Raw genomic sequence first — 57097 nt, 5'->3', positions numbered from 1 at the left:
ATCACACTGGAGCGGCTTCGGAGCCGCAAGGACCTAAGAGCAGGAAGGGCTTAGGTCGTTTAGGTTCGTTCATCATGAGCGATGATGTAGAATATAACCGCGGCGGTTTTATTTTAAATACAAGGGCTGATTTGCGCCCATTAACGAAACGCACGAGTTGCAAATAAATACAAAAGCCAGTCTGGGTTGATCACAGACTGGCTTTTTCTATGGCATTATACGGTTTCGGCTTTGCTCTTTCGTTTCGGAATAGGCAGCTTTAACTTCGTTTCCTCGTCTATGAACTTCAAAGCCGTACCAAGCTGCTTTACTGACTCCGGTGTTTGCTTAGCTTCCTCTACGGTGTACATAATCTTCTCTTTCTTTTGGTCAATGTCTTCTTTAATGCGCTGCTGTTTTTCTTTCAACTGATCGGTTTCTGATTTAATAGCGGCCTGCTTTTCTTTCATACGTTCAGAGGCGGCCTTCAATTCATCAATTTTAGGCTTCATTGATTTGTATGTGCTGAATCCGGAAATTCCTAAATAAATAAGAGCACCTACAACAATGGCCAAGCTGATCCAACCAATGATTTCCATGTACAAACCTCCTTTATCCACATATATAAGTTATTCTACCCTCTATTGTAAACGATCTAACAGAAATTAGCGTCAAAAAGTGCACTCGGTTGAAGTGTCGCATTCTTTTTTGTTTTTTATAAGGAAGGAGGGGAAAGGTATAAGAAGAAAGTGAGGAGAGTGAACGATGGAGGAAGAAAAAGAATTTGTTCCGATGGATTTGTCTTTTTTCGAACAGCCTACATTAGAGCTGGCAAAGAACCTGCTAGGCTGCCTGCTCGTAAAGGAAACGAAGGAGGGTGTCACAGCGGGATTCATTGTAGAAACGGAAGCTTATAAAGGGCCGATGGACCGAGCGGCTCACAGCTTTAATAACCGCCGGACGAAGCGGACTGAGATCATGTTCCACGCTCCGGGCCACGTGTATACATATGTCATGCACACACATTGCCTGGTGAACGTAGTTAGCGCGGAAGAAGGTAAACCCGAAGCCGTACTTATTCGGGCAGTTGAGCCTTATGAAGGCATTGATTTAATGTTTGAAAGGCGGGGAGGCACCACTTTGAAGAATTTGACGAGTGGACCGGGGAAGCTGACTAAAGCAATGGGCATCACCATGGAGGATTATGGACGCCGTTTCCATGAGCCGCCGCTTTTGATTACAAAGGGATTTGCTCCTTCCGATATTTCCGCTGGACCGCGTATCGGTATTGATAATTCTGGAGAAGCACGCGATTATCCGTGGCGGTTCTGGGTGACGGGCAATCAGTTCGTCTCAAGATGAAAAAGCTGTATAGCCAATAAGCTTCTCCTTATTGGCTATACAGCTGCCCTGCTTACGTCTTCTTATAAGAGGGATGGTGCTGATATCTTTTTCTTTTGCGGCGCAATGCCAGTTCTTCTAGTGCGCCTGATCCGAGAATGACACCGGGAATGATGAGAAGCAGACCGACGAAATGAGCAGGCATCAGCTTTTCGCCGAGGAAGAGAGAAGCACCTAGCAAAGAAAAGAAAGTATTTAAGTTTAAGAAAATAGAAGCCTCTGCAGCGCCAATTTGTCCAATTGCATAGTTATATACCATGTGACCTAAAGCTGTCGCTAACATGGCTGAAAACAAGAAGACAGTCCAGATGAGCGGTGTACCGTTGGCAAGGCTTGTTAAGCCGCCTGGTTCCTTCCATAAGCTGATCAGAAAGAGCACAACGGAGCCGATGAGAAGCATATACCCGGTGAGCAAACGGGGGTCCATGGTTTCAGAGGCTTTTTTAATGACAATAAAACTGAGTGCCTGAGATAAGATAGATAGGAACACCTCGATGTCGCCAATAGATGCGGCATTTAGCCCTCCGCCGCCTGCAAGAACGGTAAAGCTGACGCCAGTGCCCCCAAGCAGGAAACCGAGCAGACGGATGCTTGTAGGTTTTCTTTTTAAAAGAATCATAGACAGGACAGCAGTCAAAAGCGGGCCAAGGCCTAAAATTAAACCTCCATTTGCAGCAGAGGTTTTATCGAGGCCTTCTGAGAGGAAATAGTGATGGCCTACCACGCTAAAAAAAGCTCCTACAATAATATAAAGCCACTCTTTACTTTGAGGCTTTCGCACTTGCTTCAAAACAATAAGGGTAAGAAGTACGGTGAGGGCGGCAACAAATATACGGAAAGCTGTCATGGTCACGGGCATGAAAGCTCCGACTAGCAGCTTAATAGCCGAAACATTGATTCCCCATATAAACATGATACCGATCAAAATGATATAAATCTTTGTATTGTGCATCTAAGCCTCTCCTTATTTATTATCAGTCCATTCTTATTATACAGAAAACGGGTTGATTACGCAGAACAGCCCCGCCGTAGAAACGGCGGGGCTGTTTGAACCTTATAGAGAGCTCGTCTCTTTTAAGTTAAAATCCAGGGAATTTCTCTTCGCTAGAAGAATTACTTTTTGTATCATGCTCATTTTTTTCTTCTTCCTGCTCCATTTTTAAGTCCTCTAAAGGAATGGAATCAACTGTTTGTTCACTTTCAAATTTATCGTAAATACTTTCTTTATCTGTTTTCATTTGTTCTGGATTATCCATCGGTCCTTTTTGTAAGTTTCGTTTCTTTTCCTCTTTACGCATAAGAGCACCTCCGCGTGTATTTATTTAACTATACCTTTTAGAAAGTAAATTAAACCTTTATTTGATTGTTTATCTTTATCGGTATCGGGAAAACAACAAATGATCACGAAAACAGCAAAGGAGGAAACAAGAATATGAGAAATGATCATGATGATAAAAAAATTGTTGGTGTATATGATACTCAAGATGAGGCAGTAGAAGCGATTGAAGATTTAAAGCGTGAAGGCTACAATACAGATGAAATTTCTATTATCACGAAAAATCGTGATGAGGCAGAGTATGTTGAAGATACAACAGATACAAAAGCAGAAGAAGGCGCGGGAGCAGGTGCTGCAACCGGTGGTGTGCTCGGCGGTCTCGCAGGGGTAGCAGCCGGAGCAGGCGCTCTAGCAATCCCTGGCATTGGCCCTGTCGTGGCTGCAGGTCCGATTGTTGCCGGTTTGACAGGCGCTGCAGCCGGAGCAGGTGTCGGCGGTTTGACAGGTGCTCTTATTGGTCTCGGTATTCCAGAAGATCAGGCAGAAGAGTACAGCAACTATGTGAAGGAAGGAAAAATCCTTGTGCTTGTCGATCGTGAAGCCCGCGTCGTACAAGGTGATGATAGAGTAGTAGAAGGAAGCGACAGAGTAGTAGAAAGAAGCAAAGAAACGTTAGGAAACGGCGAACGGATTGTTGAATCCGAGCGGTTGGTTATCCGCGGAGATGATCATGTCAATGATAACCGCTTAGATAATGATCATCACCTATAATAGCAAAAGCAAAACAGCAGGCCTGCGATCAGGCCTGCTGTTTTTATCCTTCAGTAAGCTCATTTATGGCTTTTCCACTTAAATAAAAACTCCGCAGTTGATACCCCCTTAATCCCTTATTTATCATTACGAACAGAAACCTCCTCGGAAGAGACGGTGAGACCCTCTAGAAGGGGAAAGCAGTCATCATGCTCTTCATTATCATTTGGAGAATTCATGGCTAGAATGTGTGTATCGACACCTTGTCACTATAGGGAAATTCATTGCCCACAAACCCTCTTTTTCAGAGGAAGCCCTCAGTAACAGTAGGCATATGAGAAGAAGCTGTTAATGCGGGGTGACTATTGTGGTGTCTTCGACATGTATGTATCTTTTTTATTTTCTCATGGTTTCCGTTTTCTCCTTTGTGGCTATATAATGAAAAAAGTGCTAACCTTTTATTCCCTCCTCAAAAGAGAATAAAACTTTTCGGGTAACCATGTGAATGCGTTGTTATCACAAGAAAGAATATATATACCATAGAGTAAGTTGAAAAAAGGAGAGCTTATGACAAACCAATTTTCTGTATTAAATACAATGAAACCATTTTTGCAAGAGGCATGGAAAAAGGCTGAATTTCCTTCACCGACGCCCATTCAAGAAAAGACAGTGCCCGTTATTTTAGAAGGGAACGATGTGATCGCTGAATCGCCGACAGGGACGGGAAAGACGCTGGCTTATTTACTTCCTTTGCTTGAAAAGATTGATCCAGCGAAGAAGGCGGTTCAGGCGGTGATTTTAGCTTCTTCCCGGGAGCTTGTTATGCAAATTAACGATGAAGTTCGCGCCTGGGGGGACGGCACTACGTGTGCTGCATTCATTGGGGGAGCGAATATTAAGCGTCAGGTAGAAAAGCTGAAAAAGCCACCGCATGTGGTTGTGGGGACGCCGGGCAGGATCGAAGAGCTTATACAAATGAAGAAGCTGAAAATGCATGAAGTTAAGCTGATTGTACTGGATGAAGGGGATCAGCTGGTGACGCCTGAGCATGCAAGAAAGGTAGAAGGGATCATTAAGTCTACGCTAAAGGATCGTCAGCTTGTGATGTTCTCAGCTACGATTACCAAGGAGGCTGAAGAGCTGGCGAGAAGCTGGATGAAGGAAGCACAGCTTATCAAAGTCGGCAAACAGGCGAAGGCTGATTCTCGTGTGGATCATCTTTATTTTGTATGTGATCATCGAGAGAAGAATGTCATAGTGGAGCGGATTATCCGGGGATTTGAGCCGGACCGTATCCTGGCGTTTGTAAAGGATATAGGAAATGTAAATGTTCTTTCTGAGAAGCTGGCTTACAAAGGATTTGAAAATGCCATCCTCCACAGTGAACTGAACAAACAGCAAAGAGCCAATGCTTTGCAAAGCTTCCGCGATAACCGGTTAACCTTGCTGTTCGCAACGGATATTGCAGCAAGAGGGCTCGATATTAAGGGACTGGATTATGTGCTGCAGTTTGATATGCCGAAGGATGCGGCACAGTACACTCATAGGGCAGGCCGCACGGGGCGCTCTGGAAAGGCTGGGACAGTGATTACCCTTATTACACCGGGGGAGGAGAACCGGCTGAAGAAAATAGCGAATGAGCTGGGTGTTTCACTCGTGAAGAAAACCTTTTATAAAGGGCAGCCGGTTGATGCCGCTGACAGGCCACAAAGAAAATAACTTTTTGTAAAAGGAGCTGGATGATGCTGTCCAGCTCCTTTTACAGCTGTTTAAAACGAAGAGCACCTTTTGAGTCACACCTTGCCGGTTATGGTTGTTTACCGGCTGTTCGCCATTCAAGCGAAAGGCCTGTGTTATGAAATAGGCCGAATTGGGTAATGGTAGGGTATATAAACTTTTGTTCGGGAGGTGAAAGGGGAAGGTGAAAAATGCAGAGGTATGCTTACAGATCCTCCTTCGCTTTCCTTGCCGTCCTTGATTACTGTCAATCTATTGCTTGTTGCCGTCCTGATCGGTTTTTCTGCCTTTTTCGTGGCTTCTGAATTTGCGATTGTCAAGGTCCGCATGTCGCGCATTAACCAGCTGATCGCTGAGGGGAACAAAAAAGCAATAACAGCGAAAAAGGTTGTCCAGAATATGGACGAATACTTATCAGCCTGTCAGTTGGGCATTACGATTACATCTCTCGGCCTCGGATGGCTCGGTGAACCGACGGTAGAGCGGCTGTTTCATCCTGTTTTTGAGGAGATGAATATTACACCGTCTCTAGCTGGTGTGCTCTCATTTATCATTGCCTTTTCAGTGATTACCTTTCTTCATGTAGTAATAGGAGAGCTTGCGCCGAAAACGCTGGCGATTCAAAAAGCAGAGTGGCTGACGCTGAACTTTTCGCCTCCATTGGTTTTATTTTACCGGATCATGTTTCCGTTTATTTGGATACTGAATAAATCCGCCCGCTTATTTACAGGGCTTTTCGGGTTAGCGCCTGCTTCTGAGCATGAAGTAGCCCACTCGGAAGAAGAGCTGCGCATTATTTTATCGGAAAGCTATGAAAGCGGAGAAATTAATCAATCCGAATATAAATATGTTGATAACATTTTCGAGTTTGATGAAAGAATTGCTAAAGAGATCATGGTGCCCCGTACAGAGATGGTCACATTACAAAAGGATTTAACTTGGGCGGATATTACTCAAGTTCTGAAGGAAGAAAAATACACTCGATACCCCGTGGATGATGGGGATAAAGACAACATTATTGGCATGGTGAATATAAAGGAGATTTTTTCTTATTTTTTAACGAAAGATGATTATAATGAACAACCGCTTGAGGGGTTTGTCAAGCCGACAATCCGAGTGATTGAAACCATTCCTATCCATGATTTGCTGCTCAAAATGCAAAGAGAACGGATTCATATGGCTATCTTATTAGATGAATATGGCGGCACATCAGGTTTGGTAACAGTAGAGGATATTCTGGAAGAAATTGTTGGAGAAATTCGTGACGAATTTGACGCAGATGAGCAGCCGGAGATTCAAAAGCTTGGGCAGGATCATTTCCTTTTAAGTGCCCGTTTGCTCATTGGAGGAGTAAATGACTTGCTGGGAATAGATTTATCAGAGGAGGATATCGATACGCTGGGCGGCTGGTTCCTCACGAGACATACAGATGTAAAAAAAGGGGATAGTATCGAGGCACAGGGGTATGAATTTACAATTTGTGAAGTAGATGGACATCATATTCATACCATTGAAGTGCGAAGAAGCAGTCAAGATCAGGAGAACGAAAAATAAATAACAGTAAACAGCCGGCTTTCTAAGAGAGAAAACCGGCTGTTTTTTTAGTGTTCGACTAGCATTTCTAGTATAGCATCGCCGTTTTCAGCGATACGCACCAGCGCAATATTTTTCTCTTCCCATTCTGCTCCGCTTCCCTCGGGAATGAAGAAGTGTTCAATGCCCAGGTCAAGCTGGCCGAACCGCCCGCTTCCTTGGATGATCACAGTTCCTTCTTGAGCTTTTAGGGATTGATCAGCGGGGTGGAACTGAACCGGCTGGTAAACAGGTACATGTTCCTCCTGGTAGACAATGGTTTCGTTCGATTCTCTCAACTCGACTAGCAGCCTTCCTTCCGTTGTTTCGCCGGTTTGCTGTTGCTCCTGGTAGGCGGCATGAATGGCGTAGCGAAGCTCTACATAGTCCCCCTGCAGCATAGAGCGCGGGTCGATGGGAACAAGTTCTAGCGCAACTAATTCACCGTTTTGAAGCAGCTGCTCTTTTTGCCAAAAGACTGCTCCAATAAAGAGAAGCTGAACAAGAAGCACGGCCGTCACCAGCTTTATATTCCACGACTGAATAGTTCGAGCTTCTTCTGTATAGCGCCTTCCCCAGAAGTAGAAAAGGCCAAAGCAAATCGCACTGACGAGGAAAAGCGCGAGTGATTTGTGGAGCAGCTGCCAAATAAATTCGTAATACTTCCAAGTAAGAAATATAATCAGAGCCAGCCATGTTGACCATCGGTACAGCCGGGCGGACCCCTTCGGGTAAGCTAAATGAATATACAGGTAAATCAGCGTGACAAGGTGGAGGACAACAGCCCAAATGACCGGCTGGCCCGCTTCCTCTATAGTCATGAACAGAAAGTAAGCAAGTGACAGCCAGTAAGCGGGAAGACACAGAACATGCTGCTTTAAATGAAAGAAAAGCATAGCATTCAACAAGCCAAATACTAAAAGGATAAGTCTGAGCCAGCTGGTGGATAATCCCACATCTGAAAAAGTGTATAATACGGCTGCCAAGGCGGCTCCGTTAGCTGCTGCGTAATAAAAGGCTCTTCCCCTGATGTTTGGCAAAAAGTTGAGCACGATAAATAATGCAGTGATCACCCAGAAAATCCACGCATCTCCCTTTATGAAGGAAGCAAGAAATACAAATGCAATGCCGGTGATTTGTAAAGTCAGGCGAATGACTGCCCATTCTCTCTTACTGATGGCCCAGCTGGCTGCCAAACAAAGTATGCCGGCAGCGAGGAAGCCAATCCATATATTAGCGCCGAAGCTGAACAAAAGAATAACGAATGAGCTGATTGAAAAAATGGCAATCAATGTGCCTAGAAAAGAGAAAATACCGACGATCAGTTTGTACGTATATCGCTTCCACTTCTCCTCAGCGTGCTCGGATGTCTTTGCTAGTTTGGTCAGTACATAAATGCTGAATACGAATAGTACGAACAGCAGAGGAAAGCCTGCCAGGAATACGTTCTCACCGAGAACACTGAAATAAATAATAAAGCCATTATATACAGCGTATATACCAAAAGCGAAAAGGTGGATAGCCATTTCAGCCGGGTGTTTTGCCCGCTCGGTCATGTAGCTTCGCCAATAAACGTATATAAAAGCTATATACAAGGTGTGAAGAAGAGCGTAAAAGAGTGACATAGAAGTAAAGTCTTCCACTAGCTGGTAAATAGAATGAGAGTTTAGAATGAACAGTGCACTATACTGGGCGACCGCTAAGGCTGCCAAACTTAGCTTTTGCAGGCCTGCACGTTGAAGCCAATAAAATAAGAGTGAATGCCCGGTGATTACCAGCAAATGAATGATGAGCTCTTCTGTCTCAGAGTATTCCAGCCATACACCGGTTGGATAGATTTTAAGCCATATGGTCAACTCAAATAATAAAAATGCCATCCAGTAGAAGGGCTGATACTTAGTTAGAAAGGCGAAAACGAGAACGGGGATCAGCCATATGAGAAACAGTGTGTAAGAATCCGCATGAGAGTTAAACATTTGTCCGATTAAGGCAACAGCTGCACCAAAGGACACAGCAGAAGCAACAAGCCACCAATTGCTTAAATAAAGGAAAGTAGCGCTCTTTTTATAAATGACAGACAGAATGAAACAGCCGGAAACCAGTAACAGGCTTAGTGCTAGCTTCACTGGGCGGTCCATGAGCGGCCAGTTTGAAGCAAAAAAGTAAATAACACCCGACAATAAAAAGACTAGGCCGAGAATATAAGGAACGTCTCCGCGTTTATGGGCAAACATGACGGTCAGTCCTCCTTTTTCGAAAAATTTCCATTTGGGCTAATATAAACGAAAAAAATAAAGAAGTCACGAGCTTTTTTTATAGAAGGAATGTGAAGGGAATAAGTAGTCTTCAGTTCTAGTGGAAACAAATGTTATAATGAAGGATAGAGTGAAACGAAAGGATGTTAATATGAGCAAAACAGTAGTACTTGCTGAAAAGCCATCTGTTGCCCGTGATATTGCCCGCGTCTTAAAGTGCGGCAAGAAAGGGAACGGCTTTTTAGAAGGTGATCGATATATCGTGACATGGGCACTCGGACATCTCGTGACATTGGCGGACCCTGAGGCTTATGGCAATCAATATAAAACATGGGACCTAGCAGAGCTTCCGCTGATTCCTGACCGACTGAAGACAGTGGTCATTAAGAAGACAGGTAAGCAGTTTCAGGCGGTAAAAACGCAGCTTAACCGGAAGGATGTTAAAGACATTGTTATTGCCACGGATGCTGGACGTGAAGGGGAGCTCGTTGCCCGCTGGATTATTGATAAGGCTCATGTAAAGAAGCCGGTCAAGCGCCTATGGATTTCATCCGTTACGGATAAAGCGATTCGTGAAGGATTTAAGAAGCTAAGAGATGGACGGGAGTATGAGAACTTGTATCGCTCAGCAGTCGCAAGGGCAGAAGCGGACTGGTTAGTGGGTATCAATGCTACGCGCGCACTCACGACAAAGTTCAATGCCCAGCTGTCATGCGGGCGCGTTCAAACACCAACCTTAGCCATCATTCAAAAGAGAGAAGAAGAAATCAAGCACTTCAAGCCGAAAAGCTATTATGGGATAACAGCGGTGGCTGATGGCGTCAAGCTGACATGGAGAGACAATAAAACAAACGATACAAAAACATTCTCCAAGGAGAAGCGGGACGAGAGCCTTAAGGCAATCCGCGGCGAGGAAGCAAAGGTCACCCTGGTGAAGAAGGCGGCTAAGAAATCGTATGCGCCGGAGTTATATGATTTAACGGAGCTGCAGAGGGATGCGCATAAGCTGTTCGGCTATTCCGCGAAAGAAACGCTTTCCATCATGCAGAAGCTATATGAGCACCATAAACTTGTAACGTATCCGCGGACCGATTCCCGTTATTTATCGAGTGATATGGTTTCTACGTTAAAAGAGCGGGTAGAAGCAGTAGATATTCATTCTTATGCGAGATTCGCAGCAAAAATTAAAAAACAAGGCATTAAAACAAATCCAGCTTTTGTCAATGATGCAAAGGTGAGCGATCACCATGCAATTGTTCCTACCGAACAGACAGCCATTCTATCGGATTTGAGCGATAAAGAACGGAAGATTTATGACCTGATCGTGAAGCGCTTCTTAGCCGTTTTGCTGCCGCCGTTTGAATATGAGCAGACAACTGTGGAAGCGGTAATCGGATCAGAAGCCTTTTCAGCAAAAGGGAAACGCATCCTTTCGCTTGGATGGAAGGAAGTCTACGGAAAGGAAGAAGACGACGAGGAATCTCTTCCGGCTTTAAAGCAAGGAAATATCCTGCGGGTACAATCGTTAAAAGCCACAGAGGGAGAGACTAATCCGCCTTCTCGCTTTAACGAAGGGACGCTTCTCTCAGCGATGGAAAACCCGGCTAAGTATATGGAAGAAGGAGACAAGAAATTAAAGCAAACCTTAAGTGAGACAGGCGGACTGGGTACAGTAGCCACCAGGGCGGATATTATTGAAAAGCTGTTTAATACGTTCTTAATTGAGAAGAAGGGAAAGGATATCATTCTCACGTCAAAGGGCAAGCAGCTGCTAGAACTGGTACCGAGCGATTTACGTTCACCGGCACTGACAGGCGAGTGGGAGCAGAAGCTAAATGCTATCGCGAAAGGCAAGCTAAAATCTGAAGCATTTATGAAAGAAATTCTTCAGTACACTAAAGCGGTGACCAATGAAATCAAGCATAGTGACAAGAAGTTCAAGCATGATAACGTGACAGGCAGCCACTGTCCGGATTGTGGAAAGCTGCTCCTTGAAGTAAAAGGGAAAAAAGGAAAAATACTCGTCTGTCAAGACAGAGAGTGCGGCTATCGCAAAAATGTAGCTAAGCTGACGAATGCACGCTGTCCGAACTGTCACAAGAAACTGGAGCTTAGGGGCGAGGGAGAAGGACAAATATTTGTGTGCAAATGCGGCCACAGAGAGAAGCTTTCTTCTTTCCAAAAACGCCGGAAGCAGGACTCTCATTCGAAAGCGTCAAAGCATGAAGTGAATAAATATTTGAAGAAGCAGTCGAAAGAAGAGCCGGTGAATACAGCGCTGGCTGACGCGTTAGCCAAGCTGAAGTTAAAGGAATGATAGTCAGTAATATTGTGCACGCAGGAAGTTCTTTGAAATTGAGATAAAACAGAGGCTTCCTGTTCCTCCCGGGCATATGTCCGGGAAGTGTGTTTGCTGTTTTTGCAGAATAATCTGATAGACAGCCCTTGTATTTTCTGGAGTCTGCTGTCTATAATGATGTATTATAACTTGAAATTTCACATTTACGAGGGGGGTTAGGGGCATGCCGATTAATATACCGAAAGAATTGCCAGCACGGGAAGTGCTCGAGAACGAGAATATTTTCGTCATGGATGTCGACAGGGCAAGAAGCCAGGATATCCGGCCTTTAAATATACTAATTTTAAATTTAATGCCTGAAAAGGAAAAAACAGAGGCCCAATTATTGCGGCTGCTCGGTAATACACCGCTTCAAGTAAATATATCCTTCCTTCACACAGCTACACATGAATCTAGAAATGTGAGCAAGTCTCATTTAGAGCAGTTCTACACAACATTTGAACAGGTAAGGGACAAGCGGATAGATGGAATGATTATTACTGGAGCTCCGGTAGAGCGAATGGACTTTGAAGGCGTGAATTACTGGGATGAATTAAAGGAAATTATGGACTGGGCAAAAGCAAATGTGACTTCCATGCTTCATATTTGCTGGGGAGCTCAAGCTGCACTTTATCATTATTTCGGTATTGGAAAATTTGAGCTGCCGAAGAAGTGCTCAGGTATTTACAGACATACTGTGAATGCTCCTACTGTGAAGCTCATGCGCGGGTTTGATGATATATTCTATGCTCCGCACTCTCGCTACACAGATGTCGACATAAATAAAATTGAAGCGCACAATGAGCTGGAGCTGCTTGCCTCTTCGGAAGAAGCGGGTGCCTTCATGATTATGTCGAAGGATGAACGGCATATTATGGTGACAGGACATCTGGAGTACGATGCTCATACTTTAGCAGAAGAATATGAGAGAGATTTAGCGAAAGGGCTCGATATTGACATGCCAGAAAACTATTTCCCGGACAATAATCCGACAAATAAACCGTTAAATAGATGGCGTTCGCATGCTCATCTCCTATTCTCCAACTGGCTGAACTATTATGTATACCAAGAAACACCATATGAGTGGAAATGAAAGGGAAAGGGGATACAGTCTGCAGAAAAGGCTCGTGTTCAGCTTTCCTGATAAACTGAAGAAACCCGGGAATAACCCGGGTTTCTTTTTAACTATAAAACTCTGTTCGGCGGTCTTCGAAGATCGGAATGCGTTTTCTGATTTCTGGTACTTTTTCTGTATCGATTTCACCGATGAGCAGCTCTTCATCTTCGCCTGCTTCAGCGATAACCTCTCCCCAAGGGTCCACGATGATGGAGTGGCCGGCAAATTTATTGTTCGGATCTGCACCGCTGCGATTGCAGGCAACGACATAGCTCTGGTTTTCGATGGCGCGGGCAATAAGAAGCGTGCGCCAATGGTCAACACGAGCAAGTGGCCATTCAGCCGGAACAAATAATACGTTTGCTCCGTTCAGCACGTGTTTGCGCATCCATTCAGGAAACCGGATGTCATAGCAAATAAAGGCAGCCATTTGCTCACCATCAAGCATGAAGAGTCCATCTTCGTTTCCGGCCTGAAGGAACTTCTCTTCCTCCATTAGACGGAATAAATGAAGCTTGCTGTAGGTTTTTACAAGCTGGCCATCTTTGCTGATGACGAGCAGCGTATTTTCGACGCCTTGTTCTTTGCGGTTGGCTACAGATCCTCCGACTAAATGCAGCTGGTGTTTTTGGGCTTGCTCCTTAAGAAAAGCGATAGCTGCTTCTGCATTATCGTCTGCAATTTCATCCAGACGGGTTAAGTCATATCCTGTTGTCCATAATTCAGGAAGAACGACGAGCTGGCAGCCGTTATCAGCGGCTTCCTGCAGGCGTTTTTCTACACGCTTATAGTTCTCTTCGGGATCTCCGAAGGCGATATCCATTTGTACACATGCTACTTTCCACTTCACTGTGCTGTCACGTTCCTTTCTATACGTTTACTGTTTGCTCTTTACATTTTCCTTATCTTCCGTTATACCATTAATAACGATAATTTGAAAGCAGAGGTTAAGAATATGAAGAATTTTAAGACATCGAACCGCCTTCAAGCTGTGCCTGAGCAATTTTTTGCCAAGCTTGAACAAAAAGTAAAAAAAGCAGCGTCTAATGCTGATCGGCCCATTATTAATCTGGGACAAGGAAGCCCTGGTGAGCCGGCTTTCGATCATATTAAAGAAGCTTTAAAGGAAGCGGCTGACAAGCCGATCAATGATAAATACCCTCCGTTTCCGGGATTCGCCTATGCTCGAGAAGCTTGTGCTGAATTTTATAAAAGAGAGTACGGAGTGGAGATAGATCCTGAGAAGGAAGTATCTTTGTTAATTGGCGGGAAGGCAGGATTGGTTGAGCTGCCGCAATGCCTATTAAACCCTGGAGATATAGCGCTTGTGCCAGATCCGGGTTACCCTGATTACTGGTCAGGCATTGCGCTGGCTGAAGCGGAAATGTACATGATGCCGCTAATAGAGGAGAATAATTTCCTGCCAAGATATGAAGATATACCGGAAGACATCTTGAAAAGAGCAAAGATTATGTTTGTGAATTATCCGAATAATCCAACAGGAGCTATGGTGGATGAGGAATTCTTTAAGGAAACTATTGCCTTTGCGAAGGCACATGACATTTGTGTCGTACACGACTTTGCTTACGGTGCCATTGGTTTTGATGGCAAACGACCGGTCAGCTACCTTGAAGTAGAAGGGGCGAAGGAGAATGGTATTGAAATTTATACAATGTCTAAAACATTTAATATGGCCGGCTGGAGAATCGGGTTTGCTGTTGGCAATCCAAGCGTAATTGCCGCTCTTGATTTAATGCATGATCACTTGCATTGCGGCTTGTACGGTGGTATTCAGGAAGCGGCAGCAGCTGCTTTGCTTGGACCTCAGGATGAGGTGCGTGAGCAGGAGAGAATGTACGAGAGACGACGAAATTTGCTTATTAATGGATTGAATGAAATCGGATGGAAAGTGAAAGCGCCACAAGGCTCATTTTTCTCTTGGCTGAAAGTGCCGGAAGGGTATACATCTGAGGAATTCAGTGATCTTCTGCTAGAAAAAGCCCAGGTGCTCGCAGCGCCGGGAATTGGCTTTGGTGAACATGGAGAAGGATACGTCCGTGCAGGTCTTGTAGCATCTGATGAAAAAATTAAGGAAGCGATTGAGCGCATTGATGCTCTAAATCTATTTAATAAATAAGTTACCATGAAAAATGAGAGCGCCCATCGAATGGGGCGCTCTCATTTTTGTTGCTTTAACGTAGACGGTTAAAGCTAGTAAACTTGGATTTATAATATGAATTGCTTAGGCTGCTGATTGTAATACCGGCAGACGAGCTAGCGTGAATGAACTGATTGTTTCCTACATAAATTCCCATATGGGAAATTCCTGGTTTGTATGTGTTGCTGAAGAAAACAAGATCGCCTACCTGAGGAGAAGAAACACGAACTGACTGACGGTAATAGCCCTCTGTATTTGTGCGGCTAATCTCCATACCGGCTTGTTTAAATACATAATAAATGAATCCGCTGCAATCAAAGCCGGAAGGGCTGGCACCGCCCCATACGTAAGGAACTCCTTGATAGGACTTGGCAATATTGATTACATTAGATGAAGAAAAAGAGCCTGGTGCAGGAGAAGTGATGCCCTTAACTTGTCCGTTGATTGTAAGCGTCTGGCCAACGGAAATAGCATTACCTGCTAGACCGTTCATTTCCTTCAATGCTGCTACGCTTAATCCATGACGGGCAGCGATGCTGTATAATGTATCGCCTTTTTGGACGGTTACTGTAGCGGAATTCCCTCCGGTTGAAGGGGAAGCTTGTCCAGTTAGTTTTAAGGTTTGCCCTACATAAATAGACTCGGAGCTTAAACCATTTAATTGTTTAATAGATTGCACGGTCATGCCGTAGCGGGCCGCAATGCTGTATAGCGTATCACCGCTCGTTACAGTATAGGTGGATGGTGTTTTTGAGTTGATGTTGTTAGCTGAATCAGGAACAGTTAATGTAGTATTGGCATATATCGTATTGCCGGAGAGATGATTTAATTTCTTTAGGGTATCTACAGACGTACCATGCTCTTGAGCAATGCTGAACAAGGTGTCTCCGGGCTGGACAGTATACTGTGCCGCATCTGCGGTAGTTGCTGCTCCCATAGTTAGAAGCAGAGAGGCCGTGAATATCATTACTTTTTTCTTCATCAAATGATTCCCTTCCTTTTACACATAGAATATAAGTGCTAACAATGAACAAGGTTACAAGATTTCTAATTCGGCAATCTTTTCCATATTTCTTCATTGTTCAATAAAATTATCGGTAAAAAAAGAGAATAGTTGAGAGAAATATAAAAAAAATGAAGAATAATAAAAAGTTTTGAAGAAACCGTATGATTTACCTTTGTCAAACAAAAAAACCGGCCCCTCCAGGAGACCGGTTTTTGCCTTGTATTTAATTATTATAGACGGTCGTGGTTATCATATCTGTCCGTTAATTCATCGTCGGTACGGCGATTTAAGAATTCACGGCTAGTTGCGCGTTCATCATCTACTTCAAGGTCGCCAACGCCTTCCACGTGAGCCTCTTCACGCTTCACTGTGTCGTGTACAGTTTCAGTGTCCTGTACTTTACGTTTTCCTACGATTAATTCTTCTTTAACGACAGGACGTTTTGAGACTTCCACTTGCTCCTCTGTGATTGGAATGCGAATGCTATCGTCCTCATCAACCACTGGTGTAGAATCGAAAGATGCAACTGGTTCGTCTACTGGGCGACGCTCAACATATACTTCATCGCGCTCTACGTTTACATCAACGGTGCGCTGCTCTTCAACTACATCTTTGTCTACTTGCACTTCACCTGTTTGTACGCGCTCTTTGTCTACTTCTAGCCGCTCTTCGCGAAGCTGCAGGCGTTGTTCTTCATCAGTAAGGTCCGTATTGTCTACTCTTTCAGCACGTACGCCGTCTACTTGATCTACTTCGCGGTCCATGCCAAATGCGGCTGTACCGAGGGCAGGGTCAGCATCGGCCGTTAAGTTACGGTCACGGTAGAACTGCTCATAATCTTTATCGACGTAAAGAAGGATTTTGCCAGCCTGGATGTCGCTGTAATATCGGTTTGCTTCTTCGTCGTTTAATCCCATGTTCCGTAACCCGCCGCGTACTTCGTCTTCTCCGGAAAGAAATGCCATGAACTTATCCATCCAAGAGCCATTATTTGATGCGGCATCTACTTCTACATCAGTACGTCCTCTTAGCAGGGATACGCTATCCTCGTCTCTTGTTACAGCATAAATATCTGAATCAGTATAACCTTCAGTTTTTAATTCCTCAATCTTGCGGATGGCTTCATTCTGATTGTTAAATACTCCGATAAATTTCTTGTTGTTTTCCATGTGTATAGCCTCCTAGTAATTAAGAATTTCTAACTTGCGTCTGGTTTTTTATTACCCGGTGTGATAGAATTAAAACTTTATAATCTTAAAAGAAATCTCGGTGATACGGTTGCTGATTCGGGGGGATGACAGCATCATCTGTTACTGACGGTTCTGTTATTTTGCTGTTTTCCTGCAGCCGCTGTCGCCTTTCCGCCTCTTCTCTCGTTGGAAGAGGAGAAGCGGAATGAGCATTTCCTGCTTGACCACTATTAGGTCTCGCACGTTCCTGGTCTGCTGCTGTTTCCTGCCGAGCTTCTTTCGACTGGTCCATTACAAGTAAGATGAGCTCGTTGTCAATATCCTTATAGTAAGCTTCTGCATCACCTTCAGATAGACCGAATTCCAGCAAATATTCCTTGATCGGCTGATCCTTTGTAAAGATGGATTTGACCTTTTCTACGATTGAAGGGCCAGCAGAAGTGACTTCTGCTTTTGTGTTGTTTTGAAGTCTTAGATGAAAGTCTTCATCCTTCGTTATCGCATACAATTGATTGGCATCATACCCTTTTGCCTGCAAATCCTCAATTCGCCGAATCGCATCAATATCACTTTTACACAATCCAATGACTTGTTTGTCGGGCATTTTTCCTCCCCCATTCATCTTCCGTGTCATCACTGTATAAGTACCCCCTGCCTAATATTGAAAACATGAAAAAAGTTGAATGGAAGGAAAATGAGCCAGGTTTGTCGAATGAAGTAAGCGTACATATGTACATATAAGGAAGAAAAAGGGGGAAAGTTCATGGTGGAAACAGAAGTAAAAACAGCCGATTTATGTGATGAGCACGCGAGTGAGCTGGAGGTATGTTATCTGGATTTGAAATCTTACGGAGGCAAAAAAGGTTTCTTTGGGCCAATTTCAACTGTCAAAGTATTTGAAGACAATGTGCTTGTAAAAGAAGCCTTGCAAACTATTCCCGAGGGAAGCGTCCTAGTAGTGGACGGGGGAGGTTCAAAGAGGTGTGCCTTACTCGGAGACCGTTTAGGGGATATCGCACAGCAACGGAAACTAGCCGGCATTATTATTAATGGTTGCGTACGAGACACCGCTGAGCTGGCTAAGCAAAAGGTAGGCATATTGGCTTTAGGGAGCAATCCGTTAAAAAGCATTAAAAAGGGCCAAGGCGAACGAGACATTACTCTGCAATTTGGAGAAGTCCGCTGGCAGCCCGGCCATTATGTATATGCTGATGAGGACGGCGTCGTTCTTTCCGCTAAACCATTACATAAATAACTGTCTTTTTCGGTGAATGATAAGTGCAGAAAACGGAATAATCTGAAAAAACCCGCCAAAAGGCGGGTTTTTTAGTAATTTACTAAGCCCTTCGATCATGCTGCGAAGAATTTTCTTCAAAAGAATCATGGTCTTGTGGCAATTGATCAATTCGGCTCGCATCAGTTGAGTCGAATGCTTGGCGTAAAAAATAAACCATGATGAGTCCGACAAAAAGTAATAAAACAGCCAAGCCAATCACTGTTAGTGCGTCCATAAGCCCGCCTCCTTCCGCATAAAATATAATACTTATTATATACTTATTCCACGTTTTGTTCGTTTAAAACCTAAAGATGGGAATTGGTGTTTAAATAGACTGAAGGTTAGCAAAAAACACTGTAAGGGTTGTTCATTTGATGTATAATAACACTTAGCGGAAAACTACATAATAGGAGTCAGGTAAAGCTGCGTCAAGCTTTTAAAAGGGCAAGCTGGTGAAAGTCCAGCGCGGTCCCGCCACTGTAAGTGAAACCTCTTGTGTTTCATAAGCCAGAAAACCTGCCTGATTCGTATCACCGGTGAACCTACGTGGATATGGGAAGGTGTGAAAGTGCTAGAAGGCCTGTTTCTTAGGACTATCGGCTCTTCGCATGACATCTCTCCGTGACGTAGAGGTGTTTTTTTATTTTATTTAAGAAGGAGAAGAAGGCTATGAAAGTATCACGGTATGTATTATCACTAGGGTTAGCGGCAGGACTGCTGGCTGGGTGTGGAGCTGAGGAAGCGGCGCCAGAGCAGGAGAATAATGCGAATTCCTCAGGGGAAAATCAAGGGGCAGCTGCGTTTCCAGTCACCATTAAAGATGCCAGGGGGAAAGAAGTAGTGATTGAGAAGGAGCCGGAGAGAATTGTTTCCTTAATTCCGAGCAATACAGAGATTGCTTATGAACTAGAGTTAGGAGAGAAGATTGTCGGTGTAACCGATAATGATAACTATCCTGAAGACGTGCTTTCGAAGGAGAAAGTCGGCGGTATGGAATATAATGTTGAAAAAATTATTAGTCTGGATGCCGATCTCGTTCTAGCACACGGCTCAACCGCTCACACATCCAAGGATGGATTTGAGCAATTGGAGCAATCTGGAATTGATGTGCTGGTCGTTAACGACGCAAAGAATTTCGAAGAGGTATATGATTCTATCGAAATGATTGGTCAGGCAACAGGACAGGAAGAGGAAGCCGATGAAACCGTTAAGGAAATGCAGACAGACCTGGCGGAAGTAGAGGAGAAGGCACAAGCAATCAAAGAAGAAGAGAAGAAGAGCGTGTTTATAGAAGTATCGCCAGCTCCTGAAATTTATACATCAGGCAGTAACACCTTCATGCAGGAAATGCTCGACATCGTCCAGGCTGAAAATGTTGCAGCAAGTGAAGAAGGATGGGTGCCAATGAATGAGGAAGCAATCATTCAAATGAACCCGGATGTCATTATTACTACACATGGTCACTATACAGAACAGCCGGTTGAGGGAGTTCTTAACCGTGAAGGCTGGGAAACAATCACAGCCGTCCAAAATAAAGATGTCCACGAGGTGCATTCGGACCTTGTCAACCGGACAGGCCCGCGTCTTGTTGAAGGAGTAGAAGAACTTGCTGAAGCCATCTATCCAGATGTTTTTGCGGAATAAATTTTCAGCTTATGTAGTAGTGGCTGTATTTTTAATGCTTGCTGTTTTCACAGGAATATCAATAGGTACTATTTATATTCCTTTTAAGGATATTGCCGTGCTGTTATCTCATCATTTGTTTGGTACAGCACTGCAAGGCATTGACCCGTCCTTTGATAACATCGTTTGGAAGATCCGCTTTCCGCGTGTGTTATTAGCAGGGCTGGTCGGAGCCTCTCTGGCGGTAGCGGGAGCAGCCTTTCAGGGGCTGCTGCGCAACCCGCTCGCCGATCCCTATACATTAGGAGTCTCCTCCGGTGCATCTGTTGGGGCTGTAATGGTGCTGTTTTTTAATATTTATTTGCCTTTCTTCGGGGGATTTACCCTTCCGATTGTCAGTATCGCAGCTGCTATTGTCACCATCTTTATTGTTGTTATTTTTACACGGCTCATCGACCGCTCTATGAAGGTGGAGACGATTATTTTGACTGGAATTATTTTTAGCTCATTTTTAGGATCCGTCATCTCTTTAATGATTGCGCTGACCGGAGAGGAACTGAGGCAAATTATCGGCTGGCTGCTTGGCAGCGTGTCCATGAGAGGCTGGGATTATATTCAGCTAATCTTCCCGTTTTTCTTGGTTGGAACTTTCGTGTTAATTGTTCAAGCTGCCGAACTGAATGCCATGTCCTTTGGTGAAGAAAAAGCCCAGCATCTCGGGGTAAACGTTCGCCAGAAAAAAATGATCATTTTAATTACAGGCTCCATGCTGACGGGAGCAGCTGTAGCCGTATCAGGCACAATTGGCTTTGTTGGTCTTGTCATCCCTCACTTCATTCGACTGCTGTGGGGACCAGACCACCGGCACTTGCTGCCTTTATCGGCTTTGGCAGGGGCTGGCTTTTTAATATTAGCTGACCTTGTGTCAAGGACGATTATCTCACCGGCAGAGCTGCCAATTGGCGTCATTACCTCGATTATCGGTGCCCCAGTATTTGCTGTTATTCTATTGCGGAAACGATGGAAAGGAAGAACGACATGATTCAAGCAGAACATTTAACCGGCGGATACGGTCATACAGATGTAGTCCGGGGTCTTTCTTTTTCGGTCAAAAAGGGCGAGCTGTTTGGCATATTAGGACCAAACGGCAGCGGCAAAACGACACTGCTAAAGATGATAAGCGGAGTCGTACCGATCACAGAAGGAAGTTTATTCATCAAAGATAAGCAACTGAGAGATTATAAGCCGAAGGAATTAGCGAAGCGGGTGGCGGTGCTTCCGCAAATTTCTTCTCAATCCTTTGCCTACACGGTGAAAGAAACCGTTTCTTTGGGGCGCTATGCCCATCAGAGCGGCTTTCTGCCCATATGGAAAGAAGAGGATGAACAAGCGGTCATGAAAGCGATGAGGCAGACGGGAACGGATCGTTTTGCTGACGTTACACTTGATGCATTATCGGGCGGGGAGCGTCAGCGTGTTTTCTTGGCTCAGGCACTTGCACAGGAGCCGGAAATCCTTCTATTAGACGAGCCGACGAACCATCTTGACTTATCCTTTCAAAAGGATCTGCTTGATCTTTTAAAGCGGATGACGACAGAGCTTGATCTAACAGTTGTATCGATTTTTCATGATTTGAATTTAGCTTCTCTTTATTGCGAAAGGCTGCTGTTGATGGAGGGGGGAGAGTTGCGTTCACTTGGCCTTCCGAGTGAGGTGTTAAAGGAGAAATCCATTCATGAAGTATACAAAACAGAGATTCATAAGCAGCCCCACCCTGAGGTGCCGAAGCCGCAGATGAGTATCCTGCCGGAAAGAACAGCAGAGGAAGAGGCTGATGTGACGATTGATCACACATTTATGAGCCAAAACGATGAATTTATCGCCCTTGAATCACCCATTGTCCTAAAAACCCTCTCAGCCGGTGTGATTGGTGCGGGCTGGGGCTGGCACCGAAGCTTTGTAAACCGACATGTAGACAAAAACTATTCTCATCCTGCATACAAGGAGGATATGAGAAATTTCCTCAAAGAGAGAAGTTTTGATGTAAATGAAACGGTTGGAATGATGACGGCCGTACACCTTCACACAGCTGCTTATCAATTTATGGAAGTGGAAGGGGTGTCTGTCTTTACTGTCGTGACCGCAGGTGTTGGAAACGCCGTCGATATTTCCCGTTCAGCTGAGCATGACCGCTTGTTTTTACCTGGTACGATCAATATTTGGGTGTTCGCTAACGGGCATTTGTCAGAGGAAGCGTTCGTTCAGGCTGTCATGACAGCCACTGAAGCAAAGGTGAAAGCATTGGTCGACCAGGGAGTGCATGACCCTCTGACAGGCTCGCAGGCAACTGGCACGTCTACTGACAGCATATTAATTGCTGCTACACAGCGCGGAAAAAAGCAGGAATTTGCGGGATCGATTTCCCCCCTCGGACAAGCAGTGGGACAGGCAGTGTATAACTGTATGATCCGTGCATTATCGAGCAATAGCAGGAGAGGGAGCTAATGATTGCCCATTTGCTGGCCGCAACAGCTGCCCTGTTCATTGACCGGTTAATTGGTGATCCCCCCCATTGGCCTCATCCTGTTCGCTGGCTTGGCTCGCTTATTGCCTTTTTGGAGAAGCATTTAAACAAAGGAGCATATAGGAGGGGAAAGGGCCTAGTGATGCTTCTTGTTGTTCTCTTAGTAACCGGGTCTGTCACTCTCTTGGTCGTTTATTTTTCATATCGCCTGCATCTTGCAGCAGGAGTGGCAGTAGAAGCTCTCCTTATTGCGTCTGCCATTGCTTGCCGCAGTTTGAAAGAGGCTGGGATGAGTGTGTATGAGCCCTTAAAGCAAGGAGATCTGCCAAACGCGCGAAAGAGACTTTCTTACATTGTAGGCCGGGACACTGATCAGCTGAATGAAGGCGAGATTACGAGAGGAGCTATTGAGACAGTAGCGGAGAACACCAGTGATGGGGTGACAGCTCCTTTATTTTGGGCACTTATTGGCGGTGCCCCAGGGGCTATGATATATCGTGCCATTAACACGTGCGATTCTATGGTTGGCTATCGGAATGAAAGATATGAAGCGTTTGGCTGGTTCTCCGCCCGGCTGGATGACCTGGCGAATTGGTTCCCTGCCCGTCTGACGGGGTTTTTAATGATATGGTCCTTTCCGGGCGCCCAGCGCTCAAAGAAGAAGACCTGGCAGCTTATCCGCCGTGATGCAAGGAATCATCCAAGCCCGAACAGCGGCTGGTGTGAGGCAGCTGTCGCCTTTCTTTTGGGTATACAGCTTGGTGGTGTAAATACATATAAAGGGAAGCGGTCATATCGAGCGGAAATGGGAGAACCTTTAAAGGAAAAAACAGCAGACGATATTTTGCTGGCGAATCGTATTATGGAACGAACGACTCTATTATTTTTAGGGGTGCTTTGGATAGGAGGAGGAGTATATGCGCTTGCCCGCTCATGGATCGAATCCGGATCATTTATATAAGGCGATAGGGTTAGAGAGGCCTTTGGATCTAATTGATTTTAGCGTCAATACTAATCCGTTTGGACCGCCTGCTGCTATCAAGGAGCATTGGATGGAATGGTTTTCTCTTGTCGCCGATTATCCCGATCCATCGGGAGCTTCGGTTATCAAGAAGCTTGCTGAGCGCAACGGTGTTCAAGAGGAGCAGATAGTGCTCGGCAATGGAGCAGCTGAGATCATTCAATTACTTGCCCAGCAGTGGCGAGAGGAACGAATTGTAATTGTCCAGCCGGCCTTTTCTGAATATGAAGCTGCTTGCCGAACATATGGCTGTGGGGTTGAATATATATTTGCTGACCAATTGGGGCAGATTCCTGTGAATGATATGATCCATAAAGCTGAAAAAGCGGCAGCTATTTTTATGTGTACGCCGAACAACCCTACCGGCATGGTTTTCGCCCGCGAACAGATCGTGGAAGTACTGGCGAAGACGGAGAGCAGCGGCTGCTACGTGGTGATTGATGAAGCATTCTATGATTTTGCGGGCAGCGATACATTTGCGGAGCTGCTGCCTCGTTATCCTCATCTTCTCATTTTACGGTCGTTAACGAAAATGTATGCGATTGCGGGGTTGAGGATTGGCTATCTCCTGTCTAGTGCGGAAACAGCTTCTCGAGTGGCGCGGCTGCGACCGCATTGGAATGTGAATGCCTTGGCACTGCAAGCAGCAGAGACCGTTTTACAGGAGGAAGCATTTGAAGTGAGAACGCGCGAGCGGATTGCGGAAGAGCGGGAGAGGATGTTTAATTTCCTGCAAAGAGAGAGCTTTGAACACACTCCGTCTTCGGTGAATTTCTATCTGCTGCGTGACCCTGCTCTTGATGATCAGAGGCCGCTTTTTGTATTTTTACTGAAAAAGGGCATTGTGCTTCGTCATACATATAATTATCCAGGAATTGAAGGCCGTTGGTTAAGGGCGGCCGTTAAAACAGAGGAAGAGAACAATCAATTGAAAGAGGCGTTGCTCCAATGGAGAAAGCAAGGTTAACAGTCATTCTTGGAGGGGTGCGCAGCGGCAAAAGCAAGGGAGCTGAAGAGCGGGCAATCGCTGCTGCGGAGGGGCTTGACGGCGGGCTTTATTATGTCGCCTGCGGAAAAGTTACGGATGAAGAGATGGCTGATCGGGTCCGCGCGCATCAACGCCAGCGCAAGCAGGCTGAGCGGTCGTGGACCACTTGGGAGCAGCCGACAGACATTCAAACGCTGGCCAGCTGTTTCACCAGGAAAGACGCAGTCCTGCTAGACTGTTTAACAACATTGGTCACCAATGAGTGGTTTGCTAAAGAGGAGCCAGGTGGGTGGGATGATGCCCTCTTTCAGGAAGGCATCAAGCAGAAGGTGAAACAGGGAATTGTTGCTATTCAACAGGCCGCTGGTTCACTCGTGGTTGTATCGAATGAGCTGTCGTTTGAGCCGATAGGAAGCCCGCTTGTTTTCCATTATGCCAAGGTACTGGGCGAGCTTCATCAGTGGCTTGTAGCTACGGCTGATGAGGCGGTGCTGGCCGAGCACGGCTGCCTGATCGTGAAGAAACAGTTCATTGGGAATGGAAGGCGAGAATATTTATAGATTAATTGCCTGATAGTCTATTCAAGGAGGAAAAGGTTATTATTCAAATGAGGACACGCAAAAAGGAAAAGATGGGATGAAGGCGAACATCTATGTAAAGAGTTTATTAATTTGTTTTCAGTTTTTTTCAGTCGTGCCGATTCGCAGAAACCTGCCGATGGATACTAGGCATTTGCAGGTGATGCTCAGATTATTCCCTTTATATGGCTTGCTGAAGGGATTTCTGTATGGCGGGGTGTTTTGGCTGGTACTGGAATGGTCACCGCTCACTCCACTAGGCAATGCCTTCTTTCTCTGGCTGGTGCCGATAATCTGGACGGGAGGCTTGCATTTAGACGGCTGGATTGATGCGAGTGATGCGTTTTTTTCTTACCGCGATCGAGATCGGAGGCTTGATATTTTAAAGGACTCCCGCGTAGGAGCCTTCGGTGTGCTGTCGCTTATTATCCTTCTTGCAGCGAGATTTTTGTTTGTATATGAGATTGCTGCCTTCGGCTCAAGCATGCTTGCACTATTCGTCATCCTTATTCCTTTTTACAGCCAGCTTCTGATAGGCTTATTACTAAATCATGTTCCGCCGGCTAGAAAAGAGGGGCTTGCTTTCTTTTTTCAGAAAGGAAAGCAGGCTTCACTCCCTGTAAGCTATACTTTGTGGCTAGCGCTTGCTGGTTTATGCCTAGCTTTTTCTGCTGGTTTTCCAGTTTTATTCCTGCTTATGGGCGTCGCTGCGGGAGGATTTTATATACTGGCTCGGAAAGTCATACAAAAAAGCTTTGGCGGGATAACCGGAGATTTGCTTGGTGCCAGCCTGGAAGGAGTGGAAACGGTTTTATGGATGATACTGTGGTTATTGGTCTCTATCGGCATGGCTTAACAGTAGATAATGAACGAAAAGCATACAGCGGTTGGACTGATTCCATTCTAAGTGAGGAAGGAAAGAAAGAGCTGAAGCGTATACAGCCGTGTTTGCCTGCCTATGAGAAGGTGGTCACGAGTGATTTGCAGCGTTGTGTACATACGGCTGGTCTGCTTTTTCCTGAGCATTCAACAGAGGCCTGGCCCGAATTTCGAGAAATGAATTTTGGGCGCTGGGAGGGCAAGATGCACAAGGAGGCAGAGAGCATCGAAGAATACAGAGCATGGATGAACGATCCCTTTTCACATCCGATTCCCGAGGGTGAGAGTTTTCAAGAGTTTGCTGCGCGAATCGAAAACGGGTGGTACAAGTGGCTGGATGAGCTGAAGGAGCAGAGAATTCAGCGAGCTGCTCTCGTTACGCATGGCGGTGTTATACGCTATTTATTGACGCAGTTTGCAGGAGAGAAAAAGGCATTCTGGGAGTGGCAGGCGGAGAATGGACGCGGCTATGAACTGACCAGTTCACTGTCTGCCTTAAGGAGGGGTGAACGTTGCAGCTCGTTACAGGCGGTGCCTTTAATGGCAAAAAGCAATGGGTAATAAAGGAATACGGACTCAGAGAGCGCCCTCATGAATGGCACTCTTTTTATGAGTCAGGTACTTTAAAAGAATGGTCCCACGATACGGTGGTACTTGAAGGAATTGAGCGGCATGTTAGAAGGCTGCTGGAAGAAAAAGAAAGCCCGGAGGCAGCTAGAACAGTCTGGCAACGACAATTGGCCGAGTGGGCAGACTGGGAAAGAAGAGTCCAGGCACGCCGGCTGATTCTTATTGGTACAGACATTACAAAAGGTGTCGTTCCTGTCAATGCCTTCGATAGAATGTGGCGTGATACAGCCGGCTGGTGCTTTCAGGATGCGGCGAGGCAGGCAGAAGAGGTTATTCAGATTTGGTACGGCTTACCGGAACGACTAAAGAATAAGGAGGAGAAGGAATGAGGCTTTATACGAAAACTGGTGATAAGGGTGAGACAAGCATTATTGGAGGAAGAGTAGGGAAGGATCATTTGCGGGTAGAGGCATACGGCACAGTGGATGAAGTGAATTCTTTCGTCGGCCAGGCGGCAGCCGAGCTGGATGGTGATCTGTTTAAAGATATCTTGGCGGATCTTGAAGTGATTCAGCATGAGCTGTTTGATTGCGGCGGGGATCTGGCAACAATTTCCGGCAAGAAAGGGTGGAAGCTGAAGGCTGAATCTGTTGATGGGCTCGAGAAGAAAATTGATCAATATATTCAGGAAGCACCGGAGCTAGAGCGGTTTATTCTTCCGGGAGGCACCAAAGCCGCGGCTGCCATTCATGTAGCACGGACAGTGACGCGGCGGGCAGAACGGCTCGTTGTGGCGCTTATGCGAGAGGAAAAAGATATCCATCCTGTGACCCTTCAATATTTAAACCGCCTCTCTGACTACTTCTTCGCCGTTGCACGTGTGGTTAACTTCCGGCTCGGTGTGAAAGATGTAGAATATGTGCGCAGCGCCAACGTATTCCGAGACAGCAAGAGGAAGGATGAGAAGCAGTGAAAGCGAGACACATAAGCTGGCTTGCCTTATTCACGGCCCTGTCCGTTGTCGGGGGCATGCTTAAAGTGCCGGCACCTGTTTCGAGCGTAGCACTCGATTCCTTTCCGGCACTCTTGGCCGCCGGCTTGCTTGGGGCGGTACCGGGAGCGCTGGTCGGCGCATTTGGGCATCTCATTTCTGCTCTGATGGGAGGGATGCCGCTCGGGCCGCTTCATGCACTAATAGCTGCCGAAATGGCTGCCATCATGTGGCTGTTTGGATGGCTGTATGCACGCGGGAAGCGATTCTTTTCGTTAACTGTTTTTGTCCTGCTAAACGGCCTGGTTTCTCCGGCTCCATTCATTCTCTTGATGGGCTGGCCTTTCTATGTTGGCATGGTTCCCTCCCTTATGATTGCTTCTCTTGTTAACGGAGTGATCGGCGCTCTATTGCTGCCTCGTCTGCTTCCTGTTTATGAGAGACTGATTGGTCGTGTGAGAGCATGAAACGGGATGTTATTTATGTGAGAGACTTAGTGGTTGCATCGGATAATAGCGGCTCTGTCGGTGAAAAGCCAAATGATGCCGTGAAGGTTCCATATGACACAGTCGGCTACTTCTCCGCCCGGGTCGCCTTAATGGAATGCCTAGCGGCTGGAGGAGAACCATTTGCAGCTATTGTACATAATTTTTCAGGAGATGAAGCATGGAGAGGGCTGTGTCAGGGGATTCAGCGAGCTGCTGATGAGGCGGCTTGCTCTGTAGAAATAACCGGCAGCACAGAAACAAACTTCAATATGAAAGAATCGGCTACAGGAGTGGTCATCTTGGGAGATTATAAGCGGAAAGAAAAATCCTTTGATAGACAAGCAGCCGGATATGCCGTTATAGGGAAGCCTCTTGTGGGACAGGAGGTATTAGCTGAGAGAGAGTCCGTGGTTTCTCTGCAGTTATTTCGCCATCTCCTTCAGTTAGATGGAGTCTATGCTGTTCAGCCTGTTGGTTCTAAGGGGATCGGCTATGAATTAAAGCAGCTGGCCGGCAGGAACGGGCAGTCTCGTGTGAATATGATGAAATCGGCAGGCCCGGCTACTTGTTTTTTAGTTGCGTATAACCCGGACAAGGAGCCGCAGATCAAAGCTGCATGCGGTGTTTTATTCCATGAAATTGATATGATATAAAAGGAATGGTAAGTAGGTTAATAGAAATAAGAGCAGACCAGCCGCCAAGCGGTTGGTCTATTTTTTAAATAATATTCTCTAAAAATGTTTGAAAATTCTAACTGTCGTGATGTATAATAGTAATTAATTAAATAAACTGTTATACAACATTGGGAGGGCTAATTATGGTGAAATTAGGAAAAGAAATCCCGGCGATCCGCGAGAATGCAAACCTACAAGACTACGAGGAAGCTGTACGCACAGCAGATTGGGATAAAGTTTCAGAACAGTTTACCTGGTTTAAAACAGGAAAAGTTAACATGGTACACGAAGCCATTGACCGCCATGTGGAAGAAGGACGCGGAGAGAAGGCAGCTTTGCTCTTTACAGATGGGAACCGCGATGAAAAATATACATATAGAGAAATAAAGGAACAAACTTGCCGGTTTGCAAACGGCTTGAAATCACTTGATATACATAAAGGAGACCGCGTATTTATTTTTATGCCGCGCAGTCCAGAACTATATTTCGCCCTTCTCGGCACAGTTCGTATCGGTGCTATTGCTGGCCCGCTTTTCGAGGCTTTTATGGAAGAAGCAGTAAAAGACCGATTGGCGGATAGCGGGGCTAAAGCAGTCGTAACTACCCCAGAATTACTGGAAAGAATTCCGGTGGAACAGCTTCCAGAGCTTCAGCATGTGATTGTTGTCGGCGCAGAGGAAAAGACAGCTGATTACATGGTTCCTTACAAAGAGCTAATGATGGCTTCTAATGAACATGTTATAGAGTGGGTAGACCGCGAGGACGGGATGCTGCTTCACTATACATCTGGTTCTACAGGAAAGCCAAAAGGTGTGCTGCAAGTTCATGATGCCATGCGTCATCAATATTTAGCTGGAAAGTGGACATATGACCTGCATGAAGAGGATGTATACTGGTGTACCGCCGACCCGGGCTGGGTAACTGGTACATCTGCGGGGATCTGGTCTCCTTGGCTGAATGGAGTAACGAATGTGCTTCGCGGAGGACGCTTCAAAGCAGAAGACTGGTTTGCGACCTTAGAAAAGTACGGAGTAACTGTCTGGTTTAGCGCGCCAACAGCTTTCAGGTTATTGATGGCGAGCGGCAACGAGCTGCCTAAAAAGTATGACTTGTCTAAGCTTCGCCATGTATTGTCTGCCGGGGAACCTTTGAATCCTGAGGTTATTAAGTGGGGACAAGAGGCGCTTGATCTTCGTATTCATGACAACTGGTGGATGACGGAGACTGGTTCTTCTATTTGTGCCAACTTCCGCTGTAACCCAATTCGTCCTGGTTCGATGGGTAAGCCTTTGCCGGGAATTGAAATGTCTATTATTGATGATGATGGAAACGAATTGCCAGCCAATCGAATGGGAAATCTGGCCATTAAACCGCAATGGCCGGCAATGATGCGCCAAATCTGGAACAATGAAGAGAAATATGAGAGCTACTTCTTGAATGGCTGGTTCATTACAGGTGATACGGCTTATAAAGATGAAGACGGATTCTTCTGGTTTGAAGGCCGGGTAGACGATGTCATTAATACATCTGGAGAGCGCGTAGGGCCATTCGAAGTAGAAAGCAAACTGGTCGAGCATCCGGCTGTTGCAGAAGCAGGTGTAATCGGTGTCCCAGACCCCATGCGTGGTGAAGTGATTAAAGCCTTTATTACGCTACGACCAGGATACGAAGAAAGCGAAGAGTTATTAGAAGAAATCCGTCAATTCGTCAAAACCCGCTTAGCTGCACATGCCGCTCCGCGTCAATTTGAAGTACGCGATTCCATGCCAAAAACACGCTCAGGAAAAATTATGCGTCGTGTATTGAAGGCTTGGGAGCTTGGCCTGCCAACAGGTGATCTTTCTACCATGGAAGATTAACAGGTGGATATACATTAAAAAGAACAGAAGGAAGCCCCCGCTTTGAGAAAATGAAAGCGGGGGCTTTTGTGATATGTATAAAGGCTTTTTTAAACAGTTGTTTCTTTTTTGTAACCATCTATAACCAGATCTAGTTTACCAGTGTTTGGATTAATGACCAGCCCGTGTACAGGAATAGACTTGGACATCAATGGATGGGTCTTTACCATATGTACGCTATGCTCCACGCTCTGTTCTACGCTTTCAAAGCCTTGAAGCCACGAATCGATATCGATTCCCGCATTTCGAAGCGTATCCGCTGTATCCTTCTCAATGCCGCGTTTTTCCATTGCCCCGAGAATAGCTTCGCTTGACAGTGTGCTCATCCCGCAGTCATGATGGCCCACTATAAATATTTCATCGGCCTGCAGCTGATACACGGCCACGAGCAGGCTGCGCATGATACTCCCAAATGGGTGATTAATCACGGCACCGGCGTTGCGGACGATTTTGACGTCTCCGTTTCTAAAATTCATTGCTTTCGTGACAAGCTCAACTAGGCGCGTGTCCATACAAGTAAGGATCACGGCACGCTTATCGGGAAACTTACCTGTCGTATACTCTTCATACATCTTGCTGTCTACGAATTCTTTATTGAAAGACAACACTTCTTTTAACAAAGTCATTAAACATCCCTCCTTTCTTCTATTTTACAAAATTCTGTACATTTTTGTCATATTAATTTAAGAACTTGACTGACTTCATGCTCAAGCTCGTCCAGCCTGATGAACCGAGCTTTGCGAAAGGCTTCTTTTCCATGAATAAAGAAAAGAATAGCCGGTACAGAAAAGACGGTGTATTGCCCCGAAATTTCAGGAGCGCTGCCTGTGTTAACATAAACGCTCTTAACAGAAGGAAACTGTTTGAGCAATTCTTCAACCCTTGGCTGCATCGCTGTACAAACAGAGCAGTTGGGAGCAGAAACGAACACGAGCACGGCTTCATGATCATTAATTATTTCTTGCAATTTAGAAAGAGATAGAACAGTCTGCATCAGAATCACTCCTTTTCAATAGTGCAAATAAGGTTTAAATTATACTATAATAAGAATCATCCAGAGGAGGTTTGCAGAATGGCAGGAAGAAACGAAGAAGAATTAAAAAAAGATATCTCATTGTTAGGTAACCAAGGTACAACCTACACATTTGAATATGATCCGTCTATTTTAGAGACGTTCGAGAATAAGCATCAAAACCGTGATTATTTCGTCAAGTTCAATTGTCCAGAATTCACGAGCCTTTGCCCGATGACTGGACAGCCGGACTTTGCGACGATTTACATTAGCTATATACCCGATGTAAAGATGGTTGAAAGCAAATCGCTCAAACTTTACCTGTTTAGCTTCCGTAATCATGGCGATTTTCATGAGGATTGCATGAATATTATTTTAAATGATCTCGTTGAATTGATGGATCCTCGCTATATTGAAGTGTGGGGAAAATTCACGCCGCGTGGCGGGATTTCGATTGACCCGTATACGAACTATGGACGCCCGGGCACGAAATACGAAAAAATGGCGGAGTACCGAATGATGAATCATGACTTGTATCCGGAGACCGTAGACAACCGCTAAGTGACACATATAAGAAACTTTTCTTAAAGACCTCCTATTCTTGAATGAGTAGGGGGTTCTTGGTTGTGTATAGACATATAAAAAACAGACCCCGATGTCGGAGTCTGTTGGTCTCGGTCATTAAATTAAGCTTTTTGAACGTTAGCAGCTTGTGGTCCGCGTTGACCTTGCTCAACGTCAAATGTAACTGTTTGACCTTCGTCTAAAGATTTGTAGCCTTCACCTTGGATAGCTGAGAAGTGAACGAATACGTCATCTCCGCCTTCACGTTCGATAAATCCAAAGCCTTTTTCTGCATTAAACCATTTTACTTTACCTTGTTCCATTTTTGTTTCCTCCTCGTGTGCAATGCACACATTTTGTTACTATCCTTGCTCTCAAATCTTCAGACGGAAAGTGGTCGCACTTATCTATCCTTAACGAACAAAAATAATTCTTCTTAAATATACCACGACAAGCTCTAGGAAGCAAGTGGCAAAGAGAGACAGTTTGAAAAAATTGTAATCTTTGTTCTAGAGTTGACCATTTCCGCTGGTAGAGAGCTGGAAGGGTTGATTAAAGGTTGTTATTTTGCTGCCCAATTTCCTTACGGCCGATCAGTTCATTCGCAACTTCAAGCTCGGCATGTTCGTTGACCGCTTCGCTAGGCGGGTATTCATGCAAGTCATTGTGAACGACCATTCGTCGGTTTTCAGGAATGGGAGGCAGATTCGTGCCATATTTCTTGTTCATGCCAATCAACTCCTCTTTTATTAATATGGCTAGAAATGATCTAGTTATACGAAGGACATAGACATAAAAAAGTAGACAGTGGGCGCCCACTGTCTACTTTCGGTTTTAATCAACATTAAAATATCTCGCATCTGGGTGAGCAAAGACAATAGCTGAAACAGATGCTTCCGGCTCCATCATAAAGCCTTCTGTTAAACGGACACCAATTTCCTCTGGCTTGAGAAGCTTAAAGAGCTTTTCTTGATCTTCCAGGTTCGGACAAGCAGGATATCCGAAGGAGAAGCGTTGCCCTTGATACTTGGCTGCAAAGCGCTCTTTCATGGTGAAATCAACGGAGTCTGGGAAGCCCCATTGGTCACGCATTTCTTGATGGATCCTCTCAGCGAATCCCTCTGCAAGCTCTAGGGCAGTTGCCTGTAGGGCATGACTTTGCAGAAACTCGCCGTGCTCTTTCAGCTCGGTTGCTTTGTCGCGGACACCAAAGCCGGCTGAAACGACGAATAATCCGACATAATCCATCTCACCGCTATCTACTGATTTCAAGTAGTCAGCAAGGCAAAGGAATGGCTCCTTTTGCTGGCGCGGGAAGGTGAAGCGTTCAATTTCTGTCTGCCGGTCTGCCGGGTCATAAATAATGACGTCATTGCCGTCTGATTGTGCCGGGAAGAACTGGTATAATCCTGATGTTTTTAGCTGGCCTGATTGCAGGAAGCCGTCGACGGTTTCTTTTAAAGCTAGTGCGCGCTCGTCTCTTTCGGCAAGCAGCTTGTCTACTTTTCCTTTTAATCCAAGGTGGTGGCCAATCAATGTCTGCATATTGACATAAGGCTTTAAGTGAGCCACAGGATAATTGCGCTGTACGTGTTTCTGCAGATCACGCGGAACGAAAACCGGTGCATCCTGACGGACGGTCTTTTTTGGCTTCGTCAGTACAGCGACGTTAGAAGCTCTCATTGTTTCGCGGAATGCTTCTGTCTCCTGGCGTTTTTCCTGCTTAGCTTTTAACTCATCCAAGAGAAAGGGCTTTTCATTTTCATTTTGCAGGCGGTTAGCAAGAGACAGTCCATCCATAGCATCTTTCGCATAGAGAACAGGTCCGTTGTACTCAGCAGAGATTTTTGTTTCAGTAAAGCGGCGGGAAAGAGCGGCTCCACCGACAAGGATTGGTAAGTCAATGTCAGCCTCTTTCATATCCTGAGCAGTCAGTACCATCTGCTGGGCTGATTTCACAAGCAGCCCAGACAATCCCACGATATCTGGCTGTTCTTTTCGGACAGCTTCAATTAACTCGGCTGGTGTTACTTTAATACCGAGGTCGACGACTTTGAATCCGTTGTTGCTTAGAATAATATCGACTAAGTTCTTGCCGATATCATGGACGTCACCTTTTACTGTAGCTAAAATCACTTTGCCTTTTCCGTTGTCGTTTTCTTTTTTCTCCATGTACGGCTCTAGGAAAGCAACGGCCGCCTTCATGACTTCAGCACTTTGCAGCACCTCTGCTACAATCAGCTGATTATCGTTGAATAGCCGTCCGACTTCTGCCATCCCTTCCATGAGAGGTCCGTTGATGATATCGAGTGGTGTGTCGAATAAATCAAGTGCTTTCTCCAAGTCGGGGATTAAGCCTTCTTTTGTGCCCTCGACAACGTAGTAGCTCAGCCGTCCTTCGACCGTTTTCGGAATGTCTTCCTCTTTTTTCTCTTTCTTTTTGTCTCGATAGAAGTCAGTAAAGGCAGCTAATGTATCGTCGTTTGTTTCAAATAGAAGCTTATCGGCCATTTTGATTTCTTCTTCCGGAATGGAGGCGAAGCGTTCAAGCTTCTCTGTGTTAACGATTGCATAATCTAGACCAGCCTGTGTGCAATGGTACAGATAAACAGCATTTAACACTTCACGACCAACAGGGGGGAGGCCGAACGACACGTTGCTGACGCCTAGAACGGTCAGTGCGTCAGGCATTTTTTTCTTAATGAGGCGGATACCTTCAATCGTTTCTTCAGCTGAACCAATATACTGTTCGTCCCCAGTGCCAACAGGGAAGACGAGCGGATCAAAGATAATATCTTCCGGTGGAATGTCCCATTTATTAACAAGCAGATCATAGGAGCGCTCGGCAATCTCAAGCTTGCGTTCGCGTGTGACAGCCATGCCTGTTTCATCAATTGTTCCCACAACGACAGCTGCTCCATATTTTTTTACAAGCGGAAGAACAGCATCGAAACGTTCTTCGCCATCTTCTAGGTTAATGGAGTTGATGATCGCTTTTCCTTGTGAATATTTCAGTGCTTTTTCAATGACTTTCTCATCGGTGGAGTCAATGACGAAAGGCACCTTTACCTTTTTTACGACTTCTTTCATAAAGGCTTCCATATCTTCAAGCTCGTCACGGTCAGGGTTCGCTAGACAAATATCAATGACGTGAGCACCGCCTTTTACTTGTGCACGGGCGATTTCAGTCGCTTCTTCAAATTTGCCTTCAACGATCAAGCGTTTGAATTTACGGGAACCGATAACATTTGTACGTTCACCGATAAACAGCGGGCGCATGCTGTCATCATAGACAAGGGGCTCGATGCCGGAGACCACGTGCTCATGTGGTCGCTCTGGACGCTGGCGTGGAGAGACGTCTTCAATAGCTGCCTTCATCGCGCGGATATGTTCAGGTGTCGTGCCGCAGCAGCCGCCGACGATATTCAGCCAGCCTTTTTCAGCAAAGCCTTTAATTTTGCTTGAGAGTGATTCAGGAGATTCATGATAACAGCCATTCTCATCCGGAAGCCCGGCATTTGGATAACAGCTGACATAGCTTTTGGACAGCTCAGACAGCGAACGGATATGGTCTGTCATAAACTCTGGACCTGTGGCGCAGTTTAAGCCGACAGACAGCGGATTAATATGCTCAATGGAAATATAAAAAGCTTCAATGCTCTGTCCGGCAAGGGTCGTACCCATTGGTTCAATGGTTCCGGAAATCATGATAGGAAGCTTTTTGCCGGTTTCTTCAAAAGCTCGTTCAATACCGAGCGTGCCAGCTTTAACATTCAGCATGTCTTGGCTGGTTTCCATTAAAATGACGTCGCAGCCGCCTTCAATAAGAGCTGTAGCCTGCAGTTTAAAGTGGTCGCTGAGCGTATCGAAGTCAACTCCGCCTGTGACAGATAAAGTTTTAGTTGTCGGGCCGATAGCACCGGCTACAAAGCGGGGATGCTCCGGTGTAGAAAACTCATCAGCACATTTTCGTGCAATTTCTGCTGCCCGTCTGTTAATTTCATAAGCCTGGTCCCCTAGTCCATACTCGTCTAGCACGAGGGGAGTGCCGCCGAATGAATTAGTTTCGATAATATCGGCCCCTGCTTCTAAGTAGGCACGGTGAATATGTTCGAGAACATGAGGGGCTGTAATGTTTAAGTACTCGTTACAGCCGTCATATTGTTCTCCTCCAAAGTCTTCTTCAGTTAGATTAGCCTGCTGGAGCATCGTACCCATTGCTCCATCAAGGAAGAGAATTCGTTTTTCTAATTCTTTTTCAATTGGATGTTGTTTGGACATGAGCGATACCTCTTTCATTCAATTTACGGTCTTGTTCTTCGATGTAACGGATTAGTTCAATCGACATTTCATAACGAAGGAAAGGCGTGATTAAGTAGATGCCATTAAATAATCCAGCTGCTGTATCGATCAATTCCTTTGCAATTTTCAAGCCTTCTTGTGCTGCTGCTTCTTTATCGTTTTCATGGGTTTTCATGCGGGCCAGTGTCTCGTCGGACAGCTTAATGCCTGGCACCTCATGATGAAGGAATTCTGCGTTTTTTGAGCTGGTCAGCGGCATAATGCCAAGGAAAATAGGCGTTGGCAGATGCTTAGTCGCTTCGTATACTTCAACAATTTTTTCTTTCGTGAATACTGGCTGTGTAATAAAATAGTCTGCACCGAATTCGATCTTTTTCTCCAGACGCTTTACCGCTCGGTCGATGACACGCACATTCGGATTGAAGGCGGCAGCGACAGAGAAGTTCGTTTTCTGTTTCAGCGGTTTTCCAGAAAAGGAAATACCTTCATTCATCTGTTTGATTAGCTGAATGAGCTCCATGCTCGATACATCATAGACAGAGGCTGCACCAGGGAAATCACCGACCTTCGTCGGATCCCCGGTGATAGCGAGCACTTCATGAAGACCGAGGGTGTGTAAGCCCATTAAATGAGACTGAAGGCCGATTAGATTGCGGTCTCGGCATGTAATGTGAATAAGAGAGCGGACGTTGTGCTCTGATTTTAATAAAGAACCCATTGCCAGGTTGCTGACACGTGGAGAAGCCAGCGAGTTGTCAGCCATTGTTACGGCTGCGATGCCGGTATCCTGCAAGGCCTTTGCTCCTTTAATATAAGCAGCTGTATCTAAATGCTTCGGTGTATCAAGTTCGACAATAATTGTGCGATCTTTTTTTACTTGCTCATAGAGAGGGGCAACAGGAGAAGGCGCAGCTTCTTGAATAATGACCGGTTTTTTCTTTTTCACTTCTTTTTCCCGAACGGGAGCTAGGCCGCTTAATGCTTTCTTCGCCGCCCGGATGTGTTTTGGCGTAGTGCCGCAGCAGCCGCCAATTAAGCGGACGCCTTCTTCGCGGAGCTGAACAGCCGCCCGTCCGAAATAATCTGCTTCTGATTCGTAGACAATCCGGCCATCTTGTACATCAAGCAGGCTGGCATTCGGATAAGCGGAAAGAAATGCGTTTTCGGGCAGCTTCACTTCTTCAAATGCCTGAATAGTGTGATAAGGACCGAGTCGGCAGTTGACTCCGACAATGTCAGCACCAAGCGATTCCAGCTGCTTAAGTGCTTCATTTAAAGGCAGGCCGTTTTGCAATACACCCGGTTCGTGCATAGACACCTGTGCAATAATAGGCAGCTCTGTCATAGGCCGGATGACAGCGAGCACTTTCTCTAACTCTTCCAGATCATAATACGTTTCGAGTAATAGTCCATCGGGCTTTTCGGACAGAAGCGCCTCGGCTTGCTCGCGAACGGCTGCTTCAATCTCAGAAAGAGGAATGCTGCTCTTCTGAATGCCGCGAATGCCGCCGATGGTTCCCAGCACAAACCGTTTTTCAGGGGATGCTGCTCGTTTGGCGATTTGGACAGCTGCCTTATTTAACTCCTGAACCCGACCCTCCATACCGTACCTCGCCAGCTTTACGGCGTTTGCACCGTATGTATTCGTCTGGATAATGTCCGCTCCAGCATGGATATATTCACGGTGAATCTTTTCAATCAATTCAGGATTTGTTGTGTTTAATTCCTCATAGCAGAAATCTACACCATATGAATAAAGGAGAGTTCCTATAGCTCCATCGGCAATCAGCACTTCACTTTGAAGTCTCTCTAATAATGTCATTGTGTACGTCCTTTCTCTAACGCTATAGTCCAAATAAAAAAGCCTTCTCGAGGTAAGAAGGCTGTACATATCTAATGTTTAATCCTTCTTATCTTTCAAACTGCCCGGCAGTTTGCTGGATTTAGCACCTTAGCCATCAGGCGGCTGGTTGCTGAAGCTTCCACGGGCCAGTCCCTCAGCTTCTCTCGATAAGAAATACGCTATTCTTTTAATAGAATAATTGTTCATATCATAGCTTGTTCGTAGAAATTAGTCAATAGAAAATTTAGAATTTTTAAGCTGTGGAACAATGTGGCAGAAGGGCAGGGCACTTTGCGTCCAATGTGTTATTTCTTTAATGATTATTAAAAAAAGGGGGCTGTGAAAGATAAACAGTTTCACAGCCCCCTTTCCTATATGCGAATCGGTCAAGTGGTGATCTTCTGTAAGCTTTTCATGACGTGAAGCGAGCGGCCGGTACCAATAGCTACAGATTCTAAAGGACTTGGAGCAAGATGGACAGGAACGATAATTTCTTCGCTTAACCACTCTTGCATACCATTCAGCAGTGCGCCGCCACCGCTGATGACGATTCCTCTTTCTACAATGTCGCCGCTCAGCTCAGGCGGAGAAGTTTCCAGAGTAGCCCGGATGACTTCTAAAATAGCAAGGAGGGATTCCTTGAGTGCTTCTTGAATTTCGTGAGAGCTTACTTCCACGACCTTTGGAAGGCCAGTCACAAGATCACGGCCTCGTACTTCCATTACCTTCTTGTCATGCTCTATGAGAGCGTAGCCGATTTCAATTTTAATCTTCTCAGCTGTGCGTTCGCCGATCAATAAGTTATACTGCTTGCGAATGTATTGAACGATGTCTTCATCCAGCTTATCACCGCCGATGCGGATGGAGTTGCACGAAACGACGCCTCCATAAGAAATGATCGCTACTTCGCTTGTTCCACCGCCAATATCGACGATTAAGTTAGCGATCGGCTCTTCTACAGGCAGGTCCGCTCCGATAGCCGCTGCTACAGGTTCTTCGATTAAGTGAACGGTCTTTGCTCCGCAGCTTTTAACCGCATCCTGGATCGATTTTCTCTCTACGGAAGTTGCACCGGATGGAACACAAACAACTACACTTGGTTTACGAATATTAAACCCGGCAGCTTTGTTGGCTTTTTTCATTAATCCCTTTAGTAATTCGGAGGTAACATCAAAATCAGCAATAACTCCATCTTTCATTGGCCGCATAGCAGCAATGCGGGCAGGAGTCTTTCCGATCATTTCCTTTGCGTCCGTGCCGATAGCAAGCACTTTTTTTGTTTCAGTGTCAATGGCTACAACAGATGGCTCATTTACAATGATTCCTTTATCTTTACTATAAACAAGTAAATTGGCAGTCCCTAAGTCGATTCCAATCTCTATGTTACCAAACATGTTCATTCCTCCAAATGCTCGTCCTCTATTTTTCTTTATTCATCCAGTATAAAAAGAAAAAAGCTTCCGTGTATACAGGACAAAATACGGAGTTTGCCAATTTCACGGAAAAAATGAGGAACTTATTCTTTGTATATCAATTATAGCTTGATTACCTATTGAAAATAAAGAGAAAAAAAGACAGAAACTAACATAAAAGAGTGGGGAATGTCAATAAGTCTTTATCTTCGCAGGCCAAAGCCTGGAGATTTGTCAACTCTTCTATGTTATCATTTCTGTCTTGTGTATTCACTCTCCTAATGAGGAGAAGAAGCGGATGAGATCCTTGCTGTATTGCTTGCGGGATTTTCGTTGATTGGCCCGGGCAGCGCCTGTTTCATTTAACCATTTTTCCTCTTCGGTTTCCGGCACAACCTCAGGAACACCCGTTGGCCTTCCGTCTTCATCAAGTGCTACAAAGGTGAGAAAGGAAATAGCAGCGATATCTTTCTCGCCGATCAGGAGGTTCTCGGAGACTACCTTTACGAATACTTCCATGCTTGTTGTTCCTGTATAGGACACCATTGCTTCAAGAGTAACAGCATCTCCGCCGCGGATTGGCTTCAGGAAGTCAACAGAGTCAGTAGAAGCTGTAACAACTGGCTTTCTTGCCAGCTTAGTCGCCGCGATGGAAGCAATATCATCAATATAAGCCATGAGCTTGCCTCCAAATAATGTGCCGTGCTGATTCGTATCGGGCGGAAGAACATAGCTTGTTTTTATGGATAAAGTATCCTTCATCTTTTTCTTTTCTCTCAAAACGCTCACCTCTCTTAATTACTTTTACTTAGTATAGCTTAAAATAAATCATTTAAATAAAATGAAAGAATTCAGAATTTTACCTTGTATTTTAATTAATTTTAATGTATAAATATTAATAAGCTGATCAACCGGAGACCGATACTAAAAATGAGGTGGAAACCATGTTAACAATAGAAAAAGCAAAGGAAATTAACATAAAAGGGAAAGATATGCTAAAGCTGATTGATTTCTCTAAAGACACGATTGAGGCGCTGGTTTTGCTGGCGGATGACATGAAGAAGAATAAGGAAAAATACGCTAGTGCCTTGCAGGGACAGCTGCTCGGCATGATTTTCGAGAAGCATTCTACACGGACGCGTGTTTCGTTTGAAGCGGCTATGATTCAATTGGGCGGACATGCGATGTTCATGAGCTCTAATGATTTGCAGCTTGGACGTGGAGAGACGATTGAAGACACTGGAAAAGTCCTTTCTGGCTACTTAGATGGCATTATGATTCGTACACATAGCCATTCTAGAATTGAAGCGCTGGCAGAAGCTGCAACGATCCCGGTAATTAACGGGCTGACTGATTTGTACCATCCATGCCAGGCACTGGCAGATCTGCTAACTGTCTATGAGCTGAAGGGGAAGTTCAAAGGTGTGAAGATGGCCTATGTCGGTGATGGAAACAATGTTGCTCATTCTCTTATGATGGGAGCCGTTATGACAGGGATGGACTTTGCGTTGACAACACCAGCTGGTTATGAAGCGCTGCCCGAAATGAAGGAGATTGCTCAAAAGATCAGTGCAGAAACGGGTTCGACATTGACGTTTACTGAAGATCCTGAAGAAGCAGTTAAAGGAGCAGACTTCATTTATACGGATGTCTGGACAAGCATGGGCCAGGAGGAAGAGGCTGCTAAACGCTTGAAGGATTTTGAGGTTTATCAAGTCAATGAAGAGCTGATGGCTTTAGCTGAAGCGGATTGTAAATTTATGCACTGCCTTCCTGCTCACCGCGGAGAAGAAGTAACCGCAGATGTGATGGATGGTGAAGCATCCGTTGTCTTCCAGCAGGCTGAAAACCGCATGCACGCACAAAAAGCCGTACTATACACTCTAATGAAGAAGTAAAAGAATAAAGGCAGAATAATTGTTTGAGCGGACTTACATAAGTCCGCTTTTTTGGCAGTTCGTGATAAAATGATAGTAAAACCAATGGTATAGGGAGAAGGATGGGGGAGCAAAATGGAGCTTCGACAAATTAAATACTTCATCGAAGTAGCAAAACAGGAACATGTGACAGAAGCGGCTTACCGTTTACACGTGGCCCAGTCGGCTGTCAGCCGTCAAATTGCCAAGCTTGAGGATGAACTTGGCGTTGAACTATTTCTAAGGGAAGGGCGGAATGTAAAGCTCACATTTGCCGGCAAGATTTTCTTGCAGCATATTGAGACAGCTGTGCAGGAAATAGAGCGTGCTAAGGAGGCCGTGGAGAAATATTTAAATCCTGAGGTCGGCAGAATACGCTTAGGTTTTCCCAACTCACTCGCAACAAAAACCTTGCCGCGTGTTATTTCAGCTTTCCGCACTCAATATTCGGATGTAGGGTTTGATTTTCGGCAGGGGTCTAATAAAGATTTGAGAGAGCTTGTAGAATCCGGGGAGATTGATTTAGCTTTCGTATCGCCTGTCCCGGAAGAAACGGCAGAGATCGCTACAGAAGTATTTTTCTCAGAGAAGATGCGTGTCCTGCTTCCTAGCCATCATCCGCTTGCTGAACGGGAGAGTATTGATTTGAGGGAGCTGGCAAGCGACTCATTTGTATTGTTTAGGAAAGGTTATGATTTAAGAAAACTGGTTATTGAAGCATGTGAAGCTGTCAACTTTGAGCCATATGTCGGCTTTGAGAGTGAAGATATTTACACGATTAAAGGGTTAGTTGAAGCAGGACTTGGCGTCAGCTTGCTGCCCGAAACAGTTATCGTAGATCACACACCTCCTGGTACTGTTAATTTGCCGGTCAGGAACCCAGATATTATGAGAACAGTAGGGGTAATTTATACGAAAGTGCGTTCCTTGCCGCCTTCAGAGAAGCTCTTTTATGACTTTCTGATTGGCTATTATAATCGGATCAACCAATTTAGCTTCTAAGAATTCTTTACAGAGGCATAGCTTTCCGGGATATTAATTGAATACGGTTATTGATAGGATAGTCAGTCTAATATGAGGACTGACTATCTTTTTTATTTATACAATTATTAAAAAACAGGGACGAAAAGGGTTAATATGGAAATGTAAATTAGGGTTGGTTTGGCATTGAGCGATTCTTAATACAGGAAGTTCAAATAAACAGCTGCAACAAACTAGTTAGAGAGTGTTTACTTTATGGAGGTGAGGAACTGGTGAGCATCGGAAGTGAATACTTGAAGGCAGTTATGGAAAGGTTTAAAAGCGTAAAAAGTCTTGGGGATAAAACGATCAATCAATTATCCGAAGAGGAAATACACTGGTCTTATAACAGCGAGTCGAATAGTGTTGCTATACTAGTCAAGCATGTAAGCGGGAACATGGTGTCAAGATGGACTGACTTTTTGCATTCAGACGGGGGAAAAGAATGACAGAAACCGGGATGCAGAATTCATAGACGATCGATTGTCAAAAGCAGAATTAAAGAGGCTTTGGGACGAGGGGTGGAGAGTACTTCTCGATACATTAACTGCTTTAAGTGAAGAGGATTTGTTAAAACATATATACATCCGCGGAGAAAGGCATGTGGTATTAGAAACGATTGAGAGGCAGATGGCACATTATGCGTATCATGTCGGGCAGATTGTATACATCGGTAAGCAATTGAAAGGCTGTCATTGGGAGAGTCTCAGTATTCCAAAAGGAAAGTCTGAAGAGTATTTAAGACAAATGCTTGAAAAATATCAAGATACGTAGCATAAAGAAGAAATAAATGAGGACCAGACGCATTAGGGAGCCTGAATGCGTCTGGTCCTTTCGCAGCTATTGCAGCCGCCAAACTTGAATATCATCGTTTGATAACTTCTTTCTGATGAAAGACTTAAATGCCTTCCGCCCAGTTACCGCTGCGGAAAATAGCCTCTCTTTCTCCATCTTCTCTAATACCGTCAATATCCATTTCATCAGAGCCGATCATGAAATCTACATGGGTGATGCTCGTATTTAAGCCGTGACGTTCCAGGTCCGCCTGACCCATGCTCTTTCCGCCTTCAATACAGAAGGCATAAGCGCTTCCGATGGCTAAGTGATTAGAGGCATTTTCATCGAATAATGTATTGTAGAACAAAATATCAGACTGAGAGATAGGTGATTGGTGCGGTACAAGGGCAATCTCTCCTAAGTAGTGGGAGCCTTCATCTGTTTCTACTAGCTTTTTCAGTACTTCCTCACCTTCTTTTGCCTGTACATCCACAATGCGGCCTTCCTCAAAGGTAACCTTAAAGTCATTAATGATGTTTCCTCCGTAGCTGAGCGGCTTTGTGCTGGTCACATAGCCGTTTACACCTGTCTTGTATGGCACAGTAAAGACTTCCTCAGTCGGCATATTAGCCATGAAGGCGTGACCTTCTTCATTCACGCTGCCCGCGCCTACCCAGAGATGTCCTTCAGGAAGGTCAATGGTTAAGTCTGTTCCAGGAGCGGTATAGTGAAGAGAGCGGTATTTCTTCTCATTTAAGTAATCCACCTTTTTGTGAAGCTCTCTATCATGAGCTTTCCAAGCTTCGACAGGATCTTCCGTGTCTACACGCACCGCTTTGAAAATGGCTTCCCATAAGGCAGACACTTGCTCTTCTTTTGGAACGCTTGGGAATACTTTGGCAGCCCAGGCTTCAGAAGGGGCTGCAATGACCGTCCAGCTGACTTTATCAGATTGAATATATTGCCGGTACTTCTGCAGGGATTGACCGGCAGCTTTCTGGAAGTTGGCGATTCTTTCTGAGTCAACTCCCTTCAGCAAGTCAGGGCTAGAGGAGATAATCGACATAAAGGCGGCACCTTGCTCGGCCAGCTCCTCAAGCATTTGTGCGCGCCATTTTGGAAATTCTGTAAAAGCTTCATCAGGAGCCAGGTCATACTTCAACCGTGATACTTGGTCGTCATCCCAGTTCACGACGACATTTTTAGCACCGGACTCGTAAGCTTTCTTGACGACTAATCGGACAAGATCTACAGAATCAATAGAAGTGTTAATGACCAGCGTTTGACCCTTTTGGATGTTTACGCCCACCTTTACGGCTAAGTCTGCGTACTTCTCAAGCATTTGTTTAAAGTTTTCCATATGCGATCTCCTTTTTATTCAAAATTATGAATAAATGTATTGTATCAAGAATAAGGAGAAGCACAAAATTATATGACGGAAAAGTGAACGTTTTCTTTTCGACAGCCGGAGTGTTTTCTTCCCTGGAGAGGTTCGCTATAATTTAAGCGATGAAAAGTGCCGGGGAGAGGGGAAACATCTATGTCTTATCATGTGTTGCTCGTTCGGTTTGCTGCCATTTTTGGGTTTATCGGGGCTATGCTCGGTTCCCATATGGCCGGAGCCGGTTCTTATGCGTTTCGACCTGTTCATGCGCATATTTTAGTTGTTGGGTGGCTTAGTTTGTTTGCTTTTGCAATGTTCTATCGCGTCTATGATGTCCCAAAGGCGTCTAAGCTGGCGGATGCCCACGTATGGAGCGCGATTATTGGCACGGTGGGGCTGACTTCGGGAATGTGGCTGTATAATATGAAGCCGTTGGGGCTTTCCGAAACCTTTACAACCGTCTTTTATATTGTAGGCGGCACCGTTTTGCTAGTCAGCTTTCTGCTTTTTGTCTTTGTTTCTTTTAAATATGGAAAGGATCAGCAAAAATAAAAAAGCCTCCGAATTCGGGGGCTTTTTTATATGAAGAAGGATATAACGATGAAAACCGGGAGAGTTACGAATCCTCTTCAGGTTGATTTAAAAATAAACTGCGCAGCATATCACGGTTGCCGGTTAAATCCTTCAATGTGTATTGATCCAATACCTTTAAGTACGCTTGAAGCGCTTGGAAGAGGACATGTCTTAGCCCGCATTCAGGAGCAATGACGCATTTATTCGTATCAAGATTAAAGCATTCTACCAGGTGAAAATCATCCTCCGTTTGGCGGACCACCTTGCCGATATTAATCTCTTCTGGAGGCTTGGCTAACCGGATACCGCCATTTCGCCCGCGAATCGTTTCGATAATCCCAAGCTTGCCAAGTTCATGGATCACCTTCATTAAGTGGTTCTTGGAAATCTGGTAGGCCTCGGCAATTTCCTTTATGGTGGATAGTTCACCCTGCCGCTTGGCCGCTAAGTAAATTAGTACGCGCAGCGAGTAATCTGTATATAAAGTTAATCTCATTTTTATTCACCACTATTGTTTTCTTAGTTCTATTATATAGAGGAACATCTCCATAATCAAAGATTGTGAACATTTTATTAAACTATCTGAAAACGGATTGCTTATTTGGTGAAATCGGAGTATAAATAAGGTGTATTAAAAATACATCTTTAAAAAATAAAAGATGTATTTAAAATCAATTTTTTAAAGGTTTAAGTAAGTTTTATATGTTTAACATATAAGAGAAAGAACCTTGAAAAAACATTTATTATTAGGAGGGTTTCATATGCTATCCCAACAAACAATTGATATTGTTAAATCTACAGTGCCTGTGCTTGAGAAACACGGAAAGGACATTACGACACACTTTTATCGCATAATGTTTGAGGCACACCCTGAATTACTCAACATTTTTAACCATGCCAATCAGGAAAAAGGACGTCAGCAAACAGCGTTAGCGAATACTGTCTATGCCGCAGGAAAATATATTGATCAGCTGGAAGTGCTTGTACCAGCTGTGAAGCAGATTGCTCATAAGCACCGCAGCCTAGGGGTTAAGCCGGAGCATTATCCGATCGTGGGAGAGTACTTATTAAAGGCAATTAAAGACGTACTCGGAGATGCGGCAACGGACGATATCATCAATGCCTGGGGAGAAGCATATGGAGTAATCGCCCAAGTATTTATTGATACAGAAAAAGAAATGTACCAGCAGGCAAAAGAGCAAGAGGGCGGCTGGAGTGACTTTAAGGAATTCGAAGTAATTGACAAAGTAAAGGAAAGTTCATTGATTACTTCCTTCTATCTGCGGCCAAAGGATGAGGCAGCACTTCCTTCTTATTTACCAGGTCAATACATTACCATTCAGCTTCAGATTCCTGGTGATAAGTATATTGTGAATCGCCAGTACAGCTTGTCTGCTGCGCCAAATGAAGATTACTACCGTATTTCTGTTAAGCGTGAAGCTGATCATACACCCGAAGGAAAAGCATCTAACTACCTGCATGACCATGTTGAGAAGGGGCATACGGTGAAGCTAAGTGCACCAGCGGGTGACTTCCATTTAAATCTGGAAGAAGATACACCGGTTGCGTTAATTAGTGGTGGTGTAGGCATTACACCGATGATGAGCATGCTGGAAACATTGGCAGCAAACAACAGCAAGCGGGAGATCATTTTCATTCATGCTGCCCGTAACGAAGAAGCCCATGCATTTAAAGAGCATACAAAGCAGCTTGTGGATGAACTGGAAAATGCGCGTTCTTATATTGCTTATGGTGAGAAATCTAATAATGAAACAGTTTGCGATGTCGAGGGCCACATTGATGCTGAGTTCCTGAAGAAAGTCATCCCTGCAAACAGCACTTGCTATGTATGCGGACCTGTTCCATTCATGGGAGCTGTCATTGGCCACCTAGGTAAGAATGGTATTCCAGAAGATCGCATTAAATTTGAATTCTTCGGACCTTCCATGGCGCTTGAGCAAGCACAGTAATCACAAATAGTCAGCTGAAAAAGAAAGCAGTCTTCTGATTAGAGAAGGCTGCTTTTTTGCTTTAAATATGACAGTTTTGTGAGGAACGAGGGAGAAATGATTAAAACATCCTTCTTGCTTGTCGATATTAACAATACAGAAATCAACATGTAGGGTGGATGAGCATGGATAAAAGTTCGATTATAGGGATTATTCTCGGTCTGGCAGCTGTCGGAATGGGAATGGTATTTAAAGGAGTAAGTCCGCTGGTTCTAGTGAACCCGGCGGCCCTGCTGATTATTTTACTTGGCACAATAGCAGCGATTACGATTGCCTTTCCTTCAAGTGAATTGAAAAAGCTGCCGAAGCTGTTTGGAATTATCTTTAAAGAGCAGGATATATCGACACCTCAAGAGGTGATTCGTCAGTTTTCAACTTGGGCGGACCTTGCCAGAAAAGAGGGCCTATTAGCGCTCGAAGCGGAAATTGATGAAGTAGACGATCCTTTCTTGCGAAATGGCCTAAGTCTAGCAGTAGATGGTCAAAATGCCGATTATATAAGAGATGTCATGAATGAAGAGCTGGAAGCAATGGAAGAGCGGCATAAAACAGGTGCGAGCATCTTCTCGCAGGCAGGAACCTACGCTCCAACACTAGGAGTATTGGGGGCAGTTGTCGGGCTGATCGCAGCTCTTGGTGATATGAGCAATACGGAGGCGCTCGGTAAGGCGGTTTCTGCTGCCTTCGTTGCGACGCTGCTCGGTATCTTCACGGGGTACGTGCTGTGGCACCCGTTCGCTAATAAGCTAAAAAGAAAGTCTACGACAGAGGTACGAGTGAAGGAGATGATGATCGAAGGTGTACTATCGATTTTAGAGGGAGAGTCTCCACGTATATTAGAGCAAAAGCTATCTTCTTATCTGCCTGCAGAAGAGAAGAGACAATTACTTCAACAGGAAAGCGGCGAGTTGAATGGCTAAACGGAGGAAGAAGCAAGATAACGATCACATTGATGAATCCTGGCTGCTTCCTTACTCAGATTTGCTGACGTTACTGCTGGCACTGTTTATTGTCTTGTTTGCCGCAAGCTCCATTGATGCACAGAAGTTCCAGGTGGTCTCCCAAGTGTTCAACAGTGCCTTCACAACGTTTGAAGGAGGCAGTGGCGTCATGGAGCAGCCTGAGATCGTTCCATCTACAGCTGAGATGGAGAGCAGCATGCCGAGGAGTGAAATGGCTGTTCTGGAGAAGGAAGAGAAAGAGGAACTAACAGAGATACACGGAAAGATGCAAGACTACATTCAAGAAAATCATCTTCAGGATAAAGTGGAGACTGTACTTAGCGGAGAAGGGCTCCTTCTGCGCATCCATGATAATGTATTGTTCGATTCTGGTATATCTGAAATTAGAAAAGAAGATGAGCAGGCAGCAAGGGAGATCTCTCGGCTGTTAGAGATGGAAGTGCCTCGGGCAGTCGTCATTAGCGGCCACACGGATAATGTGCCCATCAAGACACAGGAGTTTGATTCGAACTGGGAGTTGAGTGCTATGAGAGCGGTCAACTTTATGAAAGTAGTATTGGAAAATAAAAAATTAGACCCTCGACTATTTAGTGCCAAAGGCTACGGGGAGTATCAGCCAATTGCTTCCAATGAGACTGCAGAGGGACGATCGAAAAATCGTCGCGTTGAAATTTTAGTATTGCCGCAAGGAACAGAGGAGAACAGCTTGCACACACCTGCTTCAATAGCCGAACCATCATAGATGGTTCGGTTTTTTTCGTTTTTATGTTTAAATAGCAGTGAAGGGGGGAACTTCATAAAGAACCTTTCTGTCCTGCACACACGAGGGCTTGAATAAAAGGCATACATAGAAGGGGAGAGCTATTTGATTACATATCTGTCTAATAAGTAAGCGTATAAGCAAAGAGGAGGAAATTTCTTGGAGAATTTTATAGAGGGAGTAGAAAGGTTTTCCGCCTGGTTATGGGGAATTCCGATCATCGCATTACTGGTCATTTCTGGGGTATACATGACATTTAAATTAGGGTTCTTTCAATTTAGGTACCCAGTTTATATTTTCCAGCAAACATTTGGGAGTATTTTTAAGAAGCCAAAGGGAGAGGGAACGGTTACCCCTTTGCAGGCATTAACCTCTGCTTTATCGTCTACAATCGGGGCGGCGAACATAGTCGGTGTGCCGGCAGCGATTATGTTCGGCGGTCCGGGTGCGGTCTTTTGGATGTGGGTCATTGCTTTAATTGGAATGGCTCTGAAGTTTTCCGAAAGTGTATTGGCGGTTCATTACCGTGAACAAAATGAGAAAGGTGAGTATGTTGGCGGCCCGATGTATTACATGACGAAAGGGCTGAATATGAAGTGGCTTGGTGTTTGGTTTTCCTTCGCTTTAATGATCGAACTTATTCCTAGTATTATGGTGCAAGGAAATTCAGTGGCTTCCACTGTCCAACAATCCTTTAACATTGATGGTCTTTATACCGGAATTATCATTGCTGCTATTGCTGCATTAGTGGTGTTTGGCGGCATTAAGAGAATTGGGCAGGTCACTGAGCTATTCGTACCGTTTATGGCAGCTATCTATGTAGGCGGAGCGCTCATTGTTGTTATCATGAATATTGATCAAGTACCCGGTGTGTTTGCGCTAATTTTTGGTCACGCTTTTCAGCCGATGTCAGCTGTTGGGGGATTTGCAGGAGCGGCTATTGCAGAAACCATTCGCTGGGGATTTGCTAGAGGACTATATTCCAATGAGGCAGGTCTTGGTACAGCCCCTATGGCTCATGCGGCAGCGCAAACAGATCATCCTGTCCGTCAGGGGTTCTGGTCGGTGATCGGGATTGTTGTAGATACATTAGTCGTTTGTACGGCAACAGCGTTTGTTATTCTATCTACCGGCGTATGGACGGCGGAAGGGGCGCTTGATAACTCTTCTGCTTTGACAACGGTTGCCTTTGAAGAAAGTCTCGGTACGTTCGGCAGCTTATTAGTAACGGTTTCGCTGATTTTCTTCGTTTTATCTACGATTATCGTCATTATCTTTTACGGTGCTAAACAAGCAGAATTTCTCTTTAATTGGAAAATTGCTCAGGCAGTGAAGGTTGTATATTTAGTGGCCATCATTCTTGGTGCTGTTGGTGCTGCCCAAACCATTTGGTCCTTCCTGGATCTAACACTCGCGGCCATCCTGCTGCCGAATATTATTGCTATTCTTTTGCTTAGCAATAAAGTAAAGGAATTAAAGAATGAGTTTTTCCGATCAGACAAGTATTATTTGAAGGATATTGGTAAGACTAAGTAAAATGGAACAGGCAATAGTGTGAATAGTGAAAGATCTTCTTCATGTTTAGTCCTCTTATGAGAGGGAAACATACAAGTGTGCATAAAAGGAGTATAGAAGAAAGGGGTTTTAGTATTGAGTAAAAAAATTGCTGTTGTTGTTACAGATATGGTAGAAGATGTAGAATACACAGATCCGGTTAATGCCTATAAGGAAGCAGGGCATGAGGTGGTAAACATTGAGAAAGAAGCTGGAAAGACAGTAAAAGGAAAAAATGGGGAAGCAATCATCACCATTGATAAAGGTATTGATGATGTTTCAGCAAACGACTTTGATGCCCTATTGATACCGGGAGGCTTCTCACCTGACCAGCTCCGTGCGGATGATCGTTTCGTCGCATTTGCCAAGGATTTCATGGATGCCAAAAAGCCCGTCTTCGCGATCTGCCACGGTCCCCAGCTTTTAATTACAGCTAAAGCACTCGAGGGAAGAACAGCAACGGGCTATAAATCTATTCAAGTAGATATGGAATATGCAGGAGCTACTGTGAAGGATCAGGAGGTAGTTGTCTGTCAGGATCAGCTTGTCACAAGCCGAACGCCAGATGATCTTCCTGCTTTTAACAGAGAATCATTAAAGCTTCTTAATCAATAAGCACAAAAAAAGCAGCGAGACAATTGCTGCCTCAGACTGTAGACAAACTCGATGGAAATCGAGCGTCTGCAGTCTTTTTATTTTGCCTGTAAGCGTGTTGATTTCCACTCCAGACGCTTCGCTTTCCGCGGGGCGGGCGGTGAGCCTCCTCAAGCTGCGCTTTGCGGGGTCTCACCTGTCCCGCTGATCCCGCAGGAGTCTGCGCGTCTTCCGTTCCAATCAACAAGAGTAATTAAGTTCACTAAGGAGACTTAAAAAATTGTCCATGCAGGCGATGATTACTTTTGCTAGCATGAATCTTAAGGAAATAGCCAATTGGACTTGGCAAGGTCCAGAGATGGTCTAAATGATGGCCTTGGAGAGGTCCAGTCTGTTTTATAAATAGGGTCAACACTAGTAAAAAGCCGAAAAAGGGTCCGGAATGAGACCATTCCGAGCCCTTTTGTCAACAAACTGAAGCAGCGAGACAATCGCTGCTTTTTTTGTGCTTAAATCGCTTATGCGAAAGATCGATCTTTCGCATAAGTGATTCAAACATGATGCCTTGCCGTTTTTTATTTTTTTAAGTTACCTAATTCTTCTGCAATAGCCTGCATTTCACTTGGACTAAAGTTATTCTTGCTGTTTACATGTTCATAAATCTCTTTCAAATCTTCATAGGATGATTCATTAAAGTGATCAGGTTTAAGGGCGCCAGCATTGACGATTCTAAGCTTTGAGGTGATCTCCTCTATCATGTATTTAATGTTTTCAGGGGACTTTGTAGATAGATCCACGTTCATCCATCCTCTCCGGTATTTTTGTTTCCATCATTCCATTTTTTTTAGTGCTTGTCAATGTGCCTTTTTTCAACATTAAGAATTGTATTGAAAAGAGGGATGTTATAGAAGCAGAAATTGAGATAACTATTTTAGTAAACCCAACTATAAAATTAGTTGACATTAGTAAACTAAAAATTTATTATTTTACATGTATTCAAATAAAAGGATGGGGGAGGAAAGGGATGAAAAGAAAGCTTACTGCCTTAGACATTAGTCTCGCTGGAATGTTCATAGCGCTCATGGCGGTGGGGGCAAATATTACTTCTATTGCACCATTCATGGTCGTTGGGGGCGTGCCAATTACGCTTCAAACCTTCTTTGCTATCTTAGCGGGGGCAGTGCTGGGCAGCCGGCTAGGGGCTGTTTCTATGGGCGTTTATGCGCTTGTTGGACTAGCTGGTGTACCAGTCTTTGCGAAATTTAGCGGAGGGATGTCCGCTATCGTCAGCCCGACCTTCGGGTTTATTCTTTCGTTTGTACTTACTGCTTATGCAGTTGGAAAGCTGACTGAACGAAATCAATCCCTCCGTATGTATGTAGCGGCTTCTCTTGTTGGTATGGTGATTAACTACGTAGCGGGTACCAACTGGATGTATATGGCCTACAAAGTGTGGGCGGCTGCTCCAGAAGGGTTTACCTATTCATTAGCCTGGCTATGGATGTCGGTCCCTTTGCCGAAAGATATTGCTTTGGCCATATGTGCAGGGGTGTTTGCTTACCGACTGGAGCATAGGATTTTAAGCCGAAGCTACTTTAGAACGGTGAGAAAAACTGCTTAAATACATAAGGATGGGGGAGATAAAGATGGATTGGAAGGAACTAGGTCGTTCTGTTCTTAAGGGGTACGAGTTAACGAATAAAGAGGCATTGCAACTATTAAATAGCCCAGATGAGCAGCTGCTTGAGCTGCTGCAAGGGTCATATCTCATTCGTCATCATTATTACGGTAATAAAGTAAAGCTGAATATGATCATGAATACGAAGTCAGGGATGTGTCCGGAAAATTGCGGCTACTGTGCGCAGTCAAGTATTTCTGCGGCTCCTATAGAAAAGTACAGAATGCTAGATAAGGAGGCCATTGTAAAAGGTGCTGAACAAGCGCGCCGGTTAAGTGCGGGAACATTTTGTATTGTGGCGAGCGGAAGAGGGCCAAGCAGCAAGGAGCTCGAGCAGGTAACGGCTGCGGTGAAGGAGATTAAAGAGAGACATGAGGATATGACTGTTTGTGCTTGTCTTGGAATCTTAAAACCTGAGCAAGCGGCAAAGCTGAAAGAAGCGGGGGTGGACAGGTACAATCATAACTTGAACACATCGGAAGATCATCATTCTGCGATTACGACGTCCCATACGTACCAGGATCGTGTTCAAACGGTCGAAGCGGTTAAGAAGCAAGGGATTTCTCCGTGCTCGGGAGTGATTATCGGTATGAAGGAGACGAAGCAAGATGTCATCGACATGGCCAGAAGTTTAAGAGCGCTTGATGCGGATTCCATTCCTGTAAATTTTCTACACGCGATTGAAGGGACACCTCTTGAAGGGACCGATGAATTAAATCCTCGATACTGCTTGAAGGTGCTGGCGCTTATGCGTTTTATCAACCCAACGAAAGAGATACGCATCTCTGGTGGCAGAGAAGTGAATTTACGGAGCCTGCAGCCGCTCGGACTGTACCCGGCAAACTCTATATTTGTAGGCGATTATTTAACGACTAATGGACAGCAAAGCACAGCTGACCACCAAATGCTGAAAGACCTTGGTTTTGAGATTGATCTTGTGAAAGAAGATCAGTTAATGAAAAATTAAAGGCCTGACGCCTGTGTGTTCTTAATATGAACACCTCAGGCGCAGGCCTTCTTTCTCGTGACGGCAATCGATTGTTAAGCAGCTTCTTTTTGTTTCTTCTCTTCTTGAATTGCTTTTAACACTTTCTTTGTTTCGTAGACGACTACCCCGGACAATCCGATTAAGCCGACCAAGTTAGGGAACGCCATTAGGCCATTCATGATATCGGCGAATAGCCAGACTAACTCCAGGCTCGTAACGGCCCCGACAAAGACGGCAGCTACGAAAACAATTCGATAGTACTTTACTACTTTTTTGCTGAATAAGTAAGAGAAGCATTTCTCCCCGTAATAAGACCAGCCAATGATTGTCGATGAAGCAAAGAACAATAGGCCAAGAGCAACAACATAAGAACCGGCACTGCCAAGGAAGTGTTCAAAGGAAGCGCTTGTTAATGCGCTGGCATTAGTAATGCTGCCATATTGATTAGCCATAACGATTGTTAAACCTGTCACAGAGCAGATGAGAATGGTATCGATAAATACTTGTGTCATGGAAACAAGCGCTTGACGGCCGGGCAAGTCAGTTTTCGCAGCAGCAGCTGCAATTGGCGCAGAGCCAAGGCCTGCTTCGTTCGAGAATACACCGCGGGCAACCCCATAACGGATAACAGCTCCGATTGCACCGCCCGCCACTGCTTCACCCGTAAAGGCATCAGTAAAGATTAAAGCAAATGCCGCTGGAATCTCACTAATATTCATAATTAAGACGATAAGACCAGCAATCAGGTAGAAAGCAGCCATAATCGGCACGAAGAAAGCTGTTACCCGTCCGATACTCTTGATCCCACCGAGCAAAACAAGAGCAGCAAAAATAACTAAGATAATACCTGTGATATAAAATGGTACATTAAATGTATCGTTCATCACTCCGGCTACAGCATTGGCCTGTACCAGGTTTCCGATACCAAAGGCAGCACAAGCACCAAAAATAGCAAACAGCACACCGAGCCATTTCTGCTTTAAGCCTCTTTCCAGATAATACATTGGTCCGCCTGACATTTCTCCGTCTTCATCCTGGACACGGTACTTAACAGCTAAAATGGCTTCTGCATATTTAGTAGCCATACCGAAAAAGGCACTAAGCCACATCCAGAAAATCGCTCCAGGTCCCCCAAGAAGAACAGCAGTCGCCACACCGACGATATTTCCTGTTCCGACAGTTGCTGCGAGAGCAGTCATTAATGCCTGGAAGTGAGAGATATCTCCTTCAGAACCCTTGTCCTGACTCTTGCTGAATGCAAGCTTAAGAGAGTAAGGCAGCAATCTTAATTGCAGGAAGCCGAGACGGAAGGTTAAATAAATACCTGTACCAACTAAAAGAATAAGTAATGGCAACCCCCAAATAAAACCGCTGACTGTACCTAATACTTCTGACAATTTCTCCTGCATAACATTCCCCCCTTTTTCTTTATTATATAAGAACATTCAGAAAATAATAGACATTATTTAAAAAAAGAAATACCAGTTTGTCGACAAAAAAGATGAAGAGGAATGATTGTCTGAAAGCGCTAACTCATGATATATGTAAAAATCATACAGCTATCTATACTTTGTAAACCTCTGTTAATTGGAAGGGGAAACACCCGCTCCTATTTCAAGGAAAAAAGGATACAAAAGGAACTCATCCACATTCTGAACAGATGGTTTTTTTTGTAAAAACTACAAACCAAAAGAGGAGAAAGGCATACTATGAAAAAGAAGGAGATCAATATGGAATAAAAGAATAGTATTAAGGGCGATTATACATAAAAGGAAGAAGCGCTTCTATATTTGCCTTACCTCATAGAAGGAACTATTTTTTGAAGGTTTGATGTTTTGCTATTTTACAAACAGGGAATTGGTAAAACAGCTAACCACCAGAGGTGAAAGTATTCACTGTATGAACTATCCAGATATAATAGCTGGTTAGATCTATTTAAAGAAAGGATGAAGATAAAAATGGGTAAAGCTAACTTTTTTACTAAAGCAGCAATCGGTGCAGCAATTGGAGGCGGAATTGCGTTAATGGACCGCCAGACGCGCCAGGAAATGAAGGAATGGGCAATCTATTTATTTGAAATGGCAAAGGATCCGCAAAATTTATCCGAGTCTTCAAAAGAAATCGCCAACCGTGCAAAATCAACAGCTCAGCAAATTAGCCAGGATGTGAATTATATCCGTAACAAGGTTGGTGACCTGAAGGAATTAACGCCAGATGTGAAAGATTTAGTCGATGAAACAAAAACCACATTCCTTCCAGATGGTGAAAGTGCGACGGGCTCTTCAAATAGTTCAGTTACGCACTAGAAGGAGGTGATTTGTTGTCCAGCAGAAAGCCGGGTATAAAGGTATTTCTCAAGCACCTTCTAAGAAGAATAAAAGAATCTAAAGTGACAGATACGGCTGCTCAAATGTCCTACTATTTTCTGTTATCACTCTTTCCCTTACTGATCTTTGCGGTGACCTTGCTGGCTTACTTGCCAATCAACCCGCAGGACTTGTTCAACCTTATTCGTGATTTCGCGCCAGGAGATACAGTCCAGACTGTAGAAGACACATTGAATGAGGTATTGCAGAACCAGCGCGGCGGGTTGTTGTCTTTCGGTATTATTGCCACAATTTGGTCAGCTTCTAACGGAATGAATTCAGTAATCAAAGGGTTAAATTATGCTTATGAAGTCCAAGAAACGCGTCCTTTCTATAAAGCGAGAGGGATGTCCATCTTACTAACGATCGGCTTGATTCTTGTTATAGCAGCCTTTCTTATTCTTCAAGTATTTGGTAAGCAAATTGGATTGTTTGCTTCTGAATATTTAGGTGTATCTGAGCAATTTTTAACGATTTGGACTTGGATTCGATGGTTAATTCCGCCGTTGCTGCTGTTTGCAGTATTTGCTGGAATTTACTATTTTGCACCTAACTTGAAGGTAACCTATAAGGCAGTTATTCCAGGAGCGATTTTTGCCGCCGTTGGATGGGTCTTAGTTTCTCTAGGTTTTTCTTTCTATGTCAATAACTTTGGAAACTACTCTGCCACTTATGGAAGCATTGGAGGGATCATTATTTTAATGATCTGGTTCTATCTATCAGCCATTATCATCCTGATTGGCGGAGAAATTAATGCGTTAATGAATGAATTAAAAGGCCGTACTGTCTAATAAAACGAAAACCGCCAGAGAGGAAACTCTCTGGCGGTTTTCACGTTGTTGAAAAACAACTTAGTCAAGAAAACCCTGGTGAATTCTCACCGGGATTTTCACTTTTTTTGAATTGTTAAACGGAATCTTCTATAATATGAGAAGTGAGGTGGAGACCAATTTTCTGTAAAGAGCGGAGTTTGGCCCACTTTTTCAAGTTTTGTATGATGGCGGTCATCAAAACTTGCGTTTTCACTTTTTGAACTCCACGGTAACGTGCATAGCGCAGACTGTGGAGTTCTTTACTGTGTGCAAAGCTTAATT

At 44.7% G+C, this 57097-nt stretch carries 57 protein-coding genes, 1 pseudogene and 2 riboswitches; of the genes and pseudogenes, 36 read left to right on the top strand and 22 right to left on the bottom strand.

The window, feature by feature from the left end; all coding sequences use genetic code 11:
* Positions 1–215: 215 nt before the first annotated feature.
* Positions 216–578, bottom strand: a complete 363-nt coding sequence (locus QY97_RS07260) for a DUF948 domain-containing protein (RefSeq protein ID WP_039234982.1) — start codon at positions 576–578, stop codon at positions 216–218.
* 166 nt (positions 579–744) lie between these two features.
* On the opposite strand from QY97_RS07260, the gene QY97_RS07255 reads away from it, so the two are divergent.
* On the top strand, positions 745–1341 hold the full coding sequence (locus QY97_RS07255; RefSeq protein WP_039234980.1) for a DNA-3-methyladenine glycosylase: 597 nt from the start codon (positions 745–747) through the stop codon (positions 1339–1341).
* 52 nt (positions 1342–1393) lie between these two features.
* Here the strand turns inward: QY97_RS07255 and QY97_RS07250 are convergent, their stop codons facing one another.
* Both QY97_RS07250 and QY97_RS07245 read right to left on the bottom strand, forming a co-directional pair.
* Positions 1394–2332, bottom strand: coding sequence for a DMT family transporter (locus tag QY97_RS07250; protein ID WP_039234976.1), 939 nt, complete (start codon positions 2330–2332; stop codon positions 1394–1396).
* Positions 2333–2459: 127 nt separating this feature from the next.
* The gene (locus QY97_RS07245; protein WP_039234973.1) at positions 2460–2678 is read right to left on the bottom strand and encodes a hypothetical protein; all 219 of its coding nucleotides are present in this window, start codon (positions 2676–2678) and stop codon (positions 2460–2462) included.
* A gap of 134 nt (positions 2679–2812) precedes the next feature.
* Here QY97_RS07245 and QY97_RS07240 point away from each other — a divergent pair, with 134 nt between their 5' ends.
* From QY97_RS07240 to QY97_RS07230, 3 genes are all read left to right on the top strand, one after another.
* Complete coding sequence (locus QY97_RS07240) at positions 2813–3427, top strand: general stress protein (protein WP_083965826.1); 615 nt, start codon at positions 2813–2815, stop codon at positions 3425–3427.
* 546 nt (positions 3428–3973) lie between these two features.
* On the top strand, positions 3974–5125 hold the full coding sequence (locus QY97_RS07235) for a DEAD/DEAH box helicase (protein WP_039234970.1): 1152 nt from the start codon (positions 3974–3976) through the stop codon (positions 5123–5125).
* Positions 5126–5380: 255 nt separating this feature from the next.
* Positions 5381–6697: a hemolysin family protein gene (locus tag QY97_RS07230; protein WP_039235044.1), complete on the top strand. Its 1317-nt coding sequence runs from the start codon at positions 5381–5383 to the stop codon at positions 6695–6697.
* Positions 6698–6744: 47 nt separating this feature from the next.
* Here the strand turns inward: QY97_RS07230 and QY97_RS07225 are convergent, their stop codons facing one another.
* Complete coding sequence (locus QY97_RS07225) at positions 6745–8949, bottom strand: GDYXXLXY domain-containing protein (protein WP_039234968.1); 2205 nt, start codon at positions 8947–8949, stop codon at positions 6745–6747.
* Between the two features lie 172 nt (positions 8950–9121).
* Between QY97_RS07225 and QY97_RS07220 the strand changes: the two genes are divergently transcribed.
* Together QY97_RS07220 and metA are read left to right on the top strand one after the other, a co-directional pair.
* Positions 9122–11287, top strand: coding sequence for a DNA topoisomerase III (locus QY97_RS07220; RefSeq protein WP_039234965.1), 2166 nt, complete (start codon positions 9122–9124; stop codon positions 11285–11287).
* Between the two features lie 205 nt (positions 11288–11492).
* Positions 11493–12401 carry a homoserine O-acetyltransferase MetA gene (gene metA / locus QY97_RS07215; protein WP_039234963.1) on the top strand — a complete coding sequence of 303 codons (909 nt, stop codon included), beginning with the start codon at positions 11493–11495 and terminating at the stop codon, positions 12399–12401.
* 88 nt (positions 12402–12489) lie between these two features.
* On the opposite strand, the gene QY97_RS07210 is transcribed toward metA, so the two are convergent.
* Positions 12490–13275, bottom strand: a complete 786-nt coding sequence (locus QY97_RS07210) for a carbon-nitrogen family hydrolase (protein WP_039234961.1) — start codon at positions 13273–13275, stop codon at positions 12490–12492.
* Between the two features lie 105 nt (positions 13276–13380).
* Here QY97_RS07210 and QY97_RS07205 point away from each other — a divergent pair, with 105 nt between their 5' ends.
* Positions 13381–14562, top strand: coding sequence for a pyridoxal phosphate-dependent aminotransferase (locus QY97_RS07205; protein ID WP_039234958.1), 1182 nt, complete (start codon positions 13381–13383; stop codon positions 14560–14562).
* 55 nt (positions 14563–14617) lie between these two features.
* Here the strand turns inward: QY97_RS07205 and QY97_RS07200 are convergent, their stop codons facing one another.
* The 3 genes from QY97_RS07200 to QY97_RS07190 all read right to left on the bottom strand — a co-directional run bounded on the left by QY97_RS07200 (position 14618) and on the right by QY97_RS07190 (position 17413).
* Entirely contained in the window at positions 14618–15565 is a 948-nt protein-coding gene (locus tag QY97_RS07200) for a C40 family peptidase (RefSeq protein WP_039234955.1), read from the bottom strand.
* 254 nt (positions 15566–15819) lie between these two features.
* Positions 15820–16758, bottom strand: coding sequence for a YsnF/AvaK domain-containing protein (locus QY97_RS07195; RefSeq protein WP_052728941.1), 939 nt, complete (start codon positions 16756–16758; stop codon positions 15820–15822).
* Between the two features lie 85 nt (positions 16759–16843).
* Positions 16844–17413 carry a general stress protein gene (locus tag QY97_RS07190; RefSeq protein ID WP_229731561.1) on the bottom strand — a complete coding sequence of 190 codons (570 nt, stop codon included), beginning with the start codon at positions 17411–17413 and terminating at the stop codon, positions 16844–16846.
* A 129-nt stretch (positions 17414–17542) separates the two neighbouring features.
* Here QY97_RS07190 and rraA point away from each other — a divergent pair, with 129 nt between their 5' ends.
* Entirely contained in the window at positions 17543–18034 is a 492-nt protein-coding gene (gene rraA, locus QY97_RS07185) for a ribonuclease E activity regulator RraA (protein ID WP_039234949.1), read from the top strand.
* A gap of 82 nt (positions 18035–18116) precedes the next feature.
* On the opposite strand, the gene QY97_RS20630 is transcribed toward rraA, so the two are convergent.
* Positions 18117–18290: a hypothetical protein gene (locus tag QY97_RS20630; RefSeq protein ID WP_166701682.1), complete on the bottom strand. Its 174-nt coding sequence runs from the start codon at positions 18288–18290 to the stop codon at positions 18117–18119.
* Positions 18291–18453: 163 nt separating this feature from the next.
* Positions 18454–18593: riboswitch (cobalamin riboswitch) on the top strand.
* Between the two features lie 131 nt (positions 18594–18724).
* On the opposite strand from QY97_RS20630, the gene QY97_RS07180 reads away from it, so the two are divergent.
* The 13 genes from QY97_RS07180 to acsA all read left to right on the top strand — a co-directional run bounded on the left by QY97_RS07180 (position 18725) and on the right by acsA (position 30250).
* Positions 18725–19699: an ABC transporter substrate-binding protein gene (locus QY97_RS07180; RefSeq protein ID WP_039234946.1), complete on the top strand. Its 975-nt coding sequence runs from the start codon at positions 18725–18727 to the stop codon at positions 19697–19699.
* Positions 19683–20720, top strand: coding sequence for a FecCD family ABC transporter permease (locus QY97_RS07175; RefSeq protein ID WP_408606253.1), 1038 nt, complete (start codon positions 19683–19685; stop codon positions 20718–20720). Before QY97_RS07180 ends, QY97_RS07175 begins: the two co-directional genes overlap by 17 nt.
* A complete protein-coding gene (locus QY97_RS07170) occupies positions 20717–22183 on the top strand; it encodes an adenosylcobinamide amidohydrolase (RefSeq protein ID WP_039234940.1) in 1467 nt (488 codons plus the stop codon). Before QY97_RS07175 ends, QY97_RS07170 begins: the two co-directional genes overlap by 4 nt.
* Positions 22183–23163 (top strand): adenosylcobinamide-phosphate synthase CbiB, encoded by a 981-nt coding sequence (gene cbiB, locus QY97_RS07165; RefSeq protein WP_039234938.1) that lies wholly within the window; start codon positions 22183–22185, stop codon positions 23161–23163. Before QY97_RS07170 ends, cbiB begins: the two co-directional genes overlap by 1 nt.
* Positions 23120–24190, top strand: a complete 1071-nt coding sequence (gene cobD / locus QY97_RS07160; RefSeq protein WP_039234935.1) for a threonine-phosphate decarboxylase CobD — start codon at positions 23120–23122, stop codon at positions 24188–24190. Before cbiB ends, cobD begins: the two co-directional genes overlap by 44 nt.
* On the top strand, positions 24172–24771 hold the full coding sequence (locus QY97_RS07155) for a bifunctional adenosylcobinamide kinase/adenosylcobinamide-phosphate guanylyltransferase (RefSeq protein WP_046128692.1): 600 nt from the start codon (positions 24172–24174) through the stop codon (positions 24769–24771). Before cobD ends, QY97_RS07155 begins: the two co-directional genes overlap by 19 nt.
* A gap of 76 nt (positions 24772–24847) precedes the next feature.
* Entirely contained in the window at positions 24848–25645 is a 798-nt protein-coding gene (locus QY97_RS07150; RefSeq protein WP_039234934.1) for an adenosylcobinamide-GDP ribazoletransferase, read from the top strand.
* Positions 25603–26229, top strand: coding sequence for a histidine phosphatase family protein (locus tag QY97_RS07145; RefSeq protein ID WP_039234932.1), 627 nt, complete (start codon positions 25603–25605; stop codon positions 26227–26229). Before QY97_RS07150 ends, QY97_RS07145 begins: the two co-directional genes overlap by 43 nt.
* Positions 26181–26627 carry a bifunctional adenosylcobinamide kinase/adenosylcobinamide-phosphate guanylyltransferase gene (locus QY97_RS07140; RefSeq protein ID WP_039234929.1) on the top strand — a complete coding sequence of 149 codons (447 nt, stop codon included), beginning with the start codon at positions 26181–26183 and terminating at the stop codon, positions 26625–26627. The genes QY97_RS07145 and QY97_RS07140 overlap by 49 nt, the downstream gene beginning before the upstream one ends.
* Positions 26624–27211: a cob(I)yrinic acid a,c-diamide adenosyltransferase gene (locus tag QY97_RS07135; protein WP_039234926.1), complete on the top strand. Its 588-nt coding sequence runs from the start codon at positions 26624–26626 to the stop codon at positions 27209–27211. The genes QY97_RS07140 and QY97_RS07135 overlap by 4 nt, the downstream gene beginning before the upstream one ends.
* On the top strand, positions 27208–27696 hold the full coding sequence (locus QY97_RS07130) for an ECF transporter S component (protein WP_039234924.1): 489 nt from the start codon (positions 27208–27210) through the stop codon (positions 27694–27696). The genes QY97_RS07135 and QY97_RS07130 overlap by 4 nt, the downstream gene beginning before the upstream one ends.
* A 17-nt stretch (positions 27697–27713) precedes the next feature.
* On the top strand, positions 27714–28370 hold the full coding sequence (locus QY97_RS07125) for a hypothetical protein (RefSeq protein WP_125444168.1): 657 nt from the start codon (positions 27714–27716) through the stop codon (positions 28368–28370).
* A gap of 164 nt (positions 28371–28534) precedes the next feature.
* Positions 28535–30250, top strand: coding sequence for an acetate--CoA ligase (gene acsA / locus QY97_RS07120; protein ID WP_039234917.1), 1716 nt, complete (start codon positions 28535–28537; stop codon positions 30248–30250).
* 89 nt (positions 30251–30339) lie between these two features.
* Here acsA and QY97_RS07115 read toward each other — a convergent pair whose 3' ends face one another.
* Both QY97_RS07115 and QY97_RS07110 read right to left on the bottom strand, forming a co-directional pair.
* On the bottom strand, positions 30340–30915 hold the full coding sequence (locus tag QY97_RS07115; protein ID WP_039234915.1) for a beta-class carbonic anhydrase: 576 nt from the start codon (positions 30913–30915) through the stop codon (positions 30340–30342).
* A 47-nt stretch (positions 30916–30962) separates the two neighbouring features.
* Entirely contained in the window at positions 30963–31283 is a 321-nt protein-coding gene (locus tag QY97_RS07110; RefSeq protein WP_039234913.1) for a thioredoxin family protein, read from the bottom strand.
* A gap of 78 nt (positions 31284–31361) precedes the next feature.
* On the opposite strand from QY97_RS07110, the gene queF reads away from it, so the two are divergent.
* Entirely contained in the window at positions 31362–31862 is a 501-nt protein-coding gene (queF, locus tag QY97_RS07105) for a preQ(1) synthase (protein WP_039234911.1), read from the top strand.
* A 125-nt stretch (positions 31863–31987) separates the two neighbouring features.
* Here queF and QY97_RS07100 read toward each other — a convergent pair whose 3' ends face one another.
* From QY97_RS07100 to QY97_RS07080, 6 genes are all read right to left on the bottom strand, one after another.
* Positions 31988–32188 (bottom strand): cold-shock protein, encoded by a 201-nt coding sequence (locus QY97_RS07100; protein WP_039234908.1) that lies wholly within the window; start codon positions 32186–32188, stop codon positions 31988–31990.
* 229 nt (positions 32189–32417) lie between these two features.
* Entirely contained in the window at positions 32418–32594 is a 177-nt protein-coding gene (locus QY97_RS20625; protein ID WP_166701683.1) for a hypothetical protein, read from the bottom strand.
* Between the two features lie 105 nt (positions 32595–32699).
* Positions 32700–36146, bottom strand: coding sequence for a methionine synthase (gene metH, locus QY97_RS07095; RefSeq protein ID WP_039234906.1), 3447 nt, complete (start codon positions 36144–36146; stop codon positions 32700–32702).
* On the bottom strand, positions 36124–37989 hold the full coding sequence (locus QY97_RS07090) for a bifunctional homocysteine S-methyltransferase/methylenetetrahydrofolate reductase (protein WP_039234904.1): 1866 nt from the start codon (positions 37987–37989) through the stop codon (positions 36124–36126). Before QY97_RS07090 ends, metH begins: the two co-directional genes overlap by 23 nt.
* Before the next feature lie 85 nt (positions 37990–38074).
* Positions 38075–38184, bottom strand: a riboswitch (SAM riboswitch).
* 212 nt (positions 38185–38396) lie between these two features.
* On the bottom strand, positions 38397–39404 hold the full coding sequence (mreBH, locus tag QY97_RS07085) for a rod-share determining protein MreBH (protein WP_039234903.1): 1008 nt from the start codon (positions 39402–39404) through the stop codon (positions 38397–38399).
* Positions 39405–39692: 288 nt separating this feature from the next.
* On the bottom strand, positions 39693–40184 hold the full coding sequence (locus QY97_RS07080) for an acyl-CoA thioesterase (protein ID WP_039235035.1): 492 nt from the start codon (positions 40182–40184) through the stop codon (positions 39693–39695).
* A gap of 182 nt (positions 40185–40366) precedes the next feature.
* On the opposite strand from QY97_RS07080, the gene argF reads away from it, so the two are divergent.
* From argF to QY97_RS07065, 3 genes and pseudogenes are all read left to right on the top strand, one after another.
* Entirely contained in the window at positions 40367–41320 is a 954-nt protein-coding gene (argF, locus tag QY97_RS07075) for an ornithine carbamoyltransferase (RefSeq protein ID WP_039234901.1), read from the top strand.
* Between the two features lie 114 nt (positions 41321–41434).
* Entirely contained in the window at positions 41435–42340 is a 906-nt protein-coding gene (locus QY97_RS07070; protein WP_039234900.1) for a LysR family transcriptional regulator, read from the top strand.
* Between the two features lie 251 nt (positions 42341–42591).
* A pseudogene (locus tag QY97_RS07065) lies at positions 42592–43132 on the top strand (DUF1572 family protein).
* A gap of 124 nt (positions 43133–43256) precedes the next feature.
* Here the strand turns inward: QY97_RS07065 and QY97_RS07060 are convergent.
* Positions 43257–44495 carry an aminopeptidase gene (locus tag QY97_RS07060; protein WP_039234895.1) on the bottom strand — a complete coding sequence of 413 codons (1239 nt, stop codon included), beginning with the start codon at positions 44493–44495 and terminating at the stop codon, positions 43257–43259.
* 180 nt (positions 44496–44675) lie between these two features.
* Here QY97_RS07060 and QY97_RS07055 point away from each other — a divergent pair, with 180 nt between their 5' ends.
* Positions 44676–45071 (top strand): hypothetical protein, encoded by a 396-nt coding sequence (locus QY97_RS07055; RefSeq protein ID WP_039234893.1) that lies wholly within the window; start codon positions 44676–44678, stop codon positions 45069–45071.
* A gap of 64 nt (positions 45072–45135) precedes the next feature.
* Here the strand turns inward: QY97_RS07055 and QY97_RS07050 are convergent, their stop codons facing one another.
* The gene (locus tag QY97_RS07050; RefSeq protein ID WP_039234891.1) at positions 45136–45588 is read right to left on the bottom strand and encodes an RrF2 family transcriptional regulator; all 453 of its coding nucleotides are present in this window, start codon (positions 45586–45588) and stop codon (positions 45136–45138) included.
* Between the two features lie 265 nt (positions 45589–45853).
* Between QY97_RS07050 and hmpA the strand changes: the two genes are divergently transcribed.
* The 6 genes from hmpA to QY97_RS20400 all read left to right on the top strand — a co-directional run bounded on the left by hmpA (position 45854) and on the right by QY97_RS20400 (position 51247).
* Positions 45854–47062: an NO-inducible flavohemoprotein gene (gene hmpA, locus QY97_RS07045; protein ID WP_039234889.1), complete on the top strand. Its 1209-nt coding sequence runs from the start codon at positions 45854–45856 to the stop codon at positions 47060–47062.
* A gap of 164 nt (positions 47063–47226) precedes the next feature.
* Complete coding sequence (gene motA, locus QY97_RS07040) at positions 47227–48021, top strand: flagellar motor stator protein MotA (RefSeq protein ID WP_039234882.1); 795 nt, start codon at positions 47227–47229, stop codon at positions 48019–48021.
* Positions 48014–48805 (top strand): flagellar motor protein MotB, encoded by a 792-nt coding sequence (gene motB / locus QY97_RS07035; protein WP_039234880.1) that lies wholly within the window; start codon positions 48014–48016, stop codon positions 48803–48805. Before motA ends, motB begins: the two co-directional genes overlap by 8 nt.
* A gap of 177 nt (positions 48806–48982) precedes the next feature.
* Positions 48983–50359, top strand: a complete 1377-nt coding sequence (locus QY97_RS07030) for an alanine/glycine:cation symporter family protein (RefSeq protein ID WP_039234878.1) — start codon at positions 48983–48985, stop codon at positions 50357–50359.
* A gap of 114 nt (positions 50360–50473) precedes the next feature.
* The gene (locus QY97_RS07025) at positions 50474–50992 is read left to right on the top strand and encodes a type 1 glutamine amidotransferase domain-containing protein (RefSeq protein ID WP_039234876.1); all 519 of its coding nucleotides are present in this window, start codon (positions 50474–50476) and stop codon (positions 50990–50992) included.
* Positions 50993–51043: 51 nt separating this feature from the next.
* Positions 51044–51247 (top strand): hypothetical protein, encoded by a 204-nt coding sequence (locus QY97_RS20400; protein WP_156994588.1) that lies wholly within the window; start codon positions 51044–51046, stop codon positions 51245–51247.
* 299 nt (positions 51248–51546) lie between these two features.
* Here the strand turns inward: QY97_RS20400 and QY97_RS07020 are convergent, their stop codons facing one another.
* Positions 51547–51768 carry a DUF1128 domain-containing protein gene (locus QY97_RS07020; RefSeq protein WP_039235033.1) on the bottom strand — a complete coding sequence of 74 codons (222 nt, stop codon included), beginning with the start codon at positions 51766–51768 and terminating at the stop codon, positions 51547–51549.
* Positions 51769–51995: 227 nt separating this feature from the next.
* Here QY97_RS07020 and QY97_RS07015 point away from each other — a divergent pair, with 227 nt between their 5' ends.
* Together QY97_RS07015 and bioB are read left to right on the top strand one after the other, a co-directional pair.
* Positions 51996–52592, top strand: a complete 597-nt coding sequence (locus tag QY97_RS07015; RefSeq protein ID WP_039234868.1) for a biotin transporter BioY — start codon at positions 51996–51998, stop codon at positions 52590–52592.
* Between the two features lie 25 nt (positions 52593–52617).
* A complete protein-coding gene (bioB, locus tag QY97_RS07010) occupies positions 52618–53616 on the top strand; it encodes a biotin synthase BioB (RefSeq protein WP_039234866.1) in 999 nt (332 codons plus the stop codon).
* A gap of 74 nt (positions 53617–53690) precedes the next feature.
* Here bioB and QY97_RS07005 read toward each other — a convergent pair whose 3' ends face one another.
* Positions 53691–55046 (bottom strand): alanine/glycine:cation symporter family protein, encoded by a 1356-nt coding sequence (locus QY97_RS07005; RefSeq protein WP_039234864.1) that lies wholly within the window; start codon positions 55044–55046, stop codon positions 53691–53693.
* A gap of 549 nt (positions 55047–55595) precedes the next feature.
* Between QY97_RS07005 and QY97_RS07000 the strand changes: the two genes are divergently transcribed.
* Positions 55596–55943: a hypothetical protein gene (locus tag QY97_RS07000; protein WP_039234861.1), complete on the top strand. Its 348-nt coding sequence runs from the start codon at positions 55596–55598 to the stop codon at positions 55941–55943.
* Between the two features lie 14 nt (positions 55944–55957).
* Positions 55958–56794, top strand: a complete 837-nt coding sequence (locus QY97_RS06995) for a YihY/virulence factor BrkB family protein (RefSeq protein ID WP_175286624.1) — start codon at positions 55958–55960, stop codon at positions 56792–56794.
* Positions 56795–56909: 115 nt separating this feature from the next.
* Here the strand turns inward: QY97_RS06995 and QY97_RS06990 are convergent.
* A partial coding sequence (locus QY97_RS06990; RefSeq protein ID WP_039234857.1) for a transposase occupies positions 56910–57097 on the bottom strand: 188 nt, incomplete at its 5' end.

Source organism: Bacillus thermotolerans (assembly GCF_000812025.2).
GTDB classification, from domain to species: domain Bacteria; phylum Bacillota; class Bacilli; order Bacillales; family Domibacillaceae; genus Quasibacillus; species Quasibacillus thermotolerans.
This window is presented reverse-complemented; position numbering and strand designations above follow the sequence as displayed.

What these genes read in the sequence shown, in the direction of transcription:
- acsA (WP_039234917.1), top strand. Translation starts at nt 28,535, where the DNA reads ATGGTGAAATTAGGAAAAGAAATCCCGGCGATCCGCGAGAATGCAAAC.
- QY97_RS07190 (WP_229731561.1), bottom strand. Translation starts at nt 17,413, where the DNA reads ATGACACGGAAGATGAATGGGGGAGGAAAAATGCCCGACAAACAAGTC.
- metA (WP_039234963.1), top strand. Translation starts at nt 11,493, where the DNA reads ATGCCGATTAATATACCGAAAGAATTGCCAGCACGGGAAGTGCTCGAG.
- QY97_RS07200 (WP_039234955.1), bottom strand. Translation starts at nt 15,565, where the DNA reads ATGAAGAAAAAAGTAATGATATTCACGGCCTCTCTGCTTCTAACTATG.
- QY97_RS07180 (WP_039234946.1), top strand. Translation starts at nt 18,725, where the DNA reads ATGAAAGTATCACGGTATGTATTATCACTAGGGTTAGCGGCAGGACTG.
- QY97_RS07090 (WP_039234904.1), bottom strand. Translation starts at nt 37,989, where the DNA reads ATGACATTATTAGAGAGACTTCAAAGTGAAGTGCTGATTGCCGATGGA.
- QY97_RS07100 (WP_039234908.1), bottom strand. Translation starts at nt 32,188, where the DNA reads ATGGAACAAGGTAAAGTAAAATGGTTTAATGCAGAAAAAGGCTTTGGA.
- cobD (WP_039234935.1), top strand. Translation starts at nt 23,120, where the DNA reads ATGCGCTTGCCCGCTCATGGATCGAATCCGGATCATTTATATAAGGCG.
- QY97_RS07225 (WP_039234968.1), bottom strand. Translation starts at nt 8,949, where the DNA reads ATGTTTGCCCATAAACGCGGAGACGTTCCTTATATTCTCGGCCTAGTC.
- QY97_RS07070 (WP_039234900.1), top strand. Translation starts at nt 41,435, where the DNA reads ATGGAGCTTCGACAAATTAAATACTTCATCGAAGTAGCAAAACAGGAA.
- QY97_RS07170 (WP_039234940.1), top strand. Translation starts at nt 20,717, where the DNA reads ATGATTCAAGCAGAACATTTAACCGGCGGATACGGTCATACAGATGTA.
- QY97_RS07060 (WP_039234895.1), bottom strand. Translation starts at nt 44,495, where the DNA reads ATGGAAAACTTTAAACAAATGCTTGAGAAGTACGCAGACTTAGCCGTA.
- QY97_RS07245 (WP_039234973.1), bottom strand. Translation starts at nt 2,678, where the DNA reads ATGCGTAAAGAGGAAAAGAAACGAAACTTACAAAAAGGACCGATGGAT.
- argF (WP_039234901.1), top strand. Translation starts at nt 40,367, where the DNA reads ATGTTAACAATAGAAAAAGCAAAGGAAATTAACATAAAAGGGAAAGAT.
- QY97_RS07050 (WP_039234891.1), bottom strand. Translation starts at nt 45,588, where the DNA reads ATGAGATTAACTTTATATACAGATTACTCGCTGCGCGTACTAATTTAC.
- QY97_RS20630 (WP_166701682.1), bottom strand. Translation starts at nt 18,290, where the DNA reads ATGGACGCACTAACAGTGATTGGCTTGGCTGTTTTATTACTTTTTGTC.
- QY97_RS07255 (WP_039234980.1), top strand. Translation starts at nt 745, where the DNA reads ATGGAGGAAGAAAAAGAATTTGTTCCGATGGATTTGTCTTTTTTCGAA.
- QY97_RS20625 (WP_166701683.1), bottom strand. Translation starts at nt 32,594, where the DNA reads ATGAACAAGAAATATGGCACGAATCTGCCTCCCATTCCTGAAAACCGA.
- bioB (WP_039234866.1), top strand. Translation starts at nt 52,618, where the DNA reads ATGGATTGGAAGGAACTAGGTCGTTCTGTTCTTAAGGGGTACGAGTTA.
- hmpA (WP_039234889.1), top strand. Translation starts at nt 45,854, where the DNA reads ATGCTATCCCAACAAACAATTGATATTGTTAAATCTACAGTGCCTGTG.
- QY97_RS07260 (WP_039234982.1), bottom strand. Translation starts at nt 578, where the DNA reads ATGGAAATCATTGGTTGGATCAGCTTGGCCATTGTTGTAGGTGCTCTT.
- queF (WP_039234911.1), top strand. Translation starts at nt 31,362, where the DNA reads ATGGCAGGAAGAAACGAAGAAGAATTAAAAAAAGATATCTCATTGTTA.
- QY97_RS07205 (WP_039234958.1), top strand. Translation starts at nt 13,381, where the DNA reads ATGAAGAATTTTAAGACATCGAACCGCCTTCAAGCTGTGCCTGAGCAA.
- QY97_RS07150 (WP_039234934.1), top strand. Translation starts at nt 24,848, where the DNA reads ATGAAGGCGAACATCTATGTAAAGAGTTTATTAATTTGTTTTCAGTTT.
- QY97_RS07000 (WP_039234861.1), top strand. Translation starts at nt 55,596, where the DNA reads ATGGGTAAAGCTAACTTTTTTACTAAAGCAGCAATCGGTGCAGCAATT.
- QY97_RS07135 (WP_039234926.1), top strand. Translation starts at nt 26,624, where the DNA reads ATGAGGCTTTATACGAAAACTGGTGATAAGGGTGAGACAAGCATTATT.
- QY97_RS20400 (WP_156994588.1), top strand. Translation starts at nt 51,044, where the DNA reads ATGGAAATCGAGCGTCTGCAGTCTTTTTATTTTGCCTGTAAGCGTGTT.
- motB (WP_039234880.1), top strand. Translation starts at nt 48,014, where the DNA reads ATGGCTAAACGGAGGAAGAAGCAAGATAACGATCACATTGATGAATCC.
- rraA (WP_039234949.1), top strand. Translation starts at nt 17,543, where the DNA reads ATGGTGGAAACAGAAGTAAAAACAGCCGATTTATGTGATGAGCACGCG.
- QY97_RS07235 (WP_039234970.1), top strand. Translation starts at nt 3,974, where the DNA reads ATGACAAACCAATTTTCTGTATTAAATACAATGAAACCATTTTTGCAA.
- QY97_RS07015 (WP_039234868.1), top strand. Translation starts at nt 51,996, where the DNA reads ATGAAAAGAAAGCTTACTGCCTTAGACATTAGTCTCGCTGGAATGTTC.
- metH (WP_039234906.1), bottom strand. Translation starts at nt 36,146, where the DNA reads ATGTCCAAACAACATCCAATTGAAAAAGAATTAGAAAAACGAATTCTC.
- QY97_RS07080 (WP_039235035.1), bottom strand. Translation starts at nt 40,184, where the DNA reads ATGAAGGATACTTTATCCATAAAAACAAGCTATGTTCTTCCGCCCGAT.
- QY97_RS07145 (WP_039234932.1), top strand. Translation starts at nt 25,603, where the DNA reads ATGGATGATACTGTGGTTATTGGTCTCTATCGGCATGGCTTAACAGTA.
- QY97_RS07195 (WP_052728941.1), bottom strand. Translation starts at nt 16,758, where the DNA reads ATGGAAAACAACAAGAAATTTATCGGAGTATTTAACAATCAGAATGAA.
- QY97_RS07250 (WP_039234976.1), bottom strand. Translation starts at nt 2,332, where the DNA reads ATGCACAATACAAAGATTTATATCATTTTGATCGGTATCATGTTTATA.
- mreBH (WP_039234903.1), bottom strand. Translation starts at nt 39,404, where the DNA reads ATGTTTGGTAACATAGAGATTGGAATCGACTTAGGGACTGCCAATTTA.
- QY97_RS07155 (WP_046128692.1), top strand. Translation starts at nt 24,172, where the DNA reads ATGGAGAAAGCAAGGTTAACAGTCATTCTTGGAGGGGTGCGCAGCGGC.
- motA (WP_039234882.1), top strand. Translation starts at nt 47,227, where the DNA reads ATGGATAAAAGTTCGATTATAGGGATTATTCTCGGTCTGGCAGCTGTC.
- QY97_RS07240 (WP_083965826.1), top strand. Translation starts at nt 2,813, where the DNA reads ATGAGAAATGATCATGATGATAAAAAAATTGTTGGTGTATATGATACT.
- QY97_RS07220 (WP_039234965.1), top strand. Translation starts at nt 9,122, where the DNA reads ATGAGCAAAACAGTAGTACTTGCTGAAAAGCCATCTGTTGCCCGTGAT.
- QY97_RS07055 (WP_039234893.1), top strand. Translation starts at nt 44,676, where the DNA reads ATGTCTTATCATGTGTTGCTCGTTCGGTTTGCTGCCATTTTTGGGTTT.
- QY97_RS07115 (WP_039234915.1), bottom strand. Translation starts at nt 30,915, where the DNA reads ATGACTTTGTTAAAAGAAGTGTTGTCTTTCAATAAAGAATTCGTAGAC.
- QY97_RS07110 (WP_039234913.1), bottom strand. Translation starts at nt 31,283, where the DNA reads ATGCAGACTGTTCTATCTCTTTCTAAATTGCAAGAAATAATTAATGAT.
- QY97_RS07005 (WP_039234864.1), bottom strand. Translation starts at nt 55,046, where the DNA reads ATGCAGGAGAAATTGTCAGAAGTATTAGGTACAGTCAGCGGTTTTATT.
- cbiB (WP_039234938.1), top strand. Translation starts at nt 22,183, where the DNA reads ATGATTGCCCATTTGCTGGCCGCAACAGCTGCCCTGTTCATTGACCGG.
- QY97_RS07175 (WP_408606253.1), top strand. Translation starts at nt 19,683, where the DNA reads ATGTTTTTGCGGAATAAATTTTCAGCTTATGTAGTAGTGGCTGTATTT.